At 61.9% G+C, this 50052-nt stretch carries 45 protein-coding genes, 2 tRNA genes and 1 pseudogene (1 of these 48 cut by a window edge); 14 read left to right on the top strand and 34 right to left on the bottom strand.

Going from position 1 to position 50052, the window contains the following annotated elements:
- The 4 genes from FJ934_RS11915 to rpsL form a co-directional block, all read right to left on the bottom strand.
- Window positions 1-752, bottom strand: a 752-nt coding sequence (locus tag FJ934_RS11915; RefSeq protein WP_140609816.1) for an elongation factor Tu, incomplete at its 3' end; no start/stop codon positions are given.
- A gap of 67 nt (window positions 753-819) precedes the next feature.
- Window positions 820-2910 (bottom strand): elongation factor G, encoded by a 2091-nt coding sequence (gene fusA, locus FJ934_RS11910; protein ID WP_140609815.1) that lies wholly within the window; start codon window positions 2908-2910, stop codon window positions 820-822.
- Between the two features lie 29 nt (window positions 2911-2939).
- Window positions 2940-3410, bottom strand: coding sequence for a 30S ribosomal protein S7 (rpsG, locus tag FJ934_RS11905; protein ID WP_008875664.1), 471 nt, complete (start codon window positions 3408-3410; stop codon window positions 2940-2942).
- Window positions 3411-3473: 63 nt separating this feature from the next.
- Window positions 3474-3845, bottom strand: a complete 372-nt coding sequence (gene rpsL, locus FJ934_RS11900; protein ID WP_006333356.1) for a 30S ribosomal protein S12 — start codon at window positions 3843-3845, stop codon at window positions 3474-3476.
- 473 nt (window positions 3846-4318) lie between these two features.
- Between rpsL and FJ934_RS11895 the strand changes: the two genes are divergently transcribed.
- Both FJ934_RS11895 and FJ934_RS11890 read left to right on the top strand, forming a co-directional pair.
- Window positions 4319-4600, top strand: coding sequence for a transcriptional regulator (locus FJ934_RS11895; protein WP_140609814.1), 282 nt, complete (start codon window positions 4319-4321; stop codon window positions 4598-4600).
- A gap of 113 nt (window positions 4601-4713) precedes the next feature.
- The gene (locus FJ934_RS11890) at window positions 4714-5649 is read left to right on the top strand and encodes a Gfo/Idh/MocA family oxidoreductase (protein WP_140609813.1); all 936 of its coding nucleotides are present in this window, start codon (window positions 4714-4716) and stop codon (window positions 5647-5649) included.
- Window positions 5650-5745: 96 nt separating this feature from the next.
- Here the strand turns inward: FJ934_RS11890 and FJ934_RS11885 are convergent.
- From FJ934_RS11885 to tuf, 12 genes and pseudogenes are all read right to left on the bottom strand, one after another.
- Window positions 5746-6410 (bottom strand): annotated as a pseudogene (locus FJ934_RS11885) (O-methyltransferase).
- Window positions 6411-6495: 85 nt separating this feature from the next.
- Window positions 6496-10692 carry a DNA-directed RNA polymerase subunit beta' gene (gene rpoC, locus FJ934_RS11880; protein WP_140609812.1) on the bottom strand — a complete coding sequence of 1399 codons (4197 nt, stop codon included), beginning with the start codon at window positions 10690-10692 and terminating at the stop codon, window positions 6496-6498.
- A gap of 143 nt (window positions 10693-10835) precedes the next feature.
- A complete protein-coding gene (rpoB, locus tag FJ934_RS11875) occupies window positions 10836-14972 on the bottom strand; it encodes a DNA-directed RNA polymerase subunit beta (protein WP_140609811.1) in 4137 nt (1378 codons plus the stop codon).
- A 253-nt stretch (window positions 14973-15225) separates the two neighbouring features.
- Window positions 15226-15603 carry a 50S ribosomal protein L7/L12 gene (gene rplL, locus FJ934_RS11870; RefSeq protein WP_015317993.1) on the bottom strand — a complete coding sequence of 126 codons (378 nt, stop codon included), beginning with the start codon at window positions 15601-15603 and terminating at the stop codon, window positions 15226-15228.
- A gap of 54 nt (window positions 15604-15657) precedes the next feature.
- On the bottom strand, window positions 15658-16176 hold the full coding sequence (gene rplJ / locus FJ934_RS11865) for a 50S ribosomal protein L10 (protein WP_140609810.1): 519 nt from the start codon (window positions 16174-16176) through the stop codon (window positions 15658-15660).
- Window positions 16177-16568: 392 nt separating this feature from the next.
- Window positions 16569-17267 carry a 50S ribosomal protein L1 gene (rplA, locus tag FJ934_RS11860; protein ID WP_140609809.1) on the bottom strand — a complete coding sequence of 233 codons (699 nt, stop codon included), beginning with the start codon at window positions 17265-17267 and terminating at the stop codon, window positions 16569-16571.
- Window positions 17268-17271: 4 nt separating this feature from the next.
- Entirely contained in the window at window positions 17272-17700 is a 429-nt protein-coding gene (gene rplK, locus FJ934_RS11855) for a 50S ribosomal protein L11 (protein WP_140609808.1), read from the bottom strand.
- Window positions 17701-17873: 173 nt separating this feature from the next.
- Complete coding sequence (gene nusG / locus FJ934_RS11850) at window positions 17874-18401, bottom strand: transcription termination/antitermination protein NusG (RefSeq protein ID WP_015317996.1); 528 nt, start codon at window positions 18399-18401, stop codon at window positions 17874-17876.
- A gap of 27 nt (window positions 18402-18428) precedes the next feature.
- Entirely contained in the window at window positions 18429-18632 is a 204-nt protein-coding gene (gene secE / locus FJ934_RS11845) for a preprotein translocase subunit SecE (protein WP_140609826.1), read from the bottom strand.
- A gap of 361 nt (window positions 18633-18993) precedes the next feature.
- Window positions 18994-19069 (bottom strand) — tRNA-Trp (locus FJ934_RS11840).
- A 147-nt stretch (window positions 19070-19216) separates the two neighbouring features.
- On the bottom strand, window positions 19217-19702 hold the full coding sequence (locus tag FJ934_RS11835) for a group II truncated hemoglobin (protein WP_140609807.1): 486 nt from the start codon (window positions 19700-19702) through the stop codon (window positions 19217-19219).
- A gap of 258 nt (window positions 19703-19960) precedes the next feature.
- Window positions 19961-21136, bottom strand: coding sequence for an elongation factor Tu (gene tuf / locus FJ934_RS11830; RefSeq protein ID WP_010909256.1), 1176 nt, complete (start codon window positions 21134-21136; stop codon window positions 19961-19963).
- Window positions 21137-21429: 293 nt separating this feature from the next.
- Here tuf and FJ934_RS11825 point away from each other — a divergent pair, with 293 nt between their 5' ends.
- Window positions 21430-22317 (top strand): DMT family transporter, encoded by an 888-nt coding sequence (locus tag FJ934_RS11825; RefSeq protein ID WP_140609806.1) that lies wholly within the window; start codon window positions 21430-21432, stop codon window positions 22315-22317.
- A gap of 85 nt (window positions 22318-22402) precedes the next feature.
- Here FJ934_RS11825 and FJ934_RS11820 read toward each other — a convergent pair whose 3' ends face one another.
- Entirely contained in the window at window positions 22403-22660 is a 258-nt protein-coding gene (locus tag FJ934_RS11820) for a GlsB/YeaQ/YmgE family stress response membrane protein (protein WP_140609805.1), read from the bottom strand.
- Window positions 22661-22790: 130 nt separating this feature from the next.
- On the opposite strand from FJ934_RS11820, the gene FJ934_RS11815 reads away from it, so the two are divergent.
- From FJ934_RS11815 to FJ934_RS11805, 4 genes are all read left to right on the top strand, one after another.
- Window positions 22791-23243: a YidB family protein gene (locus FJ934_RS11815; protein WP_140609804.1), complete on the top strand. Its 453-nt coding sequence runs from the start codon at window positions 22791-22793 to the stop codon at window positions 23241-23243.
- A 107-nt stretch (window positions 23244-23350) separates the two neighbouring features.
- The gene (locus FJ934_RS28760) at window positions 23351-23509 is read left to right on the top strand and encodes a DUF6634 family protein (protein ID WP_348640934.1); all 159 of its coding nucleotides are present in this window, start codon (window positions 23351-23353) and stop codon (window positions 23507-23509) included.
- 12 nt (window positions 23510-23521) lie between these two features.
- Window positions 23522-23791 carry a hypothetical protein gene (locus FJ934_RS11810; RefSeq protein WP_140609803.1) on the top strand — a complete coding sequence of 90 codons (270 nt, stop codon included), beginning with the start codon at window positions 23522-23524 and terminating at the stop codon, window positions 23789-23791.
- Between the two features lie 7 nt (window positions 23792-23798).
- A complete protein-coding gene (locus tag FJ934_RS11805) occupies window positions 23799-24029 on the top strand; it encodes a hypothetical protein (protein ID WP_140609802.1) in 231 nt (76 codons plus the stop codon).
- Window positions 24030-24043: 14 nt separating this feature from the next.
- On the opposite strand, the gene FJ934_RS11800 is transcribed toward FJ934_RS11805, so the two are convergent.
- Window positions 24044-24622 carry a DUF6101 family protein gene (locus FJ934_RS11800; RefSeq protein WP_246671490.1) on the bottom strand — a complete coding sequence of 193 codons (579 nt, stop codon included), beginning with the start codon at window positions 24620-24622 and terminating at the stop codon, window positions 24044-24046.
- A gap of 1291 nt (window positions 24623-25913) precedes the next feature.
- Between FJ934_RS11800 and FJ934_RS11795 the strand changes: the two genes are divergently transcribed.
- From FJ934_RS11795 to selD, 7 genes are all read left to right on the top strand, one after another.
- Window positions 25914-26501 carry a hypothetical protein gene (locus FJ934_RS11795; protein WP_140609801.1) on the top strand — a complete coding sequence of 196 codons (588 nt, stop codon included), beginning with the start codon at window positions 25914-25916 and terminating at the stop codon, window positions 26499-26501.
- A 577-nt stretch (window positions 26502-27078) separates the two neighbouring features.
- Complete coding sequence (locus FJ934_RS11790) at window positions 27079-28005, top strand: bestrophin family ion channel (protein ID WP_140609825.1); 927 nt, start codon at window positions 27079-27081, stop codon at window positions 28003-28005.
- A gap of 479 nt (window positions 28006-28484) precedes the next feature.
- The gene (gene fdnG / locus FJ934_RS11785) at window positions 28485-31559 is read left to right on the top strand and encodes a formate dehydrogenase-N subunit alpha (protein ID WP_140609800.1); all 3075 of its coding nucleotides are present in this window, start codon (window positions 28485-28487) and stop codon (window positions 31557-31559) included.
- Between the two features lie 9 nt (window positions 31560-31568).
- On the top strand, window positions 31569-32483 hold the full coding sequence (gene fdxH, locus FJ934_RS11780; RefSeq protein ID WP_140609799.1) for a formate dehydrogenase subunit beta: 915 nt from the start codon (window positions 31569-31571) through the stop codon (window positions 32481-32483).
- Window positions 32480-33151: a formate dehydrogenase subunit gamma gene (locus FJ934_RS11775; protein ID WP_140609798.1), complete on the top strand. Its 672-nt coding sequence runs from the start codon at window positions 32480-32482 to the stop codon at window positions 33149-33151. Before fdxH ends, FJ934_RS11775 begins: the two co-directional genes overlap by 4 nt.
- Window positions 33152-33160: 9 nt before the next feature.
- Entirely contained in the window at window positions 33161-34090 is a 930-nt protein-coding gene (fdhE, locus tag FJ934_RS11770; RefSeq protein ID WP_140609797.1) for a formate dehydrogenase accessory protein FdhE, read from the top strand.
- Window positions 34091-34152: 62 nt separating this feature from the next.
- Complete coding sequence (gene selD / locus FJ934_RS11765; RefSeq protein ID WP_140609796.1) at window positions 34153-35199, top strand: selenide, water dikinase SelD; 1047 nt, start codon at window positions 34153-34155, stop codon at window positions 35197-35199.
- A gap of 25 nt (window positions 35200-35224) precedes the next feature.
- Here selD and FJ934_RS11760 read toward each other — a convergent pair whose 3' ends face one another.
- The 16 genes from FJ934_RS11760 to clpB all read right to left on the bottom strand — a co-directional run.
- Window positions 35225-35665, bottom strand: coding sequence for a hypothetical protein (locus FJ934_RS11760; protein ID WP_140609795.1), 441 nt, complete (start codon window positions 35663-35665; stop codon window positions 35225-35227).
- Window positions 35666-35922: 257 nt separating this feature from the next.
- Window positions 35923-36018, bottom strand: a tRNA-Sec gene (locus tag FJ934_RS27970).
- Entirely contained in the window at window positions 35971-37980 is a 2010-nt protein-coding gene (gene selB / locus FJ934_RS11755) for a selenocysteine-specific translation elongation factor (RefSeq protein ID WP_140609794.1), read from the bottom strand. The genes FJ934_RS27970 and selB overlap by 48 nt, the downstream gene beginning before the upstream one ends.
- Window positions 37977-39395, bottom strand: a complete 1419-nt coding sequence (gene selA, locus FJ934_RS11750) for an L-seryl-tRNA(Sec) selenium transferase (protein ID WP_140609793.1) — start codon at window positions 39393-39395, stop codon at window positions 37977-37979. Before selA ends, selB begins: the two co-directional genes overlap by 4 nt.
- Window positions 39396-39489: 94 nt before the next feature.
- Window positions 39490-40800 (bottom strand): NAD(P)/FAD-dependent oxidoreductase, encoded by a 1311-nt coding sequence (locus FJ934_RS11745; RefSeq protein ID WP_140609792.1) that lies wholly within the window; start codon window positions 40798-40800, stop codon window positions 39490-39492.
- On the bottom strand, window positions 40801-41400 hold the full coding sequence (locus FJ934_RS11740) for a DUF488 domain-containing protein (RefSeq protein ID WP_140609791.1): 600 nt from the start codon (window positions 41398-41400) through the stop codon (window positions 40801-40803). It lies immediately after the preceding gene.
- A gap of 9 nt (window positions 41401-41409) precedes the next feature.
- The gene (locus tag FJ934_RS11735; protein WP_140609824.1) at window positions 41410-41619 is read right to left on the bottom strand and encodes a DUF2945 domain-containing protein; all 210 of its coding nucleotides are present in this window, start codon (window positions 41617-41619) and stop codon (window positions 41410-41412) included.
- A 705-nt stretch (window positions 41620-42324) separates the two neighbouring features.
- A complete protein-coding gene (locus FJ934_RS11730; protein ID WP_140609790.1) occupies window positions 42325-43137 on the bottom strand; it encodes a family 1 encapsulin nanocompartment shell protein in 813 nt (270 codons plus the stop codon).
- Window positions 43130-44197 (bottom strand): Dyp-type peroxidase, encoded by a 1068-nt coding sequence (locus tag FJ934_RS11725; protein WP_140609789.1) that lies wholly within the window; start codon window positions 44195-44197, stop codon window positions 43130-43132. The genes FJ934_RS11730 and FJ934_RS11725 overlap by 8 nt, the downstream gene beginning before the upstream one ends.
- Window positions 44198-44301: 104 nt before the next feature.
- Complete coding sequence (locus FJ934_RS11720; RefSeq protein WP_140609788.1) at window positions 44302-44496, bottom strand: hypothetical protein; 195 nt, start codon at window positions 44494-44496, stop codon at window positions 44302-44304.
- Between the two features lie 260 nt (window positions 44497-44756).
- Window positions 44757-45146, bottom strand: a complete 390-nt coding sequence (gene sdhD, locus FJ934_RS11715; protein WP_140609787.1) for a succinate dehydrogenase, hydrophobic membrane anchor protein — start codon at window positions 45144-45146, stop codon at window positions 44757-44759.
- Window positions 45143-45547, bottom strand: a complete 405-nt coding sequence (sdhC, locus tag FJ934_RS11710) for a succinate dehydrogenase, cytochrome b556 subunit (protein ID WP_140609786.1) — start codon at window positions 45545-45547, stop codon at window positions 45143-45145. The genes sdhD and sdhC overlap by 4 nt, the downstream gene beginning before the upstream one ends.
- A gap of 2 nt (window positions 45548-45549) precedes the next feature.
- Complete coding sequence (locus tag FJ934_RS11705) at window positions 45550-46413, bottom strand: succinate dehydrogenase iron-sulfur subunit (RefSeq protein WP_140609785.1); 864 nt, start codon at window positions 46411-46413, stop codon at window positions 45550-45552.
- Window positions 46414-46513: 100 nt separating this feature from the next.
- Complete coding sequence (locus FJ934_RS11700; protein ID WP_140609784.1) at window positions 46514-47218, bottom strand: type 1 glutamine amidotransferase domain-containing protein; 705 nt, start codon at window positions 47216-47218, stop codon at window positions 46514-46516.
- Window positions 47219-47315: 97 nt separating this feature from the next.
- Window positions 47316-47570: a DUF2171 domain-containing protein gene (locus tag FJ934_RS11695; RefSeq protein WP_140609783.1), complete on the bottom strand. Its 255-nt coding sequence runs from the start codon at window positions 47568-47570 to the stop codon at window positions 47316-47318.
- A gap of 92 nt (window positions 47571-47662) precedes the next feature.
- Window positions 47663-50052: the 3' portion of an ATP-dependent chaperone ClpB gene (gene clpB, locus FJ934_RS11690; RefSeq protein ID WP_140609782.1), read on the bottom strand. It continues 223 nt past the right edge of the window; only the last 2390 of its 2613 coding nucleotides appear in the window; the start codon falls outside the window, past its right edge; it ends in the stop codon at window positions 47663-47665.

Raw genomic sequence — 50052 nt, 5'->3', positions numbered from 1 at the left:
GTCTTGGTCGTCGGACGGATGCCGATGATTTCCAGTTCCTCGCCGACCTTGACCACGCCGCGCTCGACGCGGCCGGTGACGACCGTGCCGCGGCCCGAGATCGAGAACACGTCTTCGATCGGCATCAGGAACGGCTTGTCGAGCGGACGGACCGGCGTCGGGATGTAGGCGTCGACCTGGGCCATCAGCTCGCGGATCGCGTCCTCGCCGATCGTCTTGTTCGAGTCCTCGAGCGCGGCCAAGGCCGAGCCCTTGACGATCGGAATGTCGTCGCCGGGGAATTCGTTCTTCGACAGCAGCTCGCGCACCTCGAGCTCGACCAGCTCCAGCAGCTCGGCGTCATCGACCTGGTCGACCTTGTTCAAAAACACCACGATCGACGGCACGCCGACCTGACGGGCCAGCAGGATGTGCTCGCGGGTCTGCGGCATCGGGCCGTCGGCGGCCGACACCACCAGGATCGCGCCGTCCATCTGCGCCGCACCGGTGATCATGTTCTTCACATAGTCGGCGTGGCCGGGGCAGTCGACGTGGGCATAGTGGCGGTTGGCCGTCTCGTATTCGACGTGAGCCGTCGAGATCGTGATGCCGCGCGCCTTCTCTTCCGGCGCCGCATCGATCTGGTCGTAGCGCTTGTATTCGCCAAAATACTTCGTGATCGCCGCCGTCAGCGACGTCTTGCCATGGTCAACGTGACCAATCGTGCCGATGTTCACATGAGGCTTAGTGCGCTCGAATTTACCTTTTGCCATGTGATGTCTCCATTTCCTGCTCGCCCATGCGGGCTTTGAATTGCGTTATCGCGGCAGCTCTTTCGAGTTACGCGTATTTCTTCTGGACTTCCTGGGCGACCGCGGTCGGGACCGGCTCGTAGTGGTCGAACTGCATCGTGTAGGCCGCGCGGCCCTGGCTCATCGAGCGCAGGTTGTCGACGTACTTGAACATGTTGGCGAGCGGCACCATCGCGTTGATGACGACGGCTACGCCACGCGCTTCCTGGCCCTGGATCTGGCCACGGCGGCCGTTCAGGTCGCCGATGACGCTGCCGACGTAATCTTCCGGCGTCACGACCTCGACCTTCATGATCGGCTCGAGCAGCTGCACGCCAAGCTTGGGTGCGGCTTCGCGGAAGCAGGCGCGGGAAGCGATTTCGAAGGCCAGAACCGAGGAGTCGACGTCGTGGTAGGCGCCGTCGATCAGCGTCGCCCTGACGCCGATCATCGGGAAGCCCGCGAACGGACCTGCGCCCATGACGCTCTGGATGCCCTTTTCGACGCCCGGAATGTATTCCTTCGGCACCGCGCCGCCGACGATCTTGGACTCGAACACGAAGTCTTCGCTCTCCGAATTCGGCTCGAACAGAACCTTGACGCGGGCGAACTGACCGGTACCACCGGTCTGCTTCTTGTGGGTGTAGTCCTGCTCGTGCTTGCGGGTGATCGTCTCGCGATAGGCCACCTGCGGCGCGCCGACATTGGCCTCGACCTTGAACTCACGGCGCATGCGGTCGACGATGATGTCGAGGTGCAATTCGCCCATGCCCGAGATGATGGTCTGGCCGCTTTCCTCGTCGGTCTTGACGCGGAAGGACGGATCCTCGGCAGCCAGGCGATGCAGGGCGAGGCCCATCTTTTCCTGGTCGTTCTTGGTCTTCGGCTCGATCGCGATCTGGATGACCGGATCGGGGAATTCCATGCGTTCGAGGATGACCGGATGCAGCGGATCGCACAGCGTGTCGCCGGTGGTCGTGTCCTTGAGGCCCGCCAGGGCGACGATATCGCCGGCGAAAGCTTCTTCGACGTCGGCGCGCGAGTTCGCATGCATCTGCAGCATGCGGCCGATGCGCTCCTTCTTGCCCTTGACGGTGTTGTCGACCGAGATGCCCTTCGAGAGCTTGCCCGAATAGATGCGGGCAAAGGTCAGCGAACCGACGAACGGGTCGTTCATGATCTTGAAGGCGAGCATCGACAGCGGCTCGTCGTCGACGGCATGACGCTCTATCTCGGCATCGGTCTTGGCATCGACGCCCTTGATGGCAGGCACATCGGCCGGCGACGGCAGGTATTCGACGACGGCGTCGAGCAGCGGCTGCACGCCCTTGTTCTTGAAGGCCGAGCCGCAGAACATCGGGAAGAACTTAACCGCGATCGTGCCCTTGCGGATCAGCGAACGGATCTCGTCATTCGACGGCATCTTGCCTTCGAGGTAGTTCTCGAGTGCCGTCTCGTCCATTTCGACGGCGGCTTCGATCATCTTCTCGCGATATTCCTCGGCACGATCCTTAAGGTCGGCCGGGATCTCGACGACGTCCCAGGCAGCGCCCAGGGTCTCGTCGCGCCAGACAAGCGCGTTCATCTCGACGAGGTCGACCACGCCCTTGAACTCGGTCTCGGCGCCGATCGGCAGCTGCATGACGACAGCCTGCGCACCAAGGCGCGAGCCGATCATCTCGACCGAGCGGTAGAAGTCAGCGCCGATCTTGTCCATCTTGTTGCAGAAGATCATGCGCGGCACGCGGTACTTGTCGGCCTGACGCCAGACGGTTTCCGTCTGCGGCTCGACACCGGCGTTGGCGTCGAGCAGCGCGATGGCGCCGTCGAGCACGCGCAGCGAACGCTCGACCTCGATGGTGAAGTCGACGTGTCCGGGAGTGTCGATGATGTTGAAGCGGCGCATCTTGCCGTCACGACCCTTCCAGAAGGTCGTGGTCGCGGCGGACGTGATGGTGATGCCGCGTTCCTGCTCCTGCTCCATCCAGTCCATGGTCGCGGCGCCGTCGTGCACTTCGCCGATCTTGTGCGACTTGCCCGTGTAATAGAGGACGCGCTCGGTGGTCGTCGTCTTGCCGGCGTCAATATGCGCCATGATACCGAAATTGCGGTAGTCTTCGATTTTGTATTCGCGGGCCATCGTAGCTGCCTCTCAGTCCTGTTCGCGCTTTACCAGCGGTAGTGTGCGAAAGCGCGGTTGGCTTCAGCCATCTTGTGGGTGTCTTCACGCTTCTTGACAGCCGTGCCGCGGTTATTGGCCGCATCCATCAGCTCGCCGGAAAGACGGTCGACCATGGTGGTCTCATTGCGGTTGCGAGCAGCCGCGATCAGCCAACGGATGGCCAATGCCTGGCGGCGCTCGGGACGCACGTCGACCGGAACCTGGTAGGTGGCGCCGCCGACGCGACGCGACCGCACTTCCACATGCGGCGCGACATTGTCGAGCGCCTGATGGAAGACGGTGACCGGCTCCTGCTTGGTCTTCGACTGAACCTGGTCGAGCGCGCCATAGACGATGGTCTCGGCGACCGACTTCTTGCCGTCATACATGACGGCGTTCATGAACTTGGTAACGATCAGATCGCCGAACTTCGGATCCGGATTGATCTCACGCTTTTCTGCACTGTGACGACGGGACATGGCTTTTGTCTCTCAATCTCTCATAGCCTGGCGCGTTCAAAACAGCGCCGAAGCCGGAAAACCTTACTTCGGACGCTTCGCACCGTACTTCGAACGGCGCTGCTTGCGGTTCTTTACACCCTGCGTGTCGAGCACGCCGCGGATGATGTGGTAACGGACACCCGGAAGGTCCTTGACGCGGCCGCCGCGGATCATGACCACGGAGTGTTCCTGAAGGTTGTGACCTTCGCCGGGGATGTAACCGATCACCTCGAAACCATTGGTCAGGCGGATCTTGGCCACCTTGCGCAGCGCCGAGTTCGGCTTCTTCGGCGTCGTCGTGTAGACGCGCGTGCAGACGCCCCGCTTCTGCGGGTTCTGCTGCATGGCCGGGACCTTGTTGCGCTTCACCGGCGCAATGCGCGGCTTGCGGATCAGCTGGTTGACGGTAGGCATTAAACCCTCTTGTCTCTCAATTCCGTGTCTCGCCCGGTCAGGGCCGCTCAAAGCGTGATTTCCATACGCAAATTCGGGCCACAAACCGCGCCTCGCGGTCCTGCCCGAACAAATCGCAGAGGAAGCGGAAGCCGCTTCATGCACGCCGGAAATGTCTTTTCGCTCGTAAGATGAACCCTGTTTGAGGCAAACTCCAAAGCGTGTCGCTTCGGAAAGGAGAGCCTCACATCGGTTCTGACTGGCCGGCTTCTACTCGCAAGCCCGCGAAGCGTCAACCCCGCAACGGCAAATATTGCATTGAAGCCGGGGCTTGGCAGCCATGCGAAAACCGCATGTAATTTTCTTTCGCCAATTTGCAAGGGCGAGGAAGAAAGTGACCAGCTTTTGGCTGTCGCGCGGCCCTGCTTCATGCGAAAAGGCCGCCTGAGCACTCAAAGTCCCCTCGCCCGGCCCTTGCCAGGAGGAATCAGTCCGTGAACGACAATGAAGAACGCCCGGTCACCATCATCACCGGCCGGGTGTGGAAGCGCAAAGGCGGCAAGGCGGAAGGCGTGCATGTCATGCTTGTCGCGCCCGATGACGATTCGGCGGTGCGCCGCGCCCTCGAATCGCTCGCCGCGGAAGGTTATGCCGAGGCCGAGCTCGACCAGATCGGCGACATGGACGGCGTGCCCGACGAGGAGCCGCACCTTTCGGCCTACCAGGGCGCGCTCGAAGGCGAAGTGTCGATCGTCACCTTCGACGAGCCGATATGAGAATCAAGTCCGGACGCGGCTGATGTCGACTGGACAGACGCGCTATCCTCCGCAAGTTGCCCGGCTGTCTTCTCGCGCATAGAAAAATCTGCCATTCCCATTCCGGAGCACACATGTCCTCGACCAATAGTCCCATCAAGCTCGGCATCATCGGCGTCGGCAAGATCGTGCGCGACCAGCACCTGCCGGCCCTGGCGAAAGACCAGACCTACCGCCTCGCCGCCGCAGCCAGCCGGCATGGCAAGGTCGACGGCATCCCGAATTTTCCCACCATCGAGGCGATGCTCGACGCCGTGCCGGAGCTCGACGCCGTATCGCTCTGCATGCCGCCGCAATTCCGTTACGACGCCGCGCACACCGCGCTCGAAGCGAAGAAGCATGTCTTTTTGGAAAAGCCCCCGGGCGCCACGGTCAGCGAAGTCGAGGACCTGAAGGCGCTGGCGGCAAAGCAGGGCGTGTCCCTTTTCGCTAGCTGGCATTCACGCTATGCGCCGGCGGTTGAGGCCGCGCGCGGCTTTCTCGCATCGACTCGAATCCGCTCGGCGGCAATCGTCTGGAAGGAAGATGTCCGTCGCTGGCACCCGAACCAGGACTGGATCTGGCAGCCGGGCGGGTTCGGCGTCTTCGATCCCGGCATCAACGCGCTCTCGATCGCGACCTATATCCTGCCGGCGATGCACATCACCTCGGCGGCACTCGACTTTCCAGAGAACCGCGCCGCCCCGGTCGCGGCGCAAGTCACGTTCCGCACCTCGAACGGTTTGCCAGTGACGATGGACCTCGACTGGCTGCAAACCGGCCCGCAAAGCTGGGACATCGTTGCCGACACCGATGCCGGCAAGATGTTGCTTTCCGGTGGCGGCTCCAAACTAGCCATCGACGGGCGAGTGGTCCATGAGGAGCCGGAAACGGAGTACCCGATGCTCTACAGGCGGTTCGCCGAAATCGTGCGCGCCGGTGTCTCCGACGTCGATCTCGCCCCACTGCAGCATGTCGCCGATGCCTTCATGCTCGGCAAGCGCAACGTGGTCGAGGCGTTTTTCGACTGATTGCTGCTCAACCCCCTGCCTGGGTCGACGTCTGCAATCTCGGATGGCTGAGAACAGGACTGAAGGCGCTCGTACATCCAACTCCGGTGGTTGCCTTCAGTAGACAATCGCGATGGCAAAGCCGTCGTAACCCTTGGCTCCAACGGTCTGGATGGCGGTGCCGTCCAGCCGTTTGTCACCGCCGATGAATGAAAAGGCCGCGCGTGCGCCTTCGACATTGGCGTCGCGGCCATCTTCGTTCACGACATCGCCGTCGCGGATGACGTTGTCGCAGACGATGACCGTTCCGGAGCGCGACAGCAGCATGGCCCAGTCCAGATAATTCGGGTTGTTCGGCTTGTCGGCGTCGATGAAGATGAGGTCGAACGGGCCGGCATTCTCGTCACTCAGTGCGGCGAGCGATTGCAATGCGGGGCCGACGCGCAAGTCCACCTTGTCCGAGACATCAGCCCGCTCGAAATTCGAACGCGCGACCTGGCATGGTGCGGATCAAGTTCGAGCGTCACGATCTTGCCGTCGGCCGGCAATCCGCGCGCCATCCAGATGGTCGAATAGCCGCCCAGCGTGCCGATCTCGAGTACCTTCTTCGCACGGCCGATGCGCACCAGCAGCGAGAGCAGCTTTCCCTGTGCCGCCGAGACATCGATCGCTGGCAAGCCCTGGTCACGATTGGCCGCCAGCACCGCGTCGAGGACGGGATCCGCCTCGAAGAGGGAGGAAACGATATAGTCGTCGACGGCCGTCCATGCATTTCTGCTCATGTTTCCCTCCTTGGTTGATTGTGAAACGAAAAAGCCGCCGGGTTGCCCCGACGGCTTCTGTTGCCTGAGATCCTTGCCGCCGCGCTTACTGCGCGGCGGTTGTCATGTCGGCGAGCATCGGCTCGGCCACCTCGACACCGGAGGCCTTGCGGCGCTCGTCGATGATGAGTTCGTCGCGCGAGGTGGCGATGCGCCGGATCTGGCTCATCGTGCCGCCAGTACCGGCCGGGATCAGCCGGCCGACGATGACGTTTTCCTTCAAGCCCTGCAGCATGTCGGTCTTGCCGGCGACAGCTGCTTCCGTCAGCACCCTGGTCGTCTCCTGGAAGGACGCGGCCGAGATGAAGGACGGCGTCTGCAGCGACGCCTTGGTAATGCCGAGCAGCACCGGCTGGCCTTCGGCCGGCTTCTTGCCGTCCTCGATCAGCCGCTCGTTGACCTCTTCCAGTTCGATCACGTCGACATGGTCGCCCGGGATGTAGGTCGAGTCGCCCTGCGTGGTGATTTCGACCTTCTGCAGCATCTGGCGAACGATCACCTCGATGTGCTTGTCGTTGATCGACACGCCCTGCAGACGGTAGACTTCCTGGATTTCGTTGACGAGGTAGGAAGCAAGCGCTTCCACACCCTTGATCGCCAGGATGTCGTGCGGCGCCGGATTGCCGTCGAGGATGTAGTCGCCCTTCTCGATGACGTCGCCGTCCTGGAGATGGAACGGCTTGCCCTTCGGGATCAGGTATTCGACCGGCTCAAGCGTCGAGTCATGCGGCTCGATGATGATGCGACGCTTGTTCTTGTAGTCGCGGCCGAAGCGGATCGTGCCGTCGATCTCGGCGATGATGGCGTGATCCTTCGGACGACGTGCCTCGAACAGCTCGGCCACACGCGGCAGACCGCCGGTGATGTCCTTGGTCTTGGCGCTTTCCATCGGGATACGCGCCAGCACGTCGCCGGGACGAACCTGCGCACCCGGCTCGACCGAGAGAATGGCCTCGACCGAGAGCAGGAAGCGGGCATCGCCACCCTTCGACAGCTTGCCGACCTTGCCCTTGGTATCCTGGACGACGATCGCCGGCTTCAGGTCGTTGCCGCGCGGCGTCGAACGCCAGTCGATGACCTCACGCTTGGTGATGCCGGTCGACTCGTCGGCCGTTTCCTGCACGGAAATGCCGTCGACCAGATCCTCGAACGCCACCTTGCCCTCGATTTCCGTGAGGATCGGGCGGGTATAGGGATCCCACTCGGCAATACGCTGGCCGCGCTTCACCTTGTCGCCATCGTCCACGAAGATACGCGAACCATAGGTGACGCGGTGCGTGGCGCGCTCCTTGCCGGCTTCGTCGAGGATCAGCACCGCCATGTTGCGGCCCATGACCATCTGCTGGCCGTCGGAGTTGCGCACCACGTTGCGGTTGCGGATCTCGACCTTGCCCTCATAGGAGGCTTCAAGGAACGAAGAGTCCACCACCTGCGCGGTACCGCCCATGTGGAAGGTACGCATGGTGAGCTGGGTGCCCGGCTCACCGATCGACTGCGCCGCGATGACGCCGACGGCTTCACCCTGGTTGACCGGGGTGCCGCGGGCCAGATCGCGTCCGTAGCAGACCGCGCAGACGCCAACCCTGACCTCGCAGGTCAGTGCCGAACGGATGCGGACCGACTGGACGCCGGCCTTTTCGATCTGCTCCACATCGCGCTCGTCCATCAACTTGCCGGCCTTGACCAGCAGGTCGCCGGTCACCGGATGATTGATGTCGTCGAGCGCGGTACGGCCCAGCACGCGCTGGCCAACCGAAGCGACAACCTGACCGGCATCGACGATCGGCTGCATGGTGAGGCCCTTGTCGGTGCCACAATCCACGGAGTTGACGATGCAGTCCTGCGCCACGTCGACCAGACGGCGGGTGAGGTAACCCGAGTTCGCCGTCTTCAAGGCGGTGTCGGCAAGGCCCTTGCGGGCGCCGTGGGTCGAGTTGAAGTACTCGAGCACGGTCAGGCCTTCCTTGAAGTTCGAGATGATCGGCGTCTCGATGATTTCACCCGACGGCTTGGCCATCAGGCCGCGCATGCCGGCGAGCTGACGCATCTGCGTGGGCGAGCCACGCGCACCGGAGTGCGACATCATGTAGATCGAGTTCATCGGCTTCTGACGGCCATTGTCCTCGAACTCCACCGCCTTGATGCGGGCCATCATCTCGTCGGCAACCTTTTCCGAGCACTTGGCCCAGGCGTCGACGACCTTGTTGTACTTCTCGCCCTGCGTGATCAGACCGTCATTGTACTGCTGCTCGTATTCCTTGGCCAAAGCCTCGGTGTCCGACACAAGCTTGGTCTTGGTGTCCGGGATCAGCATGTCGTCCTTGCCGAACGAAATGCCGGCACGGCAGGCATGGGCGAAACCGAGCGCCATGATGCGGTCGCAGAAAATGACCGTCTCTTTCTGACCGCAGTGGCGATAGACGGTGTCGATCATCTTGGAGATGTTCTTCTTGGTCATCTCCTGGTTGGCGGTCTCGTAGGGCACGTTGACGTTCTTCGGCAAAAGTTCGCCGATGATCATGCGGCCAGGCGTGGTGTCGTAGATCTTCGACACGACCTTGCCTTCGGCGTCGACCGTGCGGAAGCGACCCTTGATCTTGGCGTGCAGCGTCACCGCCTTGGTCTCGAGCGCGTGCTGGAGTTCGCCCATATCGGCAAACACCATGCCCTCGCCCGGCTCGTTCTGGTTGACGATCGAGAGATAGTAGAGACCCAGAACCATGTCCTGCGACGGCACAATGATCGGCGCGCCGGAAGCCGGATGCAGGATGTTGTTGGTCGACATCATCAGCACGCGGGCTTCAAGCTGCGCTTCCAAGGACAGCGGCACGTGAACGGCCATCTGGTCGCCGTCGAAGTCGGCGTTGAAGGCCGTGCAGACCAGCGGATGCAGCTGGATTGCCTTGCCTTCGATCAGGATCGGCTCGAATGCCTGGATGCCGAGGCGGTGCAGCGTCGGCGCGCGGTTCAGCAGCACCGGATGTTCGCGGATGACCTCGTCGAGGATATCCCAGACTTCCGGACGCTCCTTCTCGACCAGCTTCTTCGCCTGCTTGACGGTCGAGGAGTAACCCTTGGCGTCGAGACGGGCATAGATGAAGGGCTTGAACAGTTCGAGCGCCATCTTCTTCGGCAGGCCGCACTGGTGCAGCTTGAGCTCCGGACCGGTCACGATGACCGACCGGCCGGAATAGTCGACGCGCTTGCCGAGCAGGTTCTGACGGAACCGGCCCTGCTTGCCTTTGAGCATGTCGGACAGCGACTTCAGCGGGCGCTTGTTGGCGCCGGTGATGACGCGGCCCCGACGGCCGTTGTCGAACAGCGCATCGACGGCTTCCTGCAGCATGCGCTTTTCATTGCGCACGATGATGCCGGGGGCGCGCAGCTCGATCAGCCGCTTCAGACGGTTGTTGCGGTTGATGACGCGGCGATAGAGGTCGTTCAGGTCGGACGTGGCGAAACGGCCGCCGTCCAGAGGAACCAGCGGGCGCAGGTCCGGCGGGATCACCGGAACCACCTTCATGATCATCCACTCCGGACGGTTGCCGGATTCCATGAAGTTCTCGACGACCTTGAGCCGCTTCAGATACTTCTTCTGCTTCAGCTCGGACGTGGTCGACGCCAATTCCGAACGCAGGTCGCCCGCGATCTTCTCCAGATCCATGCCGGCCAGGAGGTCATGAATGGCCTCGGCGCCGATCATGGCGGTGAAGCTATCCTCGCCATATTCGTCGACGGCGATCATGTACTCTTCCTCGCTGAGAAGCTGGTGCTCCTTCAGCGCGGTGAGGCCAGGCTCGGTGACGATATAGTTCTCGAAGTAGAGGACGCGCTCGATGTCCTTCAGCGTCATGTCGAGCAACGTGCCGATGCGCGAGGGCAGCGACTTCAGGAACCAGATATGGGCAACAGGGGCCGCGAGCTCGATATGGCCCATGCGCTCGCGGCGCACGCGCGACAGCGTGACTTCGACGCCGCACTTTTCGCAGATGACGCCCTTGTACTTCATGCGCTTGTACTTGCCGCACAGGCACTCATAGTCCTTGATCGGGCCAAAAATGCGCGCGCAGAACAGACCGTCACGCTCCGGCTTGAAGGTGCGGTAGTTGATGGTCTCCGGCTTCTTGATCTCGCCGAACGACCAGGACAGAATCTTCTCAGGGCTGGCAAGCGAAATCCGGATGGAATCGAACACCTGCGCAGGCGCCTGGGGATTGAAGAGATTCATGACCTCTTGGTTCATGCCGTTCTCCTTTTCGGGGTCCTCGAAAACCCCTTGCATCTAACGCGGGCCGAATGCCCGCTGAGTGGTCGGCCCACGGCCGAAGAAATTGATGCATCCGGCCGCGGGAGCCCTCTCCCGCGACCGGATGTCTTGTTTACTCCCTATTCGGCAGCGTCGGGCAGCCGAACCGGTGCTTCGTCGAGCTTGGTGTTTTCCAGCTCGACATTGAGGCCGAGAGACCGCATTTCCTTGACGAGCACGTTGAAGCTCTCCGGGATGCCCGCCTCGAAGGTGTCGTCGCCTCTGACGATCGCCTCGTAGACCTTGGTACGGCCGGCGACGTCGTCCGACTTCACCGTCAGCATTTCCTGCAGTGTATAGGCGGCGCCGTAGGCTTCCAGCGCCCAGACCTCCATTTCGCCGAAGCGCTGGCCGCCGAACTGCGCCTTGCCGCCCAGCGGCTGCTGGGTGACGAGCGAGTACGGACCGATCGAACGCGCGTGGATCTTGTCGTCCACAAGGTGGTGAAGCTTGAGCATGTAGATATAGCCCATCGTCACCTTGCGATCGAACGGCTCGCCGGTGCGTCCGTCATAGAGCTGCGACTGACCGCTGGTGTGCAGGCCAGCCTGCTCCAGCATGGTGTTGATGTCGGCCTCATGCGCGCCGTCGAACACCGGGGTCGCAATCGAGACGCCGCGGCGCATCTGCTCGCTGAGGCGAACAATGCTCTCGTCGTCATATTCGCGGATCGGCTCGTTGCGGTCGTTGGACGGCATGAAGCTTTCCAACGTCTTGCGCAACGGCTTGATGTCGCCGCCCGCCTTGTAGGCGTCGATCAATTCGCCGATCTTCCGGCCCATTCCCGCGCAGGCCCAGCCCAGATGCGTCTCCAGGATCTGGCCGACATTCATGCGGCTCGGCACACCCAGCGGGTTGAGCACGATATCGGCATGCGTGCCGTCCTCGAGGAAAGGCATATCCTCGACCGGAACGATGCGCGACACGACACCCTTATTGCCGTGACGGCCGGCCATCTTGTCGCCCGGCTGCATCTTGCGCTTCACCGCCACGAAGACCTTGACCATCTTCATGACGCCCGGAGGCATTTCGTCGCCGCGCTGGACCTTCTCGACCTTGTCCATGAAGCGCTGTTCGAGCGCCTTCTTGGAGTCGTCGTACTGGCCACGCAGGGCTTCCAGTTCGCTCTGGAGCTTTTCGTTCTCCACGGCAAACTGCCACCACTGCGAACGCGGATAGTCGTCGAGCGTGTCCTTGGACAACGTCGAGCCCTTCTTGAAGCCCTTCGGTCCGGCGATCGCTTCCTTGCCGACGAGCACGTCGGAGAGGCGGGCGTAGACGTTGCGGTCCAAGATCGCCTGCTCGTCGTCGCGGTCCTTGGCAAGGCGTTCGATCTCCTCGCGCTCGATCGCCATGGCGCGCTCGTCCTTCTCCACACCGTGGCGGTTGAACACGCGCACCTCGACGACGGTGCCGAAGGTGCCCGGAGGCATGCGCATCGAAGTGTCGCGCACATCCGAAGCCTTTTCGCCGAAGATGGCGCGCAGAAGTTTTTCTTCCGGCGTCATCGGGCTTTCGCCCTTCGGCGTGATCTTGCCGACCAGGATATCGCCCGGCTGCACTTCCGCACCGATATAGACGATGCCGGCTTCATCGAGGTTCTTCAGCGCTTCTTCCGAGACGTTCGGAATGTCGCGCGTGATTTCCTCCGGACCGAGCTTGGTATCGCGCGCCATGACCTCGAACTCCTCGATGTGGATCGAGGTGAAGACGTCGTCGGCGACGATGCGCTCGGACAAGAGGATGGAGTCCTCGTAGTTGTAGCCGTTCCACGGCATGAACGCGACCAGCACGTTGCGGCCGAGCGCCAGATCGCCGAGCTCCGTCGACGGACCGTCGGCGATGATGTCGCCCTTGTTGACCCGGTCACCCATGCGCACCAGCGGACGCTGGTTGATGCAGGTGTTCTGGTTCGAACGCTGGAACTTCATCAACCGGTAGATGTCGACGCCGGACTTGCCCGGATCGAGATCTTCCGTCGCGCGGATAACGATACGGGTAGCGTCCACTTGGTCGACGATGCCGCCGCGGCGGGCGCCGATGGCGGCACCCGAGTCACGGGCGACGACCGGCTCCATGCCGGTGCCGACGAACGGCGCCTCGGCGCGCACCAGCGGCACGGCCTGACGCTGCATGTTGGAGCCCATCAGCGCGCGGTTGGCGTCGTCGTTTTCCAGGAACGGGATCAGGGCCGCGGCCACCGACACCATCTGCTTGGGCGACACGTCCATCAGATCGACGTTTTCGCGCGGCGCCATCATCACTTCGCCGGCACTGCGGCAAATGACGAACTCGTCGACGAAGCCGCCATTCTTGTCGAGCTCGGCGTTGGCCTGCGCGACATGGTGCTTGGCTTCTTCCATCGCCGAGAGATAGACGACGTCATTGGTCAGCTTGCCGTCGACGATCTTACGGTACGGGCTCTCGATGAAGCCGTACTTGTTGACGCGCGCGAAGGTGGCCAGCGAGTTGATCAGACCGATATTCGGGCCTTCCGGCGTCTCGATCGGGCAGATACGGCCGTAATGCGTCGGGTGCACGTCGCGCACTTCGAAGCCGGCGCGTTCGCGGGTCAGACCGCCCGGTCCAAGCGCCGAGAGACGGCGCTTGTGCGTGATCTCCGACAGCGGGTTGGTCTGGTCCATGAACTGGGACAGCTGCGAGGAACCGAAGAACTCGCGCACGGCGGCGGCGGCCGGCTTGGCGTTGATCAGGTCCTGCGGCATGACGGTGTCGATCTCGATCGAGGACATACGCTCCTTGATCGCGCGCTCCATGCGCAGCAGGCCGACGCGGTACTGGTTCTCCATCAGCTCGCCGACAGACCGCACGCGGCGGTTGCCGAGATTGTCGATGTCGTCGATCTCGCCCTTGCCGTCGCGCAGTTCGACCAGCGTCTTGACCACGGCCAGGATGTCTTCCTTGCGCAGCACGCGGACGGTGTCCTCGGCCTTGAGTTCGAGGCGCATGTTCATCTTGACTCGGCCGACGGCCGACAGGTCATAGCGCTCGCTGTCGAAGAACAGCGAGTTGAACATGGCTTCGGCGGTCTCGAGCGTCGGCGGCTCGCCCGGACGCATGACGCGGTAGATGTCGAACAACGCGTCCTGGCGGCTCTCGTTCTTGTCGACGGCGAGCGTGTTGCGGATGTAGGCGCCGACATTGACATGGTCGATGTCGAGGATCTGCACCTCCTGCTCACCGGTGCCGAGCAGCACCTTCAGCGTCTTCTCGTCGATCTCGTCACCGGCTTCGAGGAAGATCTCGCCGGTGGCGTAGTTGACGATGTCCTCGGCGAGATAATTGCCGAGCAGGTCCTCGTCGGTCGCCTTGATCGCCTTCAGGCCCTTTTCGCCGAGCTGACGCGCCTGGCGGGCGGTGATCTTCTTGCCGGCTTCGACAACGATCTCGCCCGTATCGGCATCGACCAGGTCGCCGACGGCCTTGAGGCCACGGAAACGCTCGACGTTGAACGGAATGCGCCAGTGGTCGCCGGCGCGTTTGTAGGTGATCTTGTTGTAGAAGGTCGACAGGATCTCTTCACCATCCATGCCGAGCGCCATCAAAAGCGACGTCACCGGGATCTTGCGGCGACGGTCGATACGGGCGTGCACGACGTCCTTGGAATCGAACTCGATGTCGAGCCACGAACCGCGATAGGGAATGACGCGCGCGGCGAACAGAAGCTTGCCCGACGAATGCGACTTGCCCTTGTCATGGTCGAAGAAGACGCCCGGCGAACGGTGCATCTGCGAGACGATAACGCGCTCGGTGCCGTTGACAATGAAGGTGCCGTTCAAGGTCATGAGCGGCATGTCGCCCATGTAGACATCCTGCTCCTTGATGTCCTTGATCGACTTGGCGCCGGTATCTTCGTCGATATCGAACACGATGAGGCGCAGCGTCACCTTCAGCGGCGCGGCATAGGTCAGATCGCGCTGACGGCATTCGTCAACGTCGAATTTCGGTCCTTCGAACTCGTACTTCACGAACTCCAGCATCGAGGAGCCGGAAAAGTCCGAGATCGGGAAGACCGACTTGAAAACAGCCTGCAGTCCCTCGTCCGGACGGCCGCCCTTGGGCTCGTCCACCATCAGGAACTGGTCATAGGACGCCTTCTGAACCTCGATGAGGTTCGGCATCTCCGCAACTTCCGGGATCTTTCCGAAGAACTTGCGTACGCGTCTGCGGCCATTGAAAGTCTGGGTATGGGCCATCGTCGCTCCTTAGCTCTAAACTCGGGGCGAACCTCGCCGCGGTTCGCCTTGCATTCCGAGCCACCTGGGCGGCGGCTCTCTGTCTGTTCTCCGGCCTCCCGTCGGTGGCCGGCTAAAACGGGAGAAAACCCGTTTCCTGAAGGCCGTTTCCAGGCCCTCAGGAAAGAGGTTCTCGTACATCTCGCGTTACGCGTCCTCCCTTCCGGGCGAAGGGAGTGGCGGGCGGCGCGAGGCCGCCCGCCGCTTGATACGCTTACTTCAGGTCGACCTTGGCGCCGGCTGCTTCCAGCTGGGCCTTGAACTTGTCGGCGTCGGCCTTGGAAACACCTTCCTTGACCGGCTTCGGAGCCGCTTCGACCAGATCCTTGGCTTCCTTGAGGCCAAGACCGGTGATGGCGCGGACTTCCTTGATGACGTTGATCTTCTGAGCGCCGGCCTCGGTGAGGACGACGTCGAATTCGGTCTTCTCTTCGACCGGAGCAGCAGCAGCAGCGGCGCCGCCAGCAGCGGCAACCGCCACCGGAGCAGCAGCCGAAACGCCCCACTTTTCTTCCAGAAGCTTCGACAGCTCAGCCGCCTCGAGGACGGTCAGCTTCGAAAGGTCGTCTACGATCTTTGCGAGATCAGCCATTGTTGTATTCCTTCGTTAGGTTCGAACGTGTGTTTGTGATAGCGAGGAACGGCCTCATGCCGCCTCGTCCTTCCGGGCGTAAGCGCCGATGACGCGCGCGACCGAAGCCGCTGGCGCATTGACGATCTGGGCGATCCGGGTTGCTGGCGTGGCGATCATGCCAACCAGCCTGGCGCGCAGCTCGTCGAGCGACGGAAGTGTGGCGAGTGCCTTCACACCGTCGGCGTCAAGCGAGGTCGTGCCCATTGCGCCGCCGAGAATGACAAGCTTGTCATTTCCCTTGGCGAAATCGGACGCGACCTTCGGCGCCGCAATCGGATCCTCCGAATAGGCGACCAGCGTCTGTCCCTTGAACAGGTCGATGATCGATGCGGAGTCCGTGCCCTGAAGAGCGATTTTGGCGAGACGGTTCTTCGCGACTTTAACGGTGCCACCGGCGGCGCGCATTTTCGACCTGAGGTCGTTCATTTGCGCGACGGTGATACCGGCATAGTGGGCCACGACCACTGAACCTGCGCCCGAGAACGCATCGTTCAGGCCCGTGACGAGTTCGCGTTTTTCCGCTCTGTCCACTGCCTATCTCCAGTTGACCCCCATCCTGTTAACGGGAACATCCCATTCACAAAGACAGGCGTCGGGTTGCCTTTTTGCCGGCCGGGCCATCCAGTAACGGATCTCCCGAACGACGCTCGAGGATCCTGCCCCCTTTCGCCACATCGACGGCCAAGCCGGCGATGCGCAGACAAAAGGCAAACACGGTTCGAACCCTTCATTGGAGCAGTCGCTCCGTTGTCAGGTCTTCACCCGTCTCATGCAGGCCCAGACGAATTAAGGCTGAGGGCCGCCTGCAATCTCGGACAGGATGTCCGGAAGCCTTCCGGCTCCCGGTACCGGGCCCAAGACAAGTCCAAGGCCCGGAATTCACTTCAAAGGTCAGCCGCGTGCGGCTGGCCCAAAAAATTCGATCAGGACGCGGCGAGCGTCGAGACATCCAACTTGAGGCCCGGGCCCATCGTCGAGGTGACGGACACCTTCTTGACGTAGTTGCCCTTGGCGCCAGCCGGCTTTGCCTTGGTCACCGCGTCGGCGAAGGCGCGGACGTTCTCTTCCAGCGCCTTGACATCGAACGAGACCTTGCCGACGCCGGCATGCACGATGCCCGCCTTCTCGACGCGGAACTCGACCGCGCCGCCCTTCGATGCCTTGACGGCGGCGGCGACGTCGGTGGTGACGGTGCCGACCTTCGGGTTCGGCATCATGCCGCGCGGGCCGAGCACCTTACCGAGACGGCCGACGAGCGGCATCATGTCCGGCGTAGCGATGCAGCGATCGAAATCGATCGTGCCCTTCTGGACGATGTCGACCAGGTCTTCCGCACCGACGATGTCGGCGCCAGCGGCCTTGGCCTCTTCAGCCTTATCGCCACGGGCGAACACGGCGACGCGAACCGAGCGGCCGGTGCCGTTCGGCAGGTTGACCACGCCGCGGACCATCTGGTCGGCATGGCGCGGGTCGACGCCGAGGTTCATGGCGACTTCGACGGTCTCGTCGAACTTGACCGACGAACGGTCCTTGAGCAGCTTCAGCGCTTCACCCAGGGCATAGGCCTTGTTGGGATCGATGCCTTCGCGGGACTTGGATACACGCTTTGCAATCTTTGCCATGATCTCAGCCCACCACTTCCAGACCCATCGAACGGGCAGAGCCCTCGACCATGCGCACGGCCGCTTCGACGTCGTTTGCGTTCAGATCCTTCATCTTGGCGGTAGCGATCTCGCGAACCTTGTCGCGCGAAACAGTACCGGCCTTGACTTTGCCGGGTTCCTTCGAACCAGACTTCAGGTTCGCAGCCTTCTTCAGGAAGTAGCTCACCGGCGGCGTCTTCATGACGAAGGTGAACGACTTGTCCTGATAGTAGGTAATGACCACCGGAACCGGCGATCCCTTTTCCATTTCCTGGGTCTGCGCGTTGAACGCCTTGCAGAACTCCATGATGTTGATGCCGCGTTGACCAAGCGCCGGGCCAATCGGGGGCGACGGCGTAGCCGAACCCGCGGAGACCTGGAGCTTGAGCTGGCCTGCAATTTTCTTAGCCATCTCTATTCCTGCCTTTGTCTATGCCGGCTCCACGACCTGGGAAACACCGGCGGTTGCAGTCTGGTGGTGCGGTTCCTGCGACAGGCTAAAGCCGCATTCGCCTCCCACCGTTCTCAAGGCCGCGCGCCTCCGCGCCGCCTCCCCTGATCGCCGACAGGCGCCAAGGATTCGGATCAGCCCTTTTCGACCTGTCCGAATTCCAGATCGACAGGCACGGCGCGCCCGAAGATCGAAACTTCCACCTTGAGCCGCGCCCGCTCCTCGTCCACTTCCTGGACGAAACCATTGAACGACGCGAACGGACCATCCGAGACGCGGATCGCCTCGCCTATCTCGAAGGTGACCGAGGGCTTCGGCCGCTCGACGCCTTCCTGCACCTGATTCAGGATGCGCTGCGCTTCCGCCTCGGTGATCGGCACCGGCTTGGAGTCGCCGAGAAAGCCGGTGACCTTCGGCGTGTTCTTGACCAGCGAGAACACTGCATCGGTCAGATTGGCCTTCAAGAGCACATAGCCCGGGAAGAATTTGCGCTCGGCATCGACCTTGCGGCCGCGACGAACCTCGACGACCTTCTCGGTCGGCACCACGATCTGCTCGATATCGGCGGACAGGCCCTTCTGCTTGGCCTTGTTCTCGATGTCCTCGGCGACCTTCTTTTCAAAGTTCGAATAGGCGTGGACGATATACCAGCGCGTAGCCATTTTACGACTTCTCCGTAATCGCCGGACTTAGCGTCCAATTCCCAGAATCTGCTCGACCGCGAGGCCCATGAGCTGATCGGCGGTGAAGAAAAAGAGCATCGCGATCACAGCGAAGGCCAGAACCATCACCGTCGAGATCATCGTCTCGCGCCGCGACGGCCAAGTCACCTTGGCTGTCTCCGCGCGCACCTGCTGGAGAAAGACGAATGGATTTGTGGTTTTCGAAGCCATATGCCGCCTGTCTTCAAGACCCGTTGGCCGGGTCCCCTGGATGATCCCGCTGGCCGGGACGTGCCGCCTGGGTCCACTGTCGCGCCGAATCAGCGCAATCACTTCGCCCATGCAAATCAGACGCGTAAAGCCGGCTTCCCAGCTCCACGCGCCGCGTGTCTGTCCTGTCTACATAAAACCGATTCTTGATCCACGCAAGTGGCAAGTGTCCGCTTTATGACCAAACGCCGCCTCGGAACCATCCAGTCGTTCCGTCCCGGCTATGGCGCTCTTATGCCCGAATTGCCTCAATATGGCAAGCGGGTCGCCGAATTTCAAAGGCCACCGGCAAAAATGTCGTTTCTGATAGCCATTTCGAAAATGGCACGGGCAGCAGGGCTCGAACCTACGACCTGCGGTTTTGGAGACCGCCGCTCTACCAACTGAGCTATGCCCGTAACGTGCGCGTGTCGGCGCAACAGGCGCTTCCTAAAAGCTTCCGTGCGCTCTGTAAAGAGCAGCCGGATGCAGTTTCATTTTCTTTGCCAGAAATCCAGATTCTCTGCCGTCGGCAAAGGTCGCGCTGTCGGCCCGGCATGCAACGATTACGATTTTCCGGCTGGCGGCTTGTACGGGCCGCCAGGCACGCCCCAGCCCCAGGCTGGCATTGGTTCTGTCTCCGGATCGCAGGTCTCGCCGAGATTGGAATTCATCTTCGCCAATCGCGATCCCCATTCGACATAGCCCATGAAGGCGGAACGGAACTCGGGATCGTCGGGCAAGCCGACCTCGTCGGCGGCATCGGCCAGGAGGTTGATCCAGCGGCGGCGCTGCTCCTCGGTCAAATGCTTGCCCAGATGGTGCATGACCATCTCGCGGTGGCCGCCGAACTTTTCGCTGTAGCTTTTCGGCCCGCCGAAAACCTCGCCGATAAAGGCCGCGACATGCATAGGATGATCCGGCGACATGGCCTTGAAGACAGGCCCGACGATCGGGTCCTTCGCCACTTTGTCGTAGAAGGTTTCGGTCAGGCGGTTCAGCACCTCGATGCCGCCTGCCCATTCGTACAGTGTCGGAACGTCCTGGCTCATTCTCGATCCTCCGCCGGCCCCTGCGCTGCCAACGGCCACGATAGCGGCAAAATCGAGCGTGGCTCAACCTGCCTCGATGGCCAGTTTCCGCTGGGCACTCTTAGCAAAGCTCCTCCGGAGCACCCTACACTCCTCACTGCGACGGGGCTTGCGGCAGCTTTGGGAGTGAGACGCAATTCCCAGGCCACGCCGCGCCGAAAACAAAAAAGGCGGCCCGAAGACCGCCCTTTCCTTACCGAACCGGCAGCGCCGGATCGCTTATTCCTTGATGGTGACGACGATGCCGGCACCGACGGTGCGGCCGCCTTCACGGATGGCGAAGCGCAGCTTCTCTTCCATGGCGATCGGCACGATCAGCTCGACATCGACCGTGATGTTGTCGCCGGGCATCACCATCTCGGTGCCGGCCGGCAGCGACACGATGCCGGTCACGTCGGTCGTGCGGAAGTAGAACTGCGGACGGTAGTTGGTGAAGAACGGCGTGTGACGGCCACCCTCGTCCTTGGTCAGGATGTAGGCTTCGGCCACGAACTTCTTGTGCGGCTTCACCGTGCCGGGCTTGGCCAGAACCTGGCCGCGCTCGACGCCTTCACGGTCAACGCCGCGCAGCAGCGCGCCGATGTTGTCGCCGGCCTGGCCCTGGTCGAGCAGCTTGCGGAACATCTCGACGCCCGTGCAGGTCGTCTTGGTCGTCGGACGGATGCCGATGATTTCCAGTTCCTCGCCGACCTTGACCACGCCGCGCTCGACGCGGCCGGTCACCACCGTGCCGCGGCCCGAGATCGAGAACACGTCCTCGATCGGCATCAGGAACGGCTTGTCGAGCGGACGGACCGGCGTCGGGATGTAGGCATCGACCTGAGCCATCAGCTCGCGGATCGCATCCTCGCCGATCGTCTTGTTCGAATCCTCGAGCGCGGCCAAGGCCGAACCCTTGACGATCGGAATGTCGTCGCCGGGGAATTCGTTCTTCGACAGCAGCTCGCGCACCTCGAGCTCGACCAGCTCCAGCAGCTCGGCGTCATCGACCTGGTCGACCTTGTTCAAAAACACCACGATCGACGGCACGCCGACCTGACGGGCCAGCAGGATGTGCTCGCGGGTCTGCGGCATCGGGCCGTCGGCGGCCGACACCACCAGGATCGCGCCGTCCATCTGCGCCGCACCGGTGATCATGTTCTTCACATAGTCGGCGTGGCCGGGGCAGTCGACGTGGGCATAGTGGCGGTTGGCCGTCTCGTATTCGACGTGAGCCGTCGAGATGGTGATGCCGCGCGCCTTCTCTTCCGGCGCCGCATCGATCTGGTCGTAGCGCTTGTACTCGCCAAAATACTTCGTGATCGCCGCCGTCAGCGACGTCTTGCCATGGTCAACGTGACCAATCGTGCCGATGTTCACATGAGGCTTAGTGCGCTCGAATTTACCTTTTGCCATAGTCTCTTTCCTTGGACGGCCGGGACCTTCAGTTCAGTCGAATGCGGGGCGATTAGCGACAAAGGCCAAAAAACACAAGCGTCTTTTGGCCGGGTGCAGTCTCACTCGGTCCGAACCAGCGATCCGATTGCGGGGACATGACGCCGATATAGGAAGGTTCGGGACAAAATGAAATGGGCGCGGAGCCGACCGATCGAAGCCGGTATCGCGCTCTGTTCCCGCCAATCGCTGTCTGGTTCACGGCCAGTTGATGGCCCATTGCAGCCGCTGGCGAGGTCTGATTTCCTGACCGGATGCATTTCCTTCCGACGACCGTTCGCGGCCCGCTTTTCATGATCGTCTCGACCGGATCGTATCTCGTCAACGATACGATGATGAAACTCGCGACCACGGGCCTGCCCTCCTACGAAGTGCTGTTTCTGCGCGGCGCGGCCGCAACGCTCTGGGGCTTTCCGCTGCTGTTCCTGCTTGGCTACGGCAAACAGATCCCCCTGATCTTCGACGGCCAAGTGCTGCGCAGGAACCTGCTCGAACTGGCGGCGATCCTTTGCTATGTCGTGGCGCTCGCTAACATGCAGATCGCGGATTCCACCGCGCTCGGACAGATCACGCCGCTGCTGATGCTGGTCGGCTCCTCGATCCTGTTCGGCGAGCGCATCGGCGGCCAACGCATGGCGCTGATCGGGCTCGGCTTCATCGGCGCATTGATGGTGGCGCAGCCGACCATGCAGGGCATTTCGGTCTACGCCCTGCTTGCGCTCGGCAATGCGGCACTGGCAGCCGCGCGCGACCTTGCCGGCAGGCGCGTTTCGGCCGAGGTGCCGGGAATGATCGTGGCGATTTCCGCCGTCGTGGTGGTGCTGATCGGCTCGGGTGCGGCACATCTGGTTTCGGAGCGCTGGGTGGCGCCCGAGACGCGTCACCTGCTGCTGATGGCCGGCGCCGGATTTTTCCTGATCTTCGGCCATTTCTTCATCTTCATGGCCTACCGCATCGGACCGACCAGCGCCGTTGCGCCGTTTTACTACTGCTTCACCGTCTGGGCGGTCATTTCTGGCCTGCTCGTATTCAGACAACTTCCCAATGCGCTGGCCGTCTGCGGTATCCTGCTTGTCGTCGCCAGCGGGCTCGCCATCGTGTCGCTCGACGAACGCAAGCGCCGGCTCGCCTTGGTCGCTTGAGTCAATACGCAGACCGGCCGGCGGATGGAGCCGCAAACACGGCTCCATCCAACGCCCGCAGATGGCAGACGAAGAGCCGACGCGTCTAGATGGTGCGCTTGCCGCTGAACTGGTGATACGCCCACAGCACGACGACGGCGCCGACCACCGCAACGATCAGGCTCCAGATGTTGAGGCCGGTGACCCCCGATGCACCGAAAGCACTGAAGATCAGGCCGCCGACAACGGCACCGACGATGCCGAGCACGATGTCCATAATCAGGCCCTGGCCGGTCTTGTTGACGATCTTGCTGCCGATGAAGCCGGCGATCACGCCGAGAATGATCCAGCTGATGATACCCATTTTTTCCTCTCCATCCCCTGCCAACCCGACATTTTCATATGATTGTCAAAAGCTCAAGCCAGCTTGAAATTCTGCCTGCATGCGTCATTGTTGGAGATGGGCCGGGCTTGGTTGAGATGGAGGATCCACTATGGGACTTTTCGACAACGCCGTTCCCGGCGGCAACATCACCAAACCGCTGATGATCGCGCTCGGCGCGCTGCTGGTCGGCAAGATGCTGAGCGGCAGAAGCGCCGACCAGCCGGACCAGCAGACTCAAGCGCCTGCTCCGACCGAAGCCAACCCCGGCGACGGTGGCCTGCTCGGCGGTCTGGGCGGCCTGCTCGGCAAGCTCAGAGACGCCGGCCATGGCAATGTCGCCGATTCCTGGGTCGGCACCGGTCAGAACCAGTCGATCAACGCCAATGATCTGGGTGCAGCACTCGGGCCGCAGGTCATCCATGAGATCGCGCAGCGCACCGGCATGGACGAGCAGGAACTGCTCAAGCAGCTTTCCACCGCCCTGCCCGGCATCGTCGACAGACTGACGCCAAACGGTCAGGTGCCGCAGCAACACCAGGTGGCCTCCGCGTTCAACAGTTAACGCACGCATGCCCTGAAGCGCTGCGCGCTTTGCCGTGCAGCGTTGGGGTCTAGCGATGATGAGGAAGAGAATCTGGAGCGGATAGCGTGCGTAATTGGCGCCAGTAGGTGGGACTGTCGACCAGACATCCGACGCTCGTCGGAATGAACAGACCGATAGGCACTTCTCCCGTGTGGCTGCTGTCAGCCGACATGACCTGGGCGAGGACGCATTCCAGATGGTATCGGCTTGGCCGTCCTGCCGAGCGGTCCGGCCTGGATGCCTGAGTGGCGACGGCCATGGCTGCCAAAGATTCCCATCCCACTGAGGACCGTCATTTCAGGCGCCGCCACAAGGCGGCGGTAGCAGGCCTGCACCTGCCAACAGAGGTCGAGTTGTTGCGCAGCATGCCTTTTCTTTCCGACGACATGGCGACCGACATCCGGGAATTCGGCGAGCGCCTGTCGCGCAGGCTAAAGCACAAGCCGAAATTCGAAGTCGCTCCCCTCGTGGCTTGCCTTGAGGACCTGACGGTGGAACCAGAGCATCGAGGCGCTTCAGTGTGTTGAGTCGGCCATGGAAGCCGCGAGCGGCTTCAACACCGTGTCCGCGCGCGATGCCAGGCTGCGCATCCTTTTCTACCTCGCATCGTGTGGGGATCCCAAGGCAGCTGCCGCGATCGCCGGCGAGACAGCCGCGGTCGCATTTGGCGACGTTCGCGATCATAGCGACTTCAGCCATGTATCGCGTGCGCTCGCCTGGGCTCTGCTTGCCAACACCTATAGCCACATGCGCCGGGAAAAATGAACACGAGTGTCACATCACTTCCGATCCACCAGTCGACCGATATGCTCTAATGCCGTCAGTTTGTTCATCAGGCCAGCATTAGAAAGCCTGGGCGCATGGTCGAGACGCGGCCCATGATGCGGTCGCTGGGGTGAGAGGGTGTTGACGCTGGCACCGAGCGTTTCCTCAAGCGTGCGGGCAACGCCGTCGGCGTCAAGCAGAAGCATAGGCAGACGGTAGGCCTCGGCCCAGGCACGCCAGTCGGCGGCAACAAGTTCGAGATCGTCGGACACCAGCAGCGGCACCGTCAGCGTCGGATCAATGTGCAGAAGCTTGAGCTCCGATGTGATTTTTCCATCCGGATCCGCCATCGCGCAGGCGGCCACGCCGCGGAAAACCTTGGCGGGAAGGGCAATGATTGCCGGTACGTTGCTTAGATCCTGCGTGCGTCGGACCACCGCACCACGCTGGTTGAGCGTGAAGGTCACGTCGCCATAGTTGTCGCGCGTATAATAGCTCACCGTCTCCGGCAGCCGCGACGGGTCGAGACGCCTGTTGCGCCCGGTCCAAGAACTCGCCTCCGGTTCAGTATGAGTCCGCTCACCATCGTTCATCACTGGCACCTGGAAAGAGAAGGGTCCTGAAGCACAGCACGCAACCAATGCCCCGAGTGAGCCCCAATCCTTTGCGGCGCCGCCGTCTTCGGCTTGCGTCCAGCAACAGCTGCGTGCCTTCGCAATCTCTACCCCTATTGAGGTCGAACGGATGTACCCGGCTCGAACTCTCAGCAAATGTCCTACTGCCACGTAAAATAGCAGTGTATTCTGTATTAGCGATTACTAATTTATGTCAATTCTTCGGTAACTTTGGCATAGCCTCGATCAACACGAGGAAGTGATCCGAAGACGAGTCCACGCTTCCGACTTGCGGATGGCAGCTCTGCGGCCGCAGGTCGGGTGTTGGGTTGAGCGTTATCTGTGCTGCCGAGTTGCTGGTCAGCTATGTCAGAAAAGCGATCACTTCTCGCATCGCTTAACCTGAAAGACGTACGGGAATCGGTCGATTTGCAGTAGCACTGAAGAACAATGCGGTATGGTCGAAAGAACCGGGCCTACCAATCGCCGGTTTCTCGGTTCCAGCCAATTTTCGAACTGCGATCACACAGCGCCGCCGAAATGAGCGAAAGCTGCTGTAACGCCCACCCGCATTCGGATTCGAATTTCTTGAGCAACGACGTCGTCGGCGCTTCCAGACATGGACCGACCTCATTCAGCGGATTCTCCTCAACACCTGACTGCGAACCCAGTCCGACTGCAGACGACAACATTATCACTGTCGAGGTCTTCCAGACTGTATGATAGATTGCAATCTGCCTCGGTCGCTCGTTGGCAGGACGGCTTCATTCCGACTGCCATTCGCCCCGTCGCGAGGGGTCAGCGAATCCTTTGCATTGTTTCCAAGTCGGACCGACGCCTTGTGGCGGCTCCCACTCTCAAGATCACCTGCTTATGCCCGGATTTCCGGGACTTTCCCGCGCTCGAGGCCCCTTCTGCAAGCCTCCCATGACCGGCATGACTTCCATGTGCTGGCCGCCGAAACGAACATATCGAATCCTTGGGGTTGCCTGGTCCGGAGTCCCACTTGCAATGCGCGACCTTGAAAGGACTCCGGGGTCAGAAAGCACATTGTTGACAACGGCTTAGTCAAGACATCGGGGTTGACGCCGCTGCTACGGCGCCATAGGCCAGTCGTCCACCCGTGGAGCTAATCCGGAAAGGACCTTCGGCAGATGGGTGGCCTCGGTGTCCAACTACCCGCCAACACGTCCATAGCCTCATCAGGATAGCGACCGTTCTCAAGGATCACAAAACGCGGCTGGTCCAAGCCAGGGTGCCAGCGACGGTCATGGGCAAGCTCGCCGCCTCGCCCGAACACCTGCCCCAGGTCCTCGCCGAGTTCGAAGCCGGACGGAAACTGACCGGCAAACAGGTTACCGCCATCATCGGCGGCGAGGAAGAGGTTCAAGCTTCCGACCTGCCAAACGCCGGCGGCATCGCCGGGCTCCGGGCGAACGCGCAGGCGAAGCTGAAGGTCGGCATCTCGGAATTCGCCCGGAACATCGCCGAGGTCATGAGCCATATCGAAACAGCGCTCGCCCGGGCAATGGAGGGCAAGCGGGTGCTGAAGGGCCAACTGGCAGACAAGATCGAGCGCCTGGCGAGGCTTGCCCGGTTCCAGATCGAGAACGTGACCCTGTTGGTCGAGCTCAATCCGGGCAATTCGGCAGCCTCCCAGGTGATCCGCTTCCCGCAAGGAAGCAAATGGCTGCAGGTATCGGAACTTCTGTGGACCCTGGGCGGGCGCGGCAGCTGGCCTCGGGAGGAACTGGCTCCTTGGCTGTACGCCGAGGTGCTCCCGCTTCTCACCTGGTCGATCGATAGCGGCAAACGGCCCAAAGAAGCCGAGGCTTTGAACGCGGAGCCAAATCGGTAAAATGATTTGACAAAGCGCGTGAAGAAAAAAGACGCGGGCGGCTGGGATCGCTTCCTTCCGGCCCTCCCCCTGCCAGCCGATGTAAAGGCGAGTGGGCTCAGACACGTGTCAATTGCCGGAGGCTGTGGGGCACGGGAACTAAGTTTGGAATGCTGTTCGACTGTCGGCACACGACAGCTTGTCCACCCAACGCGGACAAGCTGTCTGGAATCTACAAAGATCATCTCTGTAAACCATTGATATTGCTTTAATTTTAACTGGCACGCCTATTGCTTCGTTCATGCCACCAATGGTGGAGGAGCCGTATCCTGGCCTTAACGGCGCCAGAGGCGAACAACCTCCACGAACGCAACCAAACGGGGGACAATTGCTACAGCTGAAGCAGAAACGGCACGGCGAGGGCTGTCTTGATGGCAAGTCGCTGCTTGCCTAGGCCACGGTCGAAATCCCGATCCTTTGGGGCGTCTGGCAGGCCCCGAGAGTGCCACTGCTCTGTCTTTTTTGACACGCCACCGGCGGAGCGTCTCGCCGGACCCCGCCGGTGGACGAAGCCAGCCCGGCAATCACAGGGTGGAATATGATCGTTCGCGAAACGCCAAGCCTTCTCACTTTATTCCTGGAAATCAGGGGCTCCGTCATTCGGCGGATCTATCCCAGGGTGCTGATCGTCATGGCGCTGTCAGTGTTCGTCGTCTGGGGACACAGTCGTGAGCCGCAGTTTATACCGTTGGTGGACGGGGCGCCTTTTTCACTCGTCGGCATCGCGCTGTCCATCTTCCTGGGCTTCCGGAACAATGCTTGCTACGACCGCTGGTGGGAAGGCCGCAAGCTTTGGGGGCGCCTGCTCGCGGCCAGTCGGGATCTCGCCCGTCAGACCATCGTGCTGACCCGGCCGGACGGAACAGCCACCGGCGCCCGTGCACGTCTTGTCCACTTGAATATCATATTCGTTGACGAACTCGTGCGCCACCTGCGCTATCATGACCGCCCGAACAAAACGGCGGATGCAACTCTCTCGCCCGAAGAAAAAAAGGCTCTGTCGACGACCCGCAACGTGCCGGACTATATATTGCGGTTGATCGGTGAGGCGTTTGCGCGGCTTCGTTGTACCGGTGCCATCAGCGACATAGAGTTCTCCATATTCGACCGTACCCTCTGTGAGCTGAATGGCGTGCTTGCCGGCTGCGAGCGGCTTCGCAACACGCCAGTGCCTTTCGGCTACACGCTCCTGCTTCACCGGACGGCGTACCTGTTCTGCTTCATGCTGCCCTTTGGTCTTGCCGACGTTCTCGGTGCTCTCACGCCCGTCGCGGCCGGAGTAGTCGCCTACACGTTCTTTGGGCTGGATGCGCTCGGCGACGAACTTGAGGCACCCTTTGGAATATTGCCGAACGACCTGCCAATAGCCGCCATCGCGAAAACGATCGAAATCAGCCTGCGGGAGGCCCTCAAGGAGGGTGATCTGCCCGAAATGCCGAAGCCGGTAGATACCATTTTACTATGAATTTGCCTGCTGGCTCGGAAACCAACTTGCTGCCGCTTGGCTGCAAAGGAGACGCGATACCAGGGTAGCATGGATAATTTGTCCGGGGCCCTCCGGACATTTTGTCCGTAGCCAACGAATAACCAGGCCATAAGCCGTTGATTCTTAATCAATCAGATTTGGCACGCCTGTTGCACAGGCATTCTTCGCCAGGGACGGTCGACATCGGTGGCGGGTTTGGGAGTTTCATCGCCGCGTTCGCCAAAGCGGCAGATGCGGCACAGCCTTAGCCAGCCATAAGGTTCAACGTGGACGCTGCAATGGACCAGTGTTATCGTTTGAAGAAACGAACGGCGCGGACAGCGCCGCAACAAGACGACGCACGACTACCGACTTCGGAGAGCGCTCTTGTCAGAAGATCATCTTCTACCAGCGCGATTGACATGCAGATCCGGTTTATCGGGACACAACCTCTTTTGAACGGTTCGCGAGGTAAGGCAATGAACTTGAATCGCCGAGGTTTCATCAAGCTGACAGCGGCTGGATTGGCAGCATCCAGCATGGGTGCGTTGGGTTTCGGCCATGTCGGCGAAGCGCTTGCCTCCTCTGTCCGCGCCTTCAAGCTGGCCGCCACAACGGAAACCCGCAACACCTGCACCTATTGTTCTGTGGCATGCGGCATCCTGATCTACAGCGTGGGTGACCGGGCAAAGAATGCTCGTTCCAACATCATCCACATCGAAGGCGATCCAGACCATCCCGTGAACCGCGGAACATTGTGTCCGAAGGGATCGGCTCTGCTGGATATCGTTCACGCGCCAACGCGGCTGACGGCGCCACGCTACCGCGCGCCGGGAACGAACGAGTTCAAGGAGGTCACCTGGGACTTCGCGCTCGACCGCATCACGCGGCTGATGAAGGACGACCGCGACAAGAACTTCGTTGCCAGGAACAAGGACGGCGCCACCGTCAACCGCTGGACCAGCGTTGGCATGCTGGCGGCTTCCGCGTCGTCCAGCGAAACCGCTTTCCTCACCTGGAAGGTGGCCCGCTCCCTCGGCATGGTGGTGTTCGACAACCAAGCGCGTGTCTGACACGGACCGACGGTGGCCAGTCTGGCTCCAACATTCGGTCGCGGTGCAATGACCAACACCTGGCAGGACATCAAGAATGCCAACGTGGTGATCGTGATGGGCGGCAACGCCGCCGAAGCGCATCCCTGCGGCTTCAAATGGGTCATCGAAGCGAAGATCGAGAACGGCGCCAAGCTCGTCGTGGTCGACCCACGCTTCACTCGAACAGCGTCAGTCGCCGATCTCTATGCGCCGATCCGCCCGGGCACCGACATTGCCTTCCTGAACGGCCTCATCCGCTATCTGCTGGAGAAGGACAAAATCCAGCATGACTACGTGCGGGCCTTCACCAATGCCGGTCTGATCGTGAAGGAGGAGTTCGGTTTCCAGGACGGCCTGTTCACCGGCTACAACGAGGAGACGCACAGCTACGACAAGTCGAGCTGGGAATACGAGTTCGACGAGCAGGGTTTCGCCAAGGCCGATGACACCTTGCAGCATCCGCGCTGCGTCATCAACCTGCTGCGAAAACATGTCGACCGCTACACCCCTGAGATGGTGTCGCGCATCACCGGCACGCCGCAGGACAAGTTTCTGCAGGTCTGCGATCTTCTGGCGACGACCGCGGCTCCGGACAAGGCTCTGACATCCCTGTTCGCACTCGGGTGGACCCAGCACTCGGTCGGGTCTCAGAACATCCGCACCATGGCCATGGTGCAGCTTCTGCTCGGCAATATCGGCGTCGCCGGCGGCGGCATGAACGCCCTGCGCGGTCATTCCAATATCCAGGGCCTGACGGATATCGGTCTACTCTCCAACCTGATGCCTGGCTACATGACGCTGCCGGGCGACAAGGAGACGACCTTCGACGACTACATGAAGACGCGTCAGTTCGTTCCGCTGCGGCCTGGACAGATCAGTTACTGGCAGAATTATCGCAAATTCTTCGTCAGCTTCCAGAAGACGATGTTCGGAGCTGCCGCGAAACCCGAAAACAACTGGGCCTACGACTGGCTGCCGAAGCTGGACATACCGCTCTACGACATCATCAAGGCTTTCGAGATGATGAGCAACGGCGAGATGACCGGGTACATCTGCCAAGGCTTCAATCCGCTCCAGGCCTTCCCGGATCGAGGCAAGATCCGGCGCGGGCTGAGCAAGCTCAAATTTCTGGTGACGATGGACCCGCTCGACACCGAGACGTCACGGTTCTGGGAGGATTTCGGGCCACAGAATCCGTCCGATCCGGCGGAAGTCCAGACCGAAGTCTTCCAACTGCCGACGAGTTGCTTCGCCGAAGAGAACGGATCGCTGGTGAATTCGGCGCGTTGGCTGCAATGGCACTGGAAGGCCGCGGAGCCGCCAGGCGAGGCCCAGTCCGACATCTGGATCATGGCAAACCTGTTCCGCCGGTTGAAGGAGCTCTACCAGAAGGAAGGTGGTCCGTTCACGGATGCGATGATGAATCTCACCTGGGATTACGTAGATCCGACATCTCCCGATCCGGAAGAATTGGCCAAAGAGATGAACGGACGGACACTGGCCGACATCAAGGACACCGCGACCGGCGCGGTGACGCTCAAGGCCGGGCAACTGCTCGACAGTTTCGCGCAGCTCAAGGATGACGGCACGACGGTGTCCGGCTGCTGGATCTTCACCGGGTGCTACACCGAAAAAGGCAACCAGATGGCCCGGCGGGATACCACCGATCCGCGGGACCAGGGCATTGCTTCGGGTTGGGCCTGGGCGTGGCCAGCCAATCGGCGCATCCTTTACAATCGCGCCAGCGCCGACCTGAACGGCAAGGCCTGGAACCCGAAGAAGCCTGTCATCGAATGGACCGGCGAACGCTGGGCCGGCATCGACGTGCCCGATATCCCGCCGACAGCCGGCCCATCCACCGGCGTCGGACCATTCATCATGAATGCCGAAGGCCTCGCACGCCTGTTCGCGCGCAACACCATGGTCGAGGGGCCGTTCCCCGAACACTACGAGCCCCTCGAGTCACCCGCCGAGAACGTTCTGCATCCGAAGGTCCGATCCAATCCGGTGGCGCGTGTGTTTCCGGACGACCGCAAGAACTTCGGCGCGGCGCCGGACTTTCCCTATGTCGCGACAACGTACCGGCTGACCGAACACTTCCACTACTGGACCAAGCATGCGCTGATCAACGCGATCCTGCAGCCGGAAGAGTTCGTCGAGATCGGCGAGGAACTCGCGAAGGAGAAGGGCATAGGCCAGGCGGACTGGGTGAAAGTCTCGTCGAAGCGCGGTGAGGTCGTCTGCAAGGCCTATGTCACCAAGCGCATCAAGCCGCTCATGGTCGACGGCAAGCCGACGCATGTGATCGGCTGCCCCATCCATTGGGGTTTCACCGGACAGGCTCGCAAGGGCTACGGAGCCAACACGCTGACTCCGTCAGTTGGCGACGCCAACACGCAAACGCCGGAATTCAAGGCGTTCCTCGTGAACGTCGCGAAGTCGAACGGTCCGGAGGTCTAGAGGGCGGCCATGAGCGATCTTCAAGCACAAGACTTCATCCGCATCTCGGCCACGACGCTGACCCCGCCGACTGTTCGCAACCACGAGCAGGAAGTCGCCAAGCTCATCGACGTCTCGCGCTGCATCGGCTGCAAGGCCTGTCAGTCGGCATGCATGGAATGGAACAATCTGCGCCCCGAAGTCGGACACTTCGAAGGCAGCTACGACAATCCGATGGATCTCGGACCCAGCGTCTGGACGCTGATGCGCTTCGCCGAATGGGAAAATGAGAAGGGCGATCTGGAGTGGCTGATCCGCAAGGATGGCTGCATGCATTGCGAGGACCCCGGCTGCCTCAAGGCATGCCCGGCCCCTGGCGCCATCGTCCAGCACGCCAACGGCATCGTCGATTTCATCAGCGAGAACTGCATCGGTTGCGGCTATTGCGAGAAGGGATGCCCGTTCAACATTCCGCGCGTCAGCCAGGTCGACCACAAGTCGTACAAATGCACTCTGTGCTCGGACCGCGTGACGGTCGGCCTCGAGCCCGCCTGCGTCAAGGCCTGCCCGACCGGCGCGATCATGTTCGGCTCGAAGACCGACATGACCGAATGGGCTGGCGAGCGCGTGGACGAGCTGAAATCGCGCGGCTTCGAAAACGCCGGCCTCTATGATCCGCCGGGCGTCAGCGGCACGCATGTGATGTATGTCCTGCAACACGCCGACAAGCCCGCCATCTATGCCAACCTGCCGGAAGACCCGCACATCAGCGAGTTCGTCGGTTTCTGGAAAGGGCTGGTCAAGCCGGTGGCGTTGGCGGGCATGGCTTTCACGGCGGCGGCGGCATTCCTCCACTGGATCACGGTCGGTCCCAACAAGGTCGACGAAGAAGATAGTCATCATGCCGAGGACCTGATCCGATCGACGAAGGAGAAGTCCGCATGACCTATCCGAAGGGCACGATCATTCGGGCCAGCGCGATGATGCGCATCAATCACTGGCTGACCGCGGGATGCTTCGTGCTCCTCGTCCTGTCGGGGCTAGCGATGTTCCATCCCTTGCTGTTCTGGCTGTCCAACCTGTTCGGTGGTGGCCAATGGACCAGGGCTGTTCACCCCTGGATCGGTTGCGTGCTGTTCGTGAGCTATCTCTGCCTCATCATCCAGTTCTGGCGCGATAACTTGCCGAGCATGGGTGATGTCAGATGGATGGCCAAAATCAACCGCGTCATCGTCAACGACGAAGAGGACGTCCCCGAGGTCGCCCGATTCAACGCCGGCCAGAAACTCGTGTTCTGGGGCATGGCTTTTCTGGTGCCGGTGTTGTTCTTCACCGGCCTGACCGTTTGGGAGGTCTATTTCAGCGCCTATACCTCGATCGAGACGCAGCGCATCACGTTGCTCATCCACAGCCTCTGCGCAATCGGCGCGATCATCCTTTGGATGATCCACGTCTACGCCGCGATCTGGGTCAGCGGGTCGATGCGCGCCATGACGCAGGGCTATGTGACTCCCGGCTGGGCGTGGCGTCATCATCGCCTGTGGCTACGCCGTCTGGCGCAGACGCAATCGCGCGGGCCGACCCCGGGCGCCAATCGCGATCTCGGCAGGTGAGGATTTGATTTGAGGCAAGGCGGCAGCCCAAGCACCGGGAAATGGCAGGGATCGGCGACTGGCGGCGTCACGTCGCCGGACACCGTGGTCCTGCCCGATCCTGGCGCACGCTTCACTGCGACCGCGGTGCGCCTAGCGACGCTTGCGTTGGATCACCCGATGGAGGGCTGGCTGTCGTTCATGGCGCGCCTGGCTTCGGCACAGCGACAGGCGCTCGACGCCGTCTCGGCCATCGAAGGCGCATCGTCGTCGACCATCGATCAGGCCGTGGAAGCAGGCATGCCGCCTTATGCCGCCGACGGACATCGTCGCGATCCAGCCTGGCGGACAGCGCTGGCGTCCATCCTGGACGAGATCGAGGCCCGCCCCTTGCCAACCCAGGCGCGCGAGGTCATTGCCAGGCTCCGCACCGCCGAAGCGACCGCCATCGAGGCGTTTGCCGAACGATTCCTCCACGGCGATGTCCAGGTCGAGGAAGCCGGCGAAGCGCTTTATGTCGCGGCGGCGCTTCAGGTCTATTTCTCGACGCTGGCAGCAAGACTGCCGGCCGGCAAGCTTCAACTTCTCCAGCAGCCAGGCCTATGCCCCTGCTGCGGGTCGACCCCGAGCGTTGGCCTGGTTACAGCGACGGGCAAGACCCCCGGCATCCGCTATCTTTATTGTTCGCTGTGCTCGACAGCCTGGGTGCACGTTCGTGCCACTTGCATCACCTGCGAGGATACGCGTACCGTCGCGCTCGAGGGGATCGAAGGCGACACCGGCCTGGTAAGAGCCGAAACGTGCAACGCCTGCCACACCTACTCGAAGCTGATTTATCAGAAGCAGGATATGCAGGCTGATCCATATGCGGACGATCTCGCCAGCCTTGGCATCGATATCCTGGTTGCCGAGGCGGGTTGGTCGCGTCATGCGCCAAATCCGCTGCTGCTGGTTGCCTAGAAGTGGATAGGAGGTCGGCAACAATGACAAGCCAAGTCGCCAGATCGGGGATGGATCCATTGATGCCGACTTCGAGCGTTCGCCTCACCGATCTCGCCCATGGCGGGGGGTGCGGCTGCAAACTGGCGCCGTCGGTGCTTCAGAAGCTGCTGGCCGGCCAGCCGTCTTCCGCGCCGTTCGCACAGCTCCTTGTCGGCACCGAGACCGGCGACGACGCCGCGGTCTGGCAAATCGACGAAGAGACCTGCGTGATCGCGACGACCGATTTCTTCATGCCCGTCGTCGACGATCCGCGCGATTTCGGACGCATTGCCGCGGCCAATGCGGTGTCCGATATCTACGCCATGGGCGGAAAGCCGATCATGGCTCTGGCCGTTCTCGGCATGCCGCTCGGGAAATTGCCGATCGAGACGGTCCGCGCCATCCTGGAAGGCGGCGCGTCGATCTGCGCCGAGGCAGGCATTCCCGTCGCGGGCGGCCACTCGATCGATTCCGTCGAGCCGATCTACGGGTTGGCTGTCATCGGCCTCGGAAGCCCGCGCACCATCCGCAGGAACTCCGGCTCGCGGCCGGGGGATGCGCTCATCCTGACCAAGGGCATCGGCGTTGGCGTCTACTCCGCGGCATTCAAGAAGCTGCAGCTGCCCGAAGCGGCCTATGCCGAAATGATCGCGTCGACGACACTGCTGAACAGGATCGGCGGCGATCTCGCCCAAGATGACGATGTGCACGCGATCACCGACGTAACGGGTTTCGGTCTACTGGGCCATGCCCTGGAGCTTGCGCGGGGAAGCAATGTGCACGTGACCATCGAGAGCGCTCGCATTCCGTATCTTGCCGAGGCCGAGGCGCTCGCCAAGGCAGGCTTCATCACCGGAGCGTCAAACAGAAACTGGGCGAGCTACGGGGAGCAAGTCCTGCTGCCGCCCGACACGCCGGAATGGCGGCGCGCGCTGCTCACCGATCCGCAGACATCCGGCGGCCTGCTGGTTGCCTGCGCGGCCGAACGGGCGGAACCGCTTCGGGCAAGAATCGTAGCCGCGGGTTATCCGCGCGCGAGCATCGTCGGTGCAGTATCGGCCGGCGACGGCACTGTCGTTGTGGCTTAACGACATCATTCGCGCAATGGCCTGCTTAGGCTGGTGCGGCGGTGCCCTTTGCAACGACCGCGGTGTGGATCTCTTCCGTCAGCTTGTTGTTGAGCTGGATCAGCCGCTGCAATTCGTCCTGGATCCTCAAGAGCGCCTGAGCGTCCCTGTAGGTCTGCAGCGCCTGTTTGTCGGAAGCCGCGGCCGCAACCTTCTGCCCCACCATGATCACCGAAAGCAGAACCAACTGCAGAAATGTCTGGGCGACCCAGGCAATCAGTGTGGCCACGCCGCCATAGATCGCCGACGGCAGGCTGATAAGGGCAATTCCCCCAAAGGCGTAAGCGCACCACATCGTGCCGACGATGTTGGTGATGACCACGGCTATCCGGCCGTTGAGGCCTAGGTTTTCATGCTTGGTAAGGTGTGGCCCGGTCTTGTCGCGTTCCTTGATTCGCGGGTCCGGAGTGTGTTCGACGTTCGTCATTTTGTCCTCATCGCAAAGTCGGTTTGTCCCTCAGGGTGGGCAGCGGTGTCGGACATGGCCTCGACCGCGAGCGGACAATGAGGGCTCTAATCTTGCTCCATGGCGATCTCGTTGTTGCGCGATATCTAATACAGCATGATATCTATTTGAAATACATGGACAACTTGTCCATTCAACCGGACAAGATTTCCAACCCTAACGGAAGGTAGCACGACGTCGCGATCTCACGGTGGTGTCGGGCAGAGGTTCCGGGATGATGGCGGAAGAGAGCGGGAGTCGAACCCACCAAAGACAGTCTCGCTGCCTCACTCGGATTTGAAGTCCGAACGCCCCACCGGGGACGATTCTCTTCCAGGATCACTCCGATCACGACGCGGCTGAGGCGTCAACGGACCGAACAAATCCAGACGATGCCTGTTGGTACGACGCTGGTCGCCCCGGCTAAGGGTGACCCCGTGGCGATCGAAAAATTCGAGTATCTGGATCGCGACCTTGCGGCCATTGTCCAGTCGATCGCGAAACTGGGCCGCCGTGAAGGCACCATTCCCCGAGGGACCTGCAAGGTCGGCGGCGATGGCGACCATCTGGCGAACCGTGCTGCGCAGGAAGAAGTGGTCGATCGCCACCTCGTCGACGAAACCGAGCCGACCGACCAATTTCAGGAGCCGCCGGATATCGCGCTCCCCCTGCCCCGTCAGCACTGCAATATCGCGCACGCGCGGCGGCCTGTACTGGGCCGCGCCGCCGAGCAACGACTCGACGGCATGCCAGAGCGCTTCGTCCTTTGGGGTGAGCCGGACCGTGTGCGTCGCCAGACGCACGAACGCGCCGTCCAGCGCGATGGCATGGTCGCGTGCCACCTTCTGCAGCGCGGCGGCAAACACGGCGGCAGGCAGCCGCGGCTGCAACAGCAGGCGGAGCTTTTCGCGGCCGATGCCTTGCAGGTCCGGATATTGCGCGTGGAAGGTGGCAAGCGCGTTGAGCAGCGCCGATGTGTAGGCATGCCACCGCGAGCGCGAAACGGCGATCCGGTCCGCCTCGACGGGCAGGACGATCGCATCCACCGCGGCCGGCAGGCTCTCCCGTTCGCCCGGTGCCAGCGCGCGATCGCTGGCGAAGCCACCCACATCTTGGAAATAGGGGCTTGTTTCGAGCAGCGCGGCGAAGGCCTGTCGCGGATCGCTCAAGGACAGCGCGGCACGCAATGCCGCGCGCTCGGGCGTTCGCCGCCGCCGTGCCGGCGGTCTCAGGTCGAGGAACTGTCCGCCGCCCATGGTCCTCTGGGCCGAAGTGTCCCGGATCACGAAGCGATCGAGCGCAGCCGCCGCGATCGGGCGATCCAGGACCAGTTGCACATCCGCGCCCATGCCAGGATCGAGCGCCGCCTCGCCCAGGAGGACGACATGGGCGCCGACCTCGGCCGAGGCATGATGCAGGCGCACCGGGAACCATTGCCGCAATCCCTTGCTCTCGCTCGGCAGCAGCTTCAACCTGGCGTCGATACGGTCCGTCGGCGCATGCAGTTCCGGATCGAGCACCATATCGCCACGGTGGACGGCCTCCTTGGAAATCTCCTCGCCCTGCAGGTTGAGCGCACAACGATCCCCGGCACGGCCTGACTCCGCCGGCTCGTTCTGCACGTGCAGCGACCGCACGCGCGCGGCCAATCCGAAAGGACTTATGCGCACCCGATCGCCGACCCGCACTGTTCCGGTCAGGATGGTTCCAGTCGCCACCACGCCGATCCCGGCAAGCGTGAAGACACGGTCGACGGCCAACCGGAAACGCTGGTCGGCGCTGGAACGCGGCAGCTCGCCGGCGGCGGCGGCCGCCAGCCGGCCGCGCAGATGCTCGACGCCTTGGCCGGTTACGGCGGATACCGGCAGCACATCGGCGCCTTCCAAGGCGGTCTCTGCGACCATTGCGCGAATCTCGGCGCTCACCTGCGCAAGCCGCTCGGGCGTCGCAAGGTCCGATTTGGTCAGGGCGATGATGCCCCGCCGGATTCCAAGCAGGTCGATGATTGCCAGATGCTCGCGAGTTTGCGGCATGATGCCGTCGTCGGCCGCCACGACCAGCAGCGCGAAGTCGATGCCCGTTGCTCCGGCGAGCATCGTGTGGACAAAGCGCTCATGCCCCGGAACGTCGATGAAGCCGAGCCGTCGGCCGCCCTCGACCGGAAGATAGGCGAAGCCGAGGTCGATGGTGATGCCGCGCGCCTTTTCTTCCTTCAGCCGATCGCCCTCGACCCCTGTCAGCGCTTTGACGAGAGCCGTTTTTCCGTGGTCGATATGTCCGGCGGTGCCGATAATCATGGATGCTGCCGAGCGTCGACCGGCCCCCTTGCCGCCAGTTCGGCCAGCGTCGAGACAAAGGCGTCTTCGTCGGTCAGGCAGCGCAGATCGAGAACCAGGCCGCCATCCGCGGTGCGGCCGATGACGGGCCTCGTCAACGCGCGCAGCGCCGCGGCCAGCCGGTTCAGCGCGCCGCTGCCCGATCGCGGCCGAACCGCGAGGCCGGCGCTCGCGATCGTATCGAGCGGCAGGGCGCCGGATCCGATCTGGCTGTCGCAAGCGCATAGCGAGACCTCAAACTCGTTGCCCACCGCTTGCGCCAGCATCGGCTGCAGGCGACGCGCCTGCGCCTCGATGTCCTCTCTGGGGCGGGCGAGCAGCCTGAGCGTCGGCAGGCGTTCGGCCAGCCGGTCAGGATCGAGATAGAGTTTCAAAGTGGCCTCGATCGCCGCAAGCCTGATCTTGTCGACGCGCAGCGCCCGCTTCATCGGATTGTGGTTCACCGCCGCTATCAGATCCGCGCGCCCGACGATGAAGCCTGCCTGGGGGCCGCCCAGCAGCTTGTCGCCGGAAAAGGTCACTATGCCCGCCCCCTGCTGGACGGCCTCGCGAACGGTCGGCTCGTCGCGCATCCCATAGCGCGACAGATCGGCCAGCGAGCCCGATCCGAGATCGTTGACAAGAGAGACCCCGGCGGCATCGGCTATGGCTGCAAGCTCGGCAGCGCCGACTTCGGCGGTGAAGCCCTGGATGCGGTAATTCGATGTATGAACCTTGAGGATGGCGCCCGTCCGCTCACCGAGCGCGGCGCGATAGTCCTTGGCATGGGTACGATTGGTGGTTCCCACCTCGACCATCAGCGCGCCGGCGCGGGCCATGATGTCGGGCATGCGGAACGCCCCGCCGATCTCGATCAATTCGCCGCGCGAGACGATCGCCTCGCGACCTTGCGAAAGCGTGTTGAGCGCGAGCAGGACCGCGGCGGCATTGTTGTTGACGACGGTTGCGTCTTCCGCGCCGGTCAGTTCGCACAAGAGTCCGCGCACATGCTCGTCGCGCTCGCCGCGTTGGCCAGTTTCGAGATCGAATTCGAGCGCCACGGCGTCGCGCATCGCCCCTGTTGCCGCCTCGATCGCCGCTTCGGCAAGCAAGGCGCGTCCGAGATTGGTGTGCAACACGGTGCCGGTCAGGTTGAACAGCGGACGCAGGTCCGAACGGTATTTCTGCTCCAGCCTGATCAGCGAATTGGTCAGAAGATCTTCCGCCGACGCAACAGGCGCGCCAGCCATGATCTCCTTTCGCGCCGTGTCGATCGCGCCGCGGATCGCATCCGTCACGGCTGTTCGCCCAAACCGGTGAAACAGAGCCGGCGGCACCCGCTCGAGAAGCGTCGCGACAGAGGGCAGCTTGCGCATGCCCGCCATGGTTTCGGTCATGGGCGCCTCACCGATCGCGGATCTCCTTCGATATCGGCTGCATCGTTTCTTATGTCAGCCGTTGTTCCACGATAGCACGTTGATCCCGCCGATTTCATTCTGCTTTGGAGGCCGCACGCTGCTGCGATGGATTGAGCGCGCCCTTCCTGGCCCTGCCCTGCGTGATCAGACGGGCGCTGCGATGGCCGCTGAAGTGAATCCAGACCCAGTTCAGCGCGACCGCAAGCCGGTTCCGCAGTCCAATAAGGAAGAAGATGTGGGCGACGCCCCAGAGCCACCAAGCCAGCCGGCCCTTGAGCTTGACCCAGCCGAAGTCGACGATGGCGGCCCGCTTGCCGATCGTCGCGAGATTGCCGGCGTTCTTGTACGCGAAGGGCGGCGGCGTGTAAGCGCCCCGCAGGCGCGCCTTGATCACGTCGGCGACATAGCGTCCCTCCTGCTTGGCGGCGGGCGCCACGCCCGGGACCGGCTTTCCGTCCTCGGTTTCAACATGAGCCGTATCGCCGACGGCAAAGATATCCGGATGCCCCGGCACGGTCAGATCTGGCTGCACGAGGATCCGGCCGGCGCGATCGGCCGGCGCATTGAGCCAATCGGCGGCAGGCGAGGCGGCAACGCCCGCCGCCCAGAGAATGGTTTTTGCGGGGAGAAACTGCCCGCCGAGTTCGACGCCGTCCTCCCCACATTGCGAGACGGCGTGTCCCAGCTTGATCTCGACGCCAAGGCGGGTGAGCGCGCGCTCGGCGTAGGCGGACAGATCCTCGGTGAAGCCAGAAAGGATGCGGGGGCCTGCTTCGACCAGGACGACGTGTACACTTCGCGTATCGAAATTGCGAAAGTCGTTGCGCAGCGTGTCCCGGGCAAGCTCCGCGATCGTGCCGGCCAGTTCCACGCCCGTCGGACCCGCGCCGATGACCACGAATGTCAGATACGCGGCCCGTTCGGTTTCATTCTTTTCCCACTCCGCCTGCTCGAAAGCAGCCAGTATCCGCCGCCTGATGGTGGTGGCATCCTCGAGCGTCTTCAGGCCCGGCGCGTATGGTTCCCATTCGTCGCGACCGAAATAGGCGTGGCGGGCCCCGGTCGCCAAAATCAGGGTATCGAAGGAGATCGGTTCCTCGTCCTCCAAAAGGACCTTCCTGTCCTGCGTATCGATGCCGACGACCGTACCGAGCAATGTCGTGACGTTCTTGTGGCTGCTGAGAAGGGATCGGATCGGCCAGGCGATCTCGGAGGTCGCGAGCGAAGCGGTCGCAACCTGGTAGAGCAAGGGCTGGAAGAGGTGATGGTTGCGTCGATCGATCATCGTCACGCGCACGGGAGCGCTTGCAAGTCCGCGAGCAGCCTCCAAGCCGCCGAAGCCGGCTCCGACGATGACGATGTGATGAAGCTGATCCGTCACCATTCAAGGATCCAATTCGTTTCGCGCGGGATAGATGACCTTTCCACCGGGTTGAACCACAGCACCCTCGGTGAGGCGAGCAGGCACTAGGCGGCCCTGCCCCAAAATGTGGAAAACGGTTTCCCCGACGGCGACGAGATAGTCGGCGACGATGCGGCGATGGCACCGACACCACAACGCCTCAGAGCACATGATCGCGCAGCGCCGTTCGCGCTGGTGGAGCAATAGCTCGATGCCTGCGTGAAACTGTGGCGAAAGCGCATAGTCGGCATAATTGTGGAAGCTCTGGTTCGTCCAGAAACCGTTGATGTCAGGCGGCAGGCCCGGCGTCCTGCCGCGAAGTCCGCCGAGGGCTGAAACGTATTCGTATGATATGCGGAAAACTGACAAAGCGCCGCGCAACCTGTCTTGATTGAACTGCGGGTTGGCCCTGGACATGGGCACCTCGCCGCGCAACCTGTCTTGGTTGAACTGCGGGTTGGCCCTGGACATGGGCACCTTCCTTATATCAGTAACAAGGTCGATACCGACTCCGTTCAACAGAGCGACGAACTCTTCGAGGCTTCTGTTGGAATGGCCGATCGTGACGAAAGGAAGCGCCATGCGCTGCCTTCACGCATAGTCGAGGGCGATGCCCTTATGGGCCGCGACGTGATCGGTTTTGTTGCTCTTGATCTCGTATTGGGGATCGTCTTCTGAGGCGTAATGCACGTGCCCTTTGTAGTCGAAGTTCGTCGCGTGGATGGCAACAATCCTCCCCGAGACCCGCCCAGCCTCGGAATTCCAGCTAACATGATCGCCAATCCTAAATCTTCTTGGCATCTCGCGGAGCCCCATTTTCGTCCCGGAGCACTCTTCAGGTTGCTTCGCGCTCTGATGCGATCCCAGCCGCAGACAGTCCAGATTGCCAGCCAGGGCCGACCATGGGATCGCAACGACAACATCATTAGACACGTTCAACAACTCTGTTGTTCCGCCTAGTCTTGACTGTCGACTATAACCTTATCGATTAATCTTTCATTGTGGCGGATAAACTCATCTCGGGTCATCTTAGAGGCATGCCATGCGGCCTGTAGGCCAGCATCACGATCAAGCCATTCGTTCCGTGTTTGATGATCGAGCTTGCGGCGCCGCGCATCCTGTGACCCGTGCGAGTCTCTATCATGATCTCTGGACATCGCATTCCTCCTCTGTCGGCGCTCTGATCCGCAGCAAAATCCTTGTCCCGCTTCAAATCTCAAGCAACAGACGTGCCAATTCGAAATGCAGCGATATTAATAAGTTACGAGGCAGAACCTTGGTGACGCCGGACAATTTGTCGGTGTTCGCCCGACATGTTGTCCAAGGCAGAAATGCGGCGACGCCGGATGCTGGAGCATGATCCCGAAAAGTGGGAACCGGCTTTCGGAAAAGATCAGCTTCAACAAAAGAGCTGGATCAGGATGGCGATTCGCCAAACGTCACCCTTCCAAAGCGTCGCGCGCCGAAATTCGTTCTGTTCCGCCAAGGACTCGCGCCGTTCGTCGGCTATTTCCTCGTTTTTTCGGGGTCGAGGACCACAGAGGCCTCTGTCGTCAGAAGTCTGAACGTAAAGGACTGGAAGAAATAAAGTTCTACGCTCGTGGCGGAATGGTTCGAATAGCCGATCGAGATATCCTGCCCGATATCGAGTTCGAAGTCGCCGCCCCGGGTTGTGAGCAGGAACGCGCCGGCAACGGCAGGCGCCCAGATTACGCCTCCGTCGACCACTCGCTCGATATGGTGGAAGACCGGATAGCCGTCATCGCTCCCCCCGCTCGCCGCAGTGTAGGCATCCGCACCGAGCACGAGAGCATAGGGCCCATTGCAGCCGGCGAGCTTCAACTCGCTCACCGCCTGGGCGGCGGCGCTCGAATAGGCCTTCACGTTGGACGGAAGCATCAGATGAGGATTGCTGCTGCCTTCGCGGATGCCCTGAATGCTGGCCGCGGCATATCCGTCGAACACGGCGCGATCCTCTGCAAAGGCAATCTTGTGTGCGGCTTCCTTCACGGGGGACCAATCCGAATCCGTCGCGCCACGTTCCACGTCATCGATCGCCTGGCGCGAAAGCTCGAATGGGACGCAAAGCTCGACCAGCGGTTTCGCTTCCCGCAATACGGTCTGAATCCCCTCACCTGGTCCAGGGATTTGTCTGGTATGACCGGTGCCGACAGCTGAGAAGTCGATCCCTTTCGGCCCGACGACGTCGACAACACGGCGCGCCGCCAGATGGCGCTTCAGCATACGAGACGCCTCCTCCTCGATCTGTTCCCAGGCAGCGCTGGAGATGGGAGCCAGTTCCCGATGGAGATTATTCATGTCCTGCCTCTTTCCTCAAAGATCCGATACCGAGTGAACCGTCGCCGGCGGAAGCGTCGGGCCGGGGCGCCGCGGGCGTTGGCGTAACGTCCGGGCTGGCGTCGATATCCGGCCGTGCCTCGGGGTCGACATCGTCGAGGAAGGTCGCCGTCGGCACGAAGAACAGCGACCCCGTCACCGCGCGGCTGAAATCCAGCAGATGGTCGTAAGTGCCCGGCGGGTTGCCGATAAACATGTTCTCCAGCATCTTCTCGATGCGATGAGGGGACCGCGCGTAGCCGATGAAATAGGTGCCGAACTCGCCCTTGCCCACTTCGCCGAATGGCATGTTGTCGCGCACGATCTGAAGTTGCTCTCCGTTTTCTTCAATCGACGTCAGGACATTGTGTGCATACGGCTTCTTCACCGAATCGAGCTGTTCGATGTCGGACAGCTTGTGGCGGCCGATGATGTTTTCCTGTTCCTCGACCGGCACCTTGTTCCACCGCTCCACGTCGTGCAGGTATTTTTGCACGATCACGTAGCCGCCGCCGCCAAAGGCGGCGTCCTCATCGCCGACAAGGGTGGCCGCGTCCGCGGCCTGGCCGACCGGGTTCTCGGTTCCGTCGACAAAGCCGATCAGATCGCGGTCATCGAAGAACTTGAAGCCGTGCACCTCGTCTATGGTCGAGACCGCGCCGGCGAGCCGCGACATGACATGTGTCGCGAGTTCGAAGCAGAGGTCCATGCTCGCAGCGCGGATGTGAAAGAGGATGTCGCCAGGCGTCGAAACGGCGGTATGCACGCCGCGAATTTCGCGAAAGGGATGCAGGTCTTTCGGCCTCGGCGCCCCGAACAGCCGGTCCCAGGCATCGGAGCCGAACCCCATGACGCACGACAGCTGTCCGTTGAGATTGCGGAAACCCACGCCGCGGAGCAGGCTGGAGAGATCGGCGCACAAGCCGCGAACCGTTTCCTCGGACGCCGATCCGGGATTGATCGTCACGACCAGGAATATCGCTGCCCGCGTAAGCCTGGCGGCGACCGATTGAGAGACGGGAGGTGGCAAGCTCGAGACCATGTTCGATCCATCTGGCAGGCATTTCGGGGCACGATCGTTGCATCAAACCCAAGCCTTGAACTCAGTGCAACTTGATCGATTTTCAGCTCCGCGATCAACAGCCCCTAGTCCATGTCCCGGAACACGTGTCCGTCGGCGGCAAGGCCTTCGACGACGCTCGGCGGCAACAAATCCTGTGCGGCGGTGCCGTCGAAGACCCATTCCTTCGGATCGGCGAAATCGGGAAGACCGGCGCCCTTGCGCACGTAGAGACCTATGCCGGGCTTCTTGACGTTGATGTAGAGATCATATTCTGGCATCGACACAACCTTTTCGGGTGGACAGGAGTGGGACCGGAACGGTCCCGGCCACTTCCAGCACGGCGTCGCAAACGCCTGCGGCCGCGGCCAACAGTCGATCGTCAAGCAACCGCCATGCCAGTTCGAACGATCAATGACATCAATCATTTGAGCTTCGCATTCCGGCCGACCGGGGACAATATGTCCAATCGCTTGGACAGTCTGGCCGTTTGGCTTCGCGTGGCTGAATGATGGTAGCGAAAGCTTCTCGCCGTGCATCTTCATTGGCCTAGAACGATGCTCCCAACTGCGAGACACCCGGCCGCCGCCAACACCACGCAGCCCAACCGCATCATGGCTATTATCGCCCACTTGCCCGGCGAATGAACGTAGTCCTCGATGATGACCTGCAGGCCGAGGCATGTGTGGTAGAAGCTCGCAACGAGGAGCAATACCATCATTGCCGCCGAAATCGGGCTTCGCAGCCAACCAACGAAGGCGACATAATCGCTCGCGCTGTGAGCAACAATCGAAGCGAGAAACCACAATGTCAGAGGGATGAGCGCAACCGCAGACAGACGCTCCCTCCACCAGTGCCTTGCGCCCTCCTTCATGTGAACCTCATTGCGTGAGTGGAGCGGATGGCAACGATGCTGCCAAGCACTCTTCATTGTTGGATCAAGAGCCGTGCGCTCCCCCACACGACCACGGTCAGGACAACGCTTGCCACCACCACGCTCCAACCCGATACATAGATCGTGGCGAGTTCGAAGCCGAAGCCTGCATCCCAGACAAGATGACGAATGCCGCCGCACAGGTGAAACAGAAGGGCAAAGACGAACAGCGCAAGCCCCGCCTGCCCGAACGGAGATGCCAGCATCCATTGCGCATACCTGTAGCTCTCCTCGCCATTCGCGGCGGCAAGTAGCCAAAACACCAGACCGACCGCGCCCACACTCGCAACAACGCCGCTGATCCGATTGGCGATCGAGAGGACGGAGGTGAGCTGAGGCCGGTAGACCTGTATATTGGGCGACTTCGGCCGCCGCTTCCGGCTTACCCCGTTCTGCATGGCTAACCCTTGCTGCCTTGGGCTTTTTCGACCTGGCGTTCGACAATCATTTTCTTGATTTCGGCAATCGCCCTGCCAGGATTCAGCCCCTTGGGGCAGGTACGCGTGCAATTGAGGATCGTGTGGCAACGGTAGAGACGAAACGGGTCATCGAGCCGATCCAGCCGTTCTGTCGCGGCCTCGTCACGACTGTCGGCAAGCCACCGCCAGGCCTGCAAAAGGGCCGCCGGCCCCAGAAAGCGATCACCGTTCCACCAATAGCTTGGGCAGCCCGAGGAGCAGCAAAAACACAGGATACACTCGTATAGTCCATCGAGTTTCTGACGCTCCTCGATCGACTGGATCCGCTCCACCTCGGGTTCCGGCGATTTCGACGTCAGCCACGGTTGGACCGCCTCGTATTGCTCATAGAGATGCGTCAGGTCAGGCACCAGATCCTTTATGATCTGCAGGCCCGGCAGCGGATAGATCGGACAGGGCTCGTCCGTCTCGGAGATAAAACGCGTGCAGGCGAGCCAGTTGGTTCCATCGATGTTCATGGCGCAGGAACCACAGACGCCTTCACGGCACGAGCGGCGGAATGCAAGCGTCGGATCGACCTTGTTCTTGATCCAGATCAGCGCATCAAGAACCATCGGCCCGCAATTGTCGAGATCGACCTCAAATCGGTCGATCGACGGATTGAGGCCGGAATCGGGATTGTAGCGATAGACGTCGAAAGCCTTTGTGCGGCGTGTCCCATGCGGAGCCGGCCAGCTGCGGCCACGCTCGATGCGCGAGGCGGCAGCCAGGCCAAAGTTCCTCGACACCGGAAAGCGCTTCAGCAGGGTGAAACGAGGGAGTTGGTCCGAAGATCGAATGATCATTGCGTGCCTCTCACTCCGCGTCGGCCGATCCAGCCGAGAGGGGCCTGCCCGCAATCTGGACAAGGCTCTGGTCCGGAACGGACGAAGATCGCAGCGCCCGTCAGCCGGCGCCACCCGGCGGCTTTTGCCTAAGTTTGCCGAGCAGCCTCTCAGCCGCCAGTTCCGACGACGCCGGGTTCTGGCCTGTGATCAGCAGCCCATCGCTTACAGCGAACGGTGCCCAATCGGGGCCGCGCTCGAAATGAGCGCCATTGGCCTTCAGCATGTCCTCGACCAGAAACGGCACAACTTTCGTCAACCCGACTGCAGCCTCCTCGCTATCGGTGAAGCCCGTCGCGTGTTTGCCGCGCACGACCGGTTCGCCGGTCCGCGGATCCCGCGCGTAGCGCAACACGCCTGGCGCATGGCAGACGGCCGCGACCGGCTTGCCGGCCCCCAGCGCGCGCTCGATCAACTGGATCGAATGCTTGTCCTCGGCGAGGTCCCACAATGGGCCATGGCCGCCCGGATAGAATACCGCGTCATGGTCATCGATCGATACATCGGCGAGCTTCCGCGTCGCGGCGAGTTCGGCCTTCGCGGTTTCGTCGGCGTTGAAGCGGCGCGTCGCGTCGGTCTGCGCGGATGGATCGCTGCTTTTCGGATCAAGCGGCGGCGGTCCGCCCTTCGGCGACGCCAGCGTCAGCTCCGCTCCCGCATCCTTGAACGCGTAGTAGGGCGCGGCCAGTTCCTCGAGCCAGAAACCTGTCTTCTTGCCAGTGTCGCCGAGCTTGTCGTGCGACGTCAGAACCATAAGGATCTTCATGATCGGGCATCTCCTTCGAAGGCATCGCGCGGCAGCATCCGCGACGATCCAGGCGGGCCGATGCGGCGGCGCGTATCGTGGGCGCAGCGGCAGCTCGTCACAGCGGGACTGGTCGCCCCGACGGCTCTTCCTCCAGGGTCACGGCAATGTCGGCATTCGCGGAGAGGCGAACCTTGTTCCCCTCGACGCCTGCCACGAAGCCGATCTCGATGTAATGGTGATGGCCCTTATGCGCGCCGAAACTGTCGCTCTTCTTCAGCTTGATGCGGTCGCCTTCCATTCGATCGACCGTGCCGACATGCACGCCGTCGGCCCCGATTACTTCCATGCCTTCCCTGATCTTGTCCGTCATCACAATTTCTCCTCTTCAGCCTCTTAATCGGTGGTACCGCGTCATTTTCACGGCAGCGGTGGTGAAACGTCTCGGCGCGTTTCTTGCCGGCTTCAAAGCGGATCCAGTTCATCCTCATCGACGATCACCGGCTTCTTGCCATTGAAGGTCAGCCCGTCCTTGCCGGCGGAGATCTTCACCGTCGACCCGTCGCGCACGTCGCCGGCCAGTATCATCTCGGCCAACGGATCCTGGACATAGCGCTGGATCACCCGCTTCAGCGGACGCGCTCCATAGGCCGGATCCCAGCCCTTGTCGGCGAGCCAGCTTCGCCCTTTCGCATCGAGTGAAACCTCGATCTTGCGGTCGTCCAGGATTTTCCGCAGACGCGCGAACTGAATTTCGACGATCCGCCCCATCTCGCTCTTTTGCAGCCGGTGGAACAGGATGATGGCGTCGATGCGGTTGAGGAATTCCGGGCGAAAATGCGCTCGCACCATGGCCATCACCTGCTCGCGCACTGCGCTCGTTTTTTCACCTTCCGGCTGGTTCACGAGATACTCGGCGCCGATATTGGACGTCATGATGATCAGCGTATTGCGGAAATCGACCGTACGGCCCTGACCGTCGGTCAGGCGTCCGTCGTCGAGCACCTGAAGCAGGACGTTGAACACATCCGGGTTCGCCTTCTCGATCTCGTCGAAAAGCACGACCTGATAGGGCCGGCGGCGCACGGCTTCCGTCAGCACGCCGCCCTCGTCATAGCCGACATAGCCCGGAGGCGCACCGATCAGCCGCGCGACCGAATGTTTCTCCATGAACTCCGACATGTCGATGCGGACCATCGCCGTCTCGTCGTCGAACATGAATTCCGCCAGCGCCTTGGCCAACTCGGTCTTGCCGACGCCGGTCGGCCCGAGGAACATGAAGGAGCCTATCGGTCGGTTCGGATCCTGCAGGCCGGCACGAGCACGGCGCACGGCCGTCGATACCGCTCTTACGGCCTGCGCCTGTCCGATGACGCGATTGCCGATCATCTCCTCCATGTGGAGAAGCTTCTCCTTCTCGCCCTCCAGCATCTTGTCGACCGGCACGCCGGTCCAGCGCGATACCACCTGGGCTATACTGTCGGCGGTAACCGTCTCGCTGATCGAGGTATTCTCACTGGCTTCGACGGCGGCGAGCTTACGCTCGAGCTCCGGGATCACACTGTAGGCAAGTTCGCCTGCCCGCTGGTATTCGCCCTTGCGCTGCGCATTGGCAAGCTCAGTGCGGAACTGCTCGAGGTCGCCTCTCATCTTCTGTGCATCGGACAGCTTGCCCTTCTCGGCCTGCCACTTCGATGTCAGGTCGGCCGACTTCTTTTCGAGCTCGACCAATTCCTTGTCCAATGCCTGGAGACGGCTTTTGGAGCCGAAATCCTTTTCTTTCTTCAGCGCCTCCTGCTCGATCTTGAGGCGGACAATCTCACGGTCGAGGGAGTCCAGTTCCTCCGTCTTGGAATCGACCTGCATCTTGAGCCGTGCGGCCGCTTCGTCAACGAGATCGATGGCTTTGTCCGGGAGGAAGCGATCCGTGATGTAGCGGTTCGAAAGCGTGGCGGCCGCCACCAGCGCTGAATCCGAGATCCGCACCCCGTGATGGAGCTCGTACTTCTCCTTGAGCCCGCGCAGGATCGAGATCGTGTCTTCCACCGTCGGCTGCGCGACGAACACCGGCTGGAAGCGCCGCGCCAGCGCCGCGTCCTTCTCGACATGTTTGCGGTATTCATCGAGCGTGGTTGCACCGATGCAATGCAGCTCGCCGCGCGCCAGTGCCGGCTTCAGCAGGTTCGATGCATCCATCGCGCCGTCCGTCTTTCCAGCGCCGATCAGCGTGTGCATCTCGTCGATGAACAGGATGATGCCGCCGGCGGCGGCGGTGACTTCGTTGAGCACCGCCTTCAGCCGCTCCTCGAACTCGCCGCGATATTTTGCGCCGGCGATCAATGCGCCGAGGTCGAGCGCAAGCAGATGTTTATGCTTCAGGCTCTCCGGCACGTCGCCATTGATGATCCTCAGCGCCAATCCCTCGACGATGGCGGTCTTGCCGACGCCCGGTTCGCCGATCAGCACGGGATTGTTCTTGGTACGCCGAGACAGCACCTGGATCGTGCGGCGGATCTCCTCGTCGCGGCCGATGACCGGATCGAGCTTGCCCGCGCGGGCAGCGGCTGTGAGATCCCGTGCGTATTTTTTCAGCGCGTCATAGGCATTCTCCGCCGAAGCGCTGTCGGCGGTGCGCCCCTTGCGCAGCGCATTTATTGCCGCGTCGAGGTGTTGCGGCGTGATGCCGCCCTGGGCGAGCAGTTTTCCTGCCTCGCCGTGCTTGTCGGCCGCGAGCGCCTGCAGAAGCCGCTCCACTGTCACGAAGCTGTCGCCGGACTTCTCCGCGGCTTGCTCCGCGGCGGTAAAGAGACGCGCGGTCTCGGGCGCGAGATACACCTGTCCCGCACCGGCGCCCG

Origin of the sequence: Mesorhizobium sp. B2-4-12, assembly GCF_006441575.1 — a bacterium.
GTDB lineage: Bacteria > Pseudomonadota > Alphaproteobacteria > Rhizobiales > Rhizobiaceae > Mesorhizobium.
The sequence above is the reverse complement of the archived record's forward strand: the minus strand, read 5'-3'. Positions and strand labels throughout refer to the sequence as shown.

Bases quoted from the DNA above. Each gene is read 5' to 3' on its own strand.
- fusA (WP_140609815.1), bottom strand. From the start codon at position 2,910: ATGGCCCGCGAATACAAAATCGAAGACTACCGCAATTTCGGTATCATG.
- rpsG (WP_008875664.1), bottom strand. From the start codon at position 3,410: ATGTCCCGTCGTCACAGTGCAGAAAAGCGTGAGATCAATCCGGATCCG.
- rpsL (WP_006333356.1), bottom strand. From the start codon at position 3,845: ATGCCTACCGTCAACCAGCTGATCCGCAAGCCGCGCATTGCGCCGGTG.
- FJ934_RS11890 (WP_140609813.1), top strand. From the start codon at position 4,714: ATGTCCTCGACCAATAGTCCCATCAAGCTCGGCATCATCGGCGTCGGC.
- rpoC (WP_140609812.1), bottom strand. From the start codon at position 10,692: ATGAACCAAGAGGTCATGAATCTCTTCAATCCCCAGGCGCCTGCGCAG.
- rpoB (WP_140609811.1), bottom strand. From the start codon at position 14,972: ATGGCCCATACCCAGACTTTCAATGGCCGCAGACGCGTACGCAAGTTC.
- rplL (WP_015317993.1), bottom strand. From the start codon at position 15,603: ATGGCTGATCTCGCAAAGATCGTAGACGACCTTTCGAAGCTGACCGTC.
- rplA (WP_140609809.1), bottom strand. From the start codon at position 17,267: ATGGCAAAGATTGCAAAGCGTGTATCCAAGTCCCGCGAAGGCATCGAT.
- rplK (WP_140609808.1), bottom strand. From the start codon at position 17,700: ATGGCTAAGAAAATTGCAGGCCAGCTCAAGCTCCAGGTCTCCGCGGGT.
- nusG (WP_015317996.1), bottom strand. From the start codon at position 18,401: ATGGCTACGCGCTGGTATATCGTCCACGCCTATTCGAACTTTGAAAAG.
- secE (WP_140609826.1), bottom strand. From the start codon at position 18,632: ATGGCTTCGAAAACCACAAATCCATTCGTCTTTCTCCAGCAGGTGCGC.
- FJ934_RS11835 (WP_140609807.1), bottom strand. From the start codon at position 19,702: ATGAGCCAGGACGTTCCGACACTGTACGAATGGGCAGGCGGCATCGAG.
- tuf (WP_010909256.1), bottom strand. From the start codon at position 21,136: ATGGCAAAAGGTAAATTCGAGCGCACTAAGCCTCATGTGAACATCGGC.
- FJ934_RS11825 (WP_140609806.1), top strand. From the start codon at position 21,430: ATGCATTTCCTTCCGACGACCGTTCGCGGCCCGCTTTTCATGATCGTC.
- FJ934_RS11820 (WP_140609805.1), bottom strand. From the start codon at position 22,660: ATGGGTATCATCAGCTGGATCATTCTCGGCGTGATCGCCGGCTTCATC.
- FJ934_RS11815 (WP_140609804.1), top strand. From the start codon at position 22,791: ATGGGACTTTTCGACAACGCCGTTCCCGGCGGCAACATCACCAAACCG.
- FJ934_RS11810 (WP_140609803.1), top strand. From the start codon at position 23,522: ATGGCTGCCAAAGATTCCCATCCCACTGAGGACCGTCATTTCAGGCGC.
- FJ934_RS11805 (WP_140609802.1), top strand. From the start codon at position 23,799: ATGGAAGCCGCGAGCGGCTTCAACACCGTGTCCGCGCGCGATGCCAGG.
- FJ934_RS11800 (WP_246671490.1), bottom strand. From the start codon at position 24,622: ATGAACGATGGTGAGCGGACTCATACTGAACCGGAGGCGAGTTCTTGG.
- FJ934_RS11795 (WP_140609801.1), top strand. From the start codon at position 25,914: ATGGGCAAGCTCGCCGCCTCGCCCGAACACCTGCCCCAGGTCCTCGCC.
- FJ934_RS11790 (WP_140609825.1), top strand. From the start codon at position 27,079: ATGATCGTTCGCGAAACGCCAAGCCTTCTCACTTTATTCCTGGAAATC.
- fdxH (WP_140609799.1), top strand. From the start codon at position 31,569: ATGAGCGATCTTCAAGCACAAGACTTCATCCGCATCTCGGCCACGACG.
- FJ934_RS11775 (WP_140609798.1), top strand. From the start codon at position 32,480: ATGACCTATCCGAAGGGCACGATCATTCGGGCCAGCGCGATGATGCGC.
- selD (WP_140609796.1), top strand. From the start codon at position 34,153: ATGCCGACTTCGAGCGTTCGCCTCACCGATCTCGCCCATGGCGGGGGG.
- FJ934_RS11760 (WP_140609795.1), bottom strand. From the start codon at position 35,665: ATGACGAACGTCGAACACACTCCGGACCCGCGAATCAAGGAACGCGAC.
- selB (WP_140609794.1), bottom strand. From the start codon at position 37,980: ATGATTATCGGCACCGCCGGACATATCGACCACGGAAAAACGGCTCTC.
- selA (WP_140609793.1), bottom strand. From the start codon at position 39,395: ATGACCGAAACCATGGCGGGCATGCGCAAGCTGCCCTCTGTCGCGACG.
- FJ934_RS11745 (WP_140609792.1), bottom strand. From the start codon at position 40,800: ATGGTGACGGATCAGCTTCATCACATCGTCATCGTCGGAGCCGGCTTC.
- FJ934_RS11740 (WP_140609791.1), bottom strand. From the start codon at position 41,400: ATGGCGCTTCCTTTCGTCACGATCGGCCATTCCAACAGAAGCCTCGAA.
- FJ934_RS11735 (WP_140609824.1), bottom strand. From the start codon at position 41,619: ATGCCAAGAAGATTTAGGATTGGCGATCATGTTAGCTGGAATTCCGAG.
- FJ934_RS11730 (WP_140609790.1), bottom strand. From the start codon at position 43,137: ATGAATAATCTCCATCGGGAACTGGCTCCCATCTCCAGCGCTGCCTGG.
- FJ934_RS11725 (WP_140609789.1), bottom strand. From the start codon at position 44,197: ATGGTCTCGAGCTTGCCACCTCCCGTCTCTCAATCGGTCGCCGCCAGG.
- FJ934_RS11720 (WP_140609788.1), bottom strand. From the start codon at position 44,496: ATGCCAGAATATGATCTCTACATCAACGTCAAGAAGCCCGGCATAGGT.
- sdhD (WP_140609787.1), bottom strand. From the start codon at position 45,146: ATGAAGAGTGCTTGGCAGCATCGTTGCCATCCGCTCCACTCACGCAAT.
- sdhC (WP_140609786.1), bottom strand. From the start codon at position 45,547: ATGCAGAACGGGGTAAGCCGGAAGCGGCGGCCGAAGTCGCCCAATATA.
- FJ934_RS11705 (WP_140609785.1), bottom strand. From the start codon at position 46,413: ATGATCATTCGATCTTCGGACCAACTCCCTCGTTTCACCCTGCTGAAG.
- FJ934_RS11700 (WP_140609784.1), bottom strand. From the start codon at position 47,218: ATGAAGATCCTTATGGTTCTGACGTCGCACGACAAGCTCGGCGACACT.
- FJ934_RS11695 (WP_140609783.1), bottom strand. From the start codon at position 47,570: ATGACGGACAAGATCAGGGAAGGCATGGAAGTAATCGGGGCCGACGGC.